Raw genomic sequence first — 50,797 nt, 5'->3', positions numbered from 1 at the left:
ACCTTCAAAGGTTTCCAACAGTTTGATGGATTCTCCCTGACGCTGCCACAGTTGAATCGTGTTGTCTTCACTGCTCGATGCCAAAAACTGACCGTCGGGACTAAAACGAACGCTGTGAATCTGGTCTTTGTGGGCGCGAATGGTTTGGATTAGCCTTCCGTTGAGCTTCCAGAATTTTAAGGTGGCGTCCCCAGCACTGACGACAAATTGACCTTGGGGATCGAAGGTAACAGCATTCACGTCTTGGGTATGTCCTTTGAGGGTCGCCACTAAGGTGCCATCGAGCCGCCACAGTTTCACGGTATCGTCGCTACTCGAAGAGGCCACCAGTTGACCGTCGGGGCTAAAACTGACATCGAGTACCAGACCGTGATGACTCGATCGCGAATCGCACTTTTTCCCCTTCGCCAGATCGGGCGTGGTTTCGGTATCGACAAAGGTGCGAATCAGTTTTCCCTCTCGACTCCAAAGCTTCACCGTACAATCTTCACTACCCGAGACGAGGTATTGACCATCGGGACTGAAATTGAGTGCGTAGACTTTATTGCGATGACCTTTGAGGGTGGTGACTTGAGTTCCGTCGAGTTGCCACAACTTGACGGTTGAATCCCAACTCGCAGAGGCTAGAAGTTCGCCATCGGAACTGAATCGGACTTTGGTGACCGGTTCCTCATGATTGAGCTGGCGCATGAAAGCACCGTCAGCTTCCCAAAGTTTGACTGTGCGATCGGTACTGGCACTGGCGATGGTTTGACCGTCGGGACTGAAGCTCACATCCCAGACGCTATCCCGATGCCCTTCGAGACGATTGCGCTCTTTGACGTGGTAAAGAGATTGTAATAAAGCCGTCGCTAATCGTAACTCATATATAGAATCAGTTTTCTTCAAGTTCTTCCAATGTTGCCAAGCCCTCAGACTTTCGAAAACAGCATAAAATTTTTGCTCATTCAATGATAATAAATCGATACTTAGGGTTTTCTCAATAAGTTCTAAACGGTGTTTTTCCTTTGCAAGATACTGTCGTTTAACTTCAACTCTTCTCCAAGATATACTCGTTATAATCGAAACTAAAATCAGCCAAATAATTCCTAACAAAAGGAGTCTGAGTTTATTTCCTTGCTGCAAAACTAACATTTGGCTTTGTTTGCGATCTGCCTCAGCTTTAGCCAGCTTTTCAATTAAATTGACCTCATTGTGCTTGCGAATCGATGAGGCAATGTAGTCGTGTACCAGTTGGTAGCGTAGTTCGCCCTTGCCGGAAACTTCCTGTACCAATCCCGAACCGGTGCAGACGGTGAGTACCCAATTGAGGGGGGAGATGGGGGCAGGGGAAAAAGATGACACGGGGACGCGGGGACGCGGGGAGGCGGAGAGAAGAGAGACGGAAGAGGCAAGGGTGGAGAATTGTTCTTCTTTGATGCCGAGTTTCTTGAGGTCTGCGGCTAATTCCGATCGCGTTTTTGCCGGTCGAAACTTCTTCTCATCCGTGAGTAAAAACAGCACCAACTCGGCCACCGACCGATATTCCCGACCGCAATCGTCTACCACCCGAGCCAAATAGCGCCGCACCAGGGCTTTTTTAGGCCCGCGCTGCCGATATTCCGCCAGGGTGGTAATATTTTCTTCCTGTAACTGCGCCCCCACCACTTGCAGTTCGATGGGGCGAACTTTGCCGTACCCGGCATCTAAATCCGCTACCAGCGCATCGATTAAATCCGGTTGGATGGGGAAATTTGCCCGTTCCGTCTGTTGTGCGATTATGACTTTCGCCTCATCGGAACTAAAATTACCGATTTTGTAGAGGACGTGACGGCTGAGGATGTCGTTGTCGATACGATCGAATCCCGGTCGGTTCAGCAGGTGGTGCAGGTAGTCCCGGCGCAGGGAAAACATGAGTTTGAGTGATAGCACTTCCATCGCTTTTCCCAAAAACTCAAATAGGGGATTGCGCAGGTTTCGCCGGGAATACTGGAAAAAGAACTCCTCGAACTGGTCGAAAATCAGCACCGTCAGCAGGTTTCGTTCCTCGTTTTCCCGCAACTGCGCCAAGATTGCCGCCTCTGACTCCAGGGGCACTTCCGGGGAAATACCCCGTTCCGCCAGCGCCTCCCCCAGCAACCGTCCCAACTCCCCCAGCCAGTCTCGATACGATCGCACCACCACTGGGAGGGCATCCCGATAGCCGATGGGTTTGCGTTTCAGTGCCGGAACCAATCCCCCCGTTACCAGAGAACTCTTCCCCACACCGGAGTAGCCGTAGAGAACCGTCACCTTGCTGTGGTTGTCCCCGACTCGCTTCACCAGTTCGTCTACATCCGGCTGCCGTCCCGAAGCGATGATTTCCGGGGCGATGGTTTTCGGGTAAGAACGATTCGAGGCTTCCCCCAACTGGGCCTCGCGCCGCGCCTGGAGTCGTCCCGCCCCCAGAAATGCCCGCAAGCCGAACTGCTGCTCGATGGAACGCCGTTGTTGCTTGTACTCGAAGGCTGTCGGGTAGTTCCCCACCTCATAGTATCCCGATCGCAATGCTTCCAAAATCTGGACGTACAGTTCCGGTTCAGACTCCGGCTGCATCTGGGTGAGGGCTTCCTCTAGGTTCGCCAAACTCTGTTGACGTTCCCCCAACTGCTGCCGCGCCGTTGCCAGGAGAAACAAATATTCGCTGCGATGGTAGGACGGGGTTGAGGATGAGGATGCTCCCGATGCCAGTGCTGACAGTGCTTCCCGAGCGAACTGCCGCGCCTCTTGCCACTTCTGGTTCTCGATCGCCACCCGCGCCAGAAACCCGAGCGATCGCGCCCGTCGGAAGGGGTTATCGTAGGTTTGGTGGAGTGCTAACGCCCGCCTTCCCAGGGTTTCCAGATCATCCGGGCGTTCCAGCCGTTGCAGCACGTCCCCCACGGCATTGATAAACTTCGCCACCAAATCCGATCGCCCAGCCGCCTCAAATCCCGCCACGCATCCCTCGAAGTACTGCCGCGCCCGATCGCATCCCGTCTCGAACTCCCGGCGATCGCGCACTGCCCGATTTCGCCACCAGACTCCCAAACAGTAGCGCAAACAGGCTTCCCGTTCCCAATTCCCCAGTTCTCGCCACAGCGTCAAACTTCGATCGAAATGCTGCCGCGCCTCCTGGGCTAAGGGGTCTGCTGCCCGACCCAATAGAAATTCTAAATCTGCCTCCAGAGTTGCGTCCAGTTCGAGATCGCGATCCCCATTTCTTGCCTGGGTTAAATCCCGCTGGGCGAAGGTAAATTCCGCCCCCGAAAGCATCTGTGTCGCCCTATTTTCTCCCGCATCATCGATAAATCGTTCTGCTCCCATCTCCAGCATTCGATCGAATTGGAAATCGGCTGTTTGTCGCACCCATGCGATTAATTCATCCGGTGCAATTTTAAATCGCTTGGTCGTACCGAAACTCTCGAAATTCGGCGCATTCTGCATTAAGCTTTCGAGAGTGCGATCGTCGAGCCAAATCAGAATTGTAAACCGGCAGCGCTGGCGAATTTCCTCCCGACTTCGATCGGTCACCCCCCAGAAGCGATCGAGTTCCTCGACTTTCTCCAAACCCAGTACAACTAAAATCTTTGGGACATCCTCGCCCAATGCTTCCTCGATTTCCCGTAATAAACTCTGGCTGCGTTCTCCTAATTCAATCTTCCGAATTTCTCCCTCGTAAATGTCGTGCAATCGCGTCATTAATTGATGGCGAAATTTGATATAATCACAATGAGATAATATCAGCTTAAACTGACCTTCAGACATTTCTATCGCCCAACTCAGTTGTTGCAGCGATCGTTCGTTATCCGCCGTCAAATTAATTTGAGAATCCAAGTTCGTATTCTCAGGAAAATCCGAAATACTCATAGAATTTCGAGGAGGCGAACGGCTTCCAGTTGCTAGCACACCTCGATATTGTAGCAAACCTAATAGATTGTAGAAACGTAGGATGTATTAGAAGGCGATCTATTTTGCGATCGACCAAAACTTAAAATCCGTATTCATGCATCAAAAATAAATTCGACTATAGAGGATTCTGGGATTCAAGCCAAACCCTCAAAAATTCAGTACACTAGATTGTGAAAGTTTCTATTATCGAGAATCGGCGATAAATAGCTATGTCTTTCGACACTTATAACAATATTGCTCAAGTTCTCCAAGAATATCAGATAACTTTATCAAAGGCTGGGGACAATGTTTAGACGAACTGGTTGCCATACCAAAAATAAATGATTTTGGAGACCGACAAACTCTTCATAAAATCGTCACTAACGTACAAGTTTTGCAATTTAGGAAACTCAAATTGAACACCTTTACCAAAGAAATTAAACTCTACACAATATACGATACAGAGCGCTTATTATCTGCCGTAAATTATGTTTTTAATTGCTGTGAATAAGACCTTGTAAAACTTGAAAAATGGAAAATAAAAATAATTCTTAACTGATAGCAAACCCATCATACTGCCGGAGAAAAGGCGAGTGATAGGCGAGTACGATATCTTGTTTCGGTACCCCCAAATCGACTAATTCCAGCGCAACCCCAACTTCCGTTCCGTCATATTGAATCCAAAATTTTTCCCCAATAATATCAATATGCACGATCGCCCCAAAAATGCGCTGATTTCCATCCCATCCCGCATGAAATATTTGGTAGCGATCTCCTTCAGAATCGAAGCACTGACAAACTTCAATTTCACCCGGAAAAGGTTTGATGTGAGTGTAGGGTTCGAGTACCTGTCGAACGAGTTTGCGATAGCGAACTAACTTGTCTGTAGCGATTAATTTATCCATTCTACGATTGCCTCCGTTTCTGGCTCGAATACAATCAGTTTGATTTGATAGGTTTGAAGACTGAGTTGGGGTAAATCTCGTCGAAAAAAAGTTCGATATATCTCTTCGGTAATAGCTAAATATAACGTTCTATCGGGCTGTTTAACCTGTAAAACAGCTCGATAGTTTAAAAACTGCCCCAACGCTGTATGAAACTCCGATATTGCAGAAGGGCGGAGAAAACTCTTCACCTCTACGGCAATTTTCTCGCGATCGCGTTCGGCAGTAATCAAGCGTTCTGCGGCTAAATCGATTCGCAGTTGGTCATCTCCAAGCCGCAAATACAGCGGGTCGTCAGTTATGCTCCAATTCTCCTTTTGTAATGCCGATTTTACCGTTTCGTGGAATATATCTTTTGCCGACATATCAATATTTTATCGAGATTCTTAGAATCGAGGATTTAATAGACTTCTGCGATTGCATGAGGTCTGCTGATTCCCCGAGGGCATCGTATAGACGACGTGGCAGTGCAACTTCGTCAGCCACTCTCCGCGATCGATAAATAAGTATTCCTGCTGGGGTCGTCCGAAGGGTTTCGGCAGGTTATCCACTCGATCGAGATTATCCACGATCGCTACCAATCCACGCTTTCCCTGCTTCTGCAACGCCGCGATCGCCGGTTCGAGCAATTCCCGATTAATCGCTTCGAGTAACTTCGAGGTTTGCGGCCCCAAATACTGATTCAGCTTCTCTCGCAACCCAGCATCGCTTTTTGCCTGGGCGGTGAGTTCCCCAATCCCAAAAGAGAGCGAAAACTTATCGTCTTTGCTGGTAAACCCCACATCTCCCACGCCGGGAATCTTACCCTTGAGGCCCAAGATCTCTGCGTTTAACACCCGCGTCGCCCCCTCTAGCAACGCTTTGAAACCACTGGGTTCTTCCAGGTTGAGGGCTTCGAGTTCTTGAGCGATTCGACGGGCGATCGCCAAAAATACATCGGCAATGTCCACATCCGTGATCTCCAAGTCCTTATCTGACTCGAAATAGATGACTAAAAATCCATCCCGTTCCAACTCCGTTTTCAGCTTCAGCAACTCTGTCGATTTCCCGCAGCCGATATGCCCGGTAAACAGGGTACAGGTGGGTTCGTCCGGTGAAAAAAAGGTGATGCGCTGCTTAATTTTATCGACGATCGCCCCCCCGCGCACCGAGGAAAAATCAATATAATACTGCCGATCTTCGGACTTCTCTACATTCAAAGTGCGACTGGGATCGGTGGCTTTAAAAAATTTCCGTAAATCCAATGTCATAAACGATTTGGCTTAGCGATCGATTCTTAGAGTCAGTGTATCCAACGCTTCGGGGTTTGTCTGTTTCGGGATCTCAATTCGATCGAACTTCCCGTGCGGCGAGCTTTATCTAGGGACGCGGTAGCGCTAGACTCAGTAGAGTTCGATCGCATGAAAACGACATGGCAATATTACACGGTAGCTGGCTGAGTGCACCTCGAGGCCGTCGTTTCTTCATTTGGGGGGAAACTTGGCGGCGACTCGAACAGCTCGATTCTCCCATTCCCGATGCCATGTCCTCCCATCCTTTCGGGATGAATGCCGGAGAACTTCAAGAATTCCTGACAACATTACGGGTCGATCGTCGCCTCAGTTATTCAGTACTCGCCGATGCCATCGACCCCCCGAAAAAAGGCAAACGCCGCAGCTCAAGCCATCCGAATCGCTGGCAATCGATCGCCATCGCCCTCCCCACCCAAATTCTCGATACCGGAGAACGCATTCCCCAACACTCTGCGGCCGAACCGGTCTCGGAACTCACCCCCGTTCCCTGGCAAGTGGAAGGATTGTGCCTGAGTCCAAAAGAGGCGATCGACGTTTTGCAAACCTTACCCTTAGGGGGCATTGCCGACACCGAAACCTTTATGGGAGCAGATCTGCGCTTCTGGTCTCACGTTGCCCGGTGGACGCTGGATTTGCTCTCGCGGCGAAAATTCCTCCCTGGTATTGCCCGTACCGCCGATGGGGATGCGATCGCCTGCTGGCAACCCTTACTCGATAGCGGTATCGATCGCGATCGCCTGGGACGCTTCGCCAAACAGATGCCCCCCACCTGTTTGAGCTATTTCGACCCAGCAACCCTCGACCCAGAGTCGATCGCCACTTTCGCCGCCAATTTTACCCCCGGCAACGCCCAACTCAACATCCCCCTACCCCAAGACGTACTGCGGGACTTTCTCCAGGGAAGCATCGACGCGCAAGTGCGGACTCTCTCCGACGACACCGAACCCACCGTCAGTGGCGATGTCGGAATTTGGCTGAAAGCCCTCACCACCCCAAAGACCAGCCCCACCCTCAAACCCAAAACTGTCGAAGCCCTAGAAACGGTAATCTCCACCTGGATCGCCCCCGTCGCCCCCTACCTCGCCGGACAAAACCAGTTTCGCACTTGTTTTATCTTGCAACCGAGTCACAAACGGGATTGGACTTTGGAATACGTCCTCCAAGCCGCCGACGAACCGGATTTCCTCATCGGCGCGAAAGTTGTGTGGAGTCACGCTGTCGAACAATTTAACTATCTCGGACGCACCATCGAACGTCCCCAAGAAACCCTCCTGAGTGGTTTGGGTCTCGCCTCGCGTATGTATCCTCCCCTTGAGGAAAGCCTGCAAACCCAGCGTCCGACTTCATGTCGTCTCACACCCATCCAAGCCTACGAATTTCTCAAAAGTATGGTGTGGCGGTTCCAGGACAGCGGTTTGGGGGTGATTCTGCCCCCCGGTCTCGATCCCGAAAATACCACCGGTCGGCTGGGGTTGAGCATTCGCGCTGAGTCTCCGGGCAAACGCCGCCAAGGGATGGGTTTGCAAAGCTTGCTCGATTTTAAGTGGGAACTGACCCTCGCCGGACGGCGCATTTCAGCGGCCCAGTTCGAGGAACTGATTACCCAAGGCAGTCCGATCGTCGAAATCGATGGAGAATGGGTGGAGTTGCGACCGGGGGACGTGCGGGCGGCCCAGGCGTTTTTGCGCGAACGTCAAGACAAAATGTCCCTATCCCTCGAAGATGCCCTGCGCATGAGTTCTGGGGATACCCAGGTGGTGGAAAAGCTGCCGGTGGTCAGTTTTGAAGCCAGCGGTCCCCTGGAGGAGTTGATGTCGGTGCTGATGGGGAATACCACCCTCGAACCCGTGGATGCACCGGAGGCATTTCGCGGGGAGTTGCGACCCTACCAGGCACGGGGGGTGGGCTGGCTGGCTTTTCTGGAACGCTGGGGATTGGGGGCCTGTTTGGCCGACGATATGGGTTTGGGGAAAACCATCCAGACGATCGCCTTTTTGCAATACCTCCAGGAAAAAGGAACCCTCGACGCGCCGGTTTTGTTGGTGTGTCCGACTTCGGTGTTGGGCAACTGGGAACGGGAGGTGAAGAAGTTCGGTCCCTCTCTCAAAACCCTCGTCCATCATGGGGATAAGCGTTTGAAGGGGAAAACCTTTGCCAGTACGGTGGCGAAGAAAAACTTGGTAATTACCAGTTTTTCTTTGGTATACCGGGATTTGAAAGATTTGCAGAAGGTGGACTGGCAGATAACGATTCTCGATGAGGCCCAGAATATTAAAAATGCCTCGGCGAAGCAATCTCAAGCAGTGCGGGAGTTGGAATCGACTTTCCGCATTGCCCTGACGGGAACGCCGGTGGAGAACCGCCTCACGGAATTGTGGTCGATTTTGGATTTTCTCAATCCCGGTTATTTGGGGGGACAAAACTTTTTCAAGCGTCGGTTTGCCATTCCCATTGAAAAGTATGGGGATACCGCTTCTTTGGAAACGTTGCGATCGCTGGTACAACCGTTTATTTTACGTCGCCTGAAAACGGATAAAACCATCATTCAAGATTTACCGGAAAAACAGGAAAGTGCGGTATTTTGTCCGCTATCAGCCGAGCAAGGACGGTTATATCAAAAAGTGGTGGATGAGTCTTTGGGAGAGATCGAATCGGCTGAGGGAATTCAGCGCCGGGGTATGGTTCTCTCGCTACTGGTGAGGCTTAAACAAGTGTGCGATCATCCCCAACTTTTAGAACTTTCGGCAAAGGGGTCAAAATCGAAGGCAAAACCGTCAATCGCCGATTTTGAGTCGTTTGCGAAATCCTCTGGGAAATTGCAGCGTTTGGAGGAAATGCTCGAAGAGTTATTATTAGAGGGCGATCGGGCGTTGATTTTTACTCAGTTCGCTCAATGGGGTAAGCTTCTGCAACCCTATCTCGAACGGAAATTCGGGCGGAAAATTCTGTTTTTATACGGTTCGACGCGCAAAAACAAGCGAGAAGAAATGGTCGATCGATTCCAACACGATCCTCAAGGACCGCCGATTATGATACTGTCGATTAAAGCGGGGGGAACGGGGTTAAATTTGACCCGCGCCAACCACGTGTTTCACTACGATCGCTGGTGGAACCCGGCGGTGGAAAATCAGGCAACCGATCGAGTGTTTCGCATCGGACAAACCCGCAACGTACAAGTTCATAAATTTGTCTGTACGGGAACTTTAGAAGAGAAAATTCACGATTTAATTGAAAGTAAGAAAGCCCTTGCCGAACAAGTAGTGGGGTCTGGAGAAGATTGGTTGACTGAACTCGATACCAATGGATTGCGGAATCTGCTATTACTCGATCGGAATGCGGCGATCGAAGAAGAAGAGTAGAGGGGTGTAGGGTGGGTAATGGCGGCGATAGTATATTTCTTTCGATCGCGCTTCGTCATCAGTTTATTGACACGATTGAAACAATAGGTTGTTTCTATTCCTCATTCCCGATTCTCTATTCCCCTTTTCTTAGAAATTTATAATCATCTATAACCGTTTGAAATAAAGAGAATTTATTCATGCAAAGCCAGGGAACGAATTACGAGATCGATTCAGATCGAGAATGGTGGGTGCAGCAATGGCTGGCCCTTCTCGATAAATATCGGTTTAAAAAGCGCTTGGAACGAGGTCGAAATTACGCCAGACAGGGAAACGTCCTCAATATTGACTTTGAAGGGGATAAAATCGTATCTCGCGTTCGAGGTAGCGAACCGGAACCTTACGAACAATCTTTATGGGTGGAGACGTTTACCGATGAAGATTGGGATTGTATCGTCCAGACGATGTCGGAACAGGCAATTTTCTCGGCAAAGTTAATGGCTGGGGAAATGCCGCAAAATATCGAGGATGTATTTGCCGCCAACGGATTGAGGCTGTTTCCCTTTAAGCTTTCGGAAATTCGCTCTCGGTGTAGCTGTCCCGACAAAGCAAACCCCTGCAAGCACATCATTGCCGTGTACCATTTGCTCGGCGATCGATTTGCTGACGATCCGTTTGTATTATTTCAACTGCGCGGATGCAGCGGCGAACGAATTATTGCGGCGTTGCGACGCATTCGTGGTGAAGAGGCAACAGATGTAGAAGCGGGGGAATCTGGCTCAACGGCGAAGGTTGAAACTCCCATCGATCTCGAGCGGTTTTGGCACTACGATTCCCAACTCGAATCTTCTTTAGTCGTTATCGCCCCCCCAGCAGAAAGTAGTACGATTTTAGATGTTTTGGGAACAGCAGCCCTGGCTAAAGGCGCGAAAACGAATGGAAGATCGTCCGCTGCTGCGGCGGAGGCGGTCAAAAACGATCTCGATCGCATTTACCAAACTGTCAGCCAAGGAGCGATGGGAAGGGCGATGGAAATTAAATCGTAATAGATATGGGGACCCAAAAGGGTTACAGGGGAAGGGTTAAAGGCCAAAGGGGGAGATAAATTAATGAATAGATTTGAGAAAAGTTGATTTTTTTCTCTATGGTTTAAAGGTTATAAATCGTTTTAACGAAGAAGTTAGTTTCGATAAAATTCAAATTAGAAATGTCTGAATCACAAGGGTGAGATCCAGACATTTAAGAGTTATAATACCTATGAGGAAGTGTGGACAATTGACCCTGAATATTAGCGTCCGCTACCTCGATAAGGGACAAGTTCCGACACATTTTGTGCTTCAAGACTTATAGTTTGGTAGATGGAATCGTTAGACTGGATACTGGCAGAAGTGGCACTCGCCATTTGAGCGTTTGCAGCTAAACCAGTGAAGAAAAGACCAGAGATGAAAAGGGTTCCATAGATGCGCATAATTAACGTTCCATGTGTGAGCTTCTATTTCTGGTTACGTTGCTATGGCTATACAATCCGGAGCAAAGTTTGGAAGAATTTAAAATTCAGTATTACTACGTATGATTCTTTAAAGCGATCGGTCATAAATACAGAGAAATACCGTCTGCTTGTGTAAAGGGTGCGATCGCCTCGCCTTTCCATCTCGATTTTGAAGCTCGAAAACCCAAAAAAAAGCCTGCCGTGGCGGCAGACTTCTTCGGTGTACCCAAAATTTAACCGATTCTCGAGCTGTGGCTTAAACCGAGCCTCCCGCAGCCAACACGCGAGCGCGAGAGCGTTTGAGATTCTTTTTGGCTTGCAATTGCTCTTGCTTGGTTCCCGTCTCAGAGCGGTTGAATTGAGCTTGAGCGTCCTCGTACTCTTGCTGAGCGGCTTTGAGATCGATATCTTCGCCCGGTTCGGCTCCATTGACCAAAATCGTGACGCAATCTTCTTCAACTTCAGCAAAGCCTCCCATTAACGCGATCGGCACCCATTCTTTATCGGGGCGCACGCGCATCACGCCAATATCAAGAGCCGTGAGTAAGGGAGCGTGACCGGAGAGAATACCCAGTTGTCCGGTGGTGCTCGGTAAAATGATTTCTTGAGCTGTATCGTCCCACACCGTGCGGTCTGGAGCAATCACGCGAATATTTAAGGTCATAGGTCGATGATATGGATGTGACGATCGAAAGCGATGTATTGAAGCGAGGTGGAGTTGCGAATCGAAAGTAATTCGAGAACGAACCCTTTGCGATTCGCAATTTTGATCGGGTTATCGAGGGGAGTATCGATAACTTATGACTTCATTTTCTCGGCTTTGGCGATCGCCTCGTTGATATCGCCCACCAGGTAGAAGGCTTGCTCGGGCAGGTCGTCGAGTTCGCCCGAGAGAATCATGTTGAATCCCTTGATGGTGTCTTCGAGTTTGACGTACTTACCCGGAGAACCGGTGAAGATTTCTGCCACGAAGAAGGGTTGAGACAAGAAACGTTCGATCTTCCGAGCGCGAGCCACGATGAGGCGATCGTCTTCAGAGAGTTCGTCTAAGCCCAAAATGGCGATGATGTCTTGCAGTTCCTTGTAGCGCTGAAGGGTTTCTTGCACCGCGCGGGCCGTGTTGTAGTGCTCTTCACCCACGATATCCGGCTGCAACATGGTCGAGGAGGAATCGAGGGGATCCACCGCCGGATAAATTCCTTTCGCTGCCAACGCCCGAGACAACACGGTGGTTGCGTCGAGGTGAGCGAAGGTGGTCGCCGGTGCGGGGTCGGTCAAGTCATCAGCAGGCACGTACACTGCTTGAATCGAGGTAATCGAACCTTCAGTGGTCGAAGCAATCCGCTCTTGCAGGTCGCCCATGTCCGTACCCAGAGTCGGCTGATATCCCACCGCAGAGGGCATCCGTCCGAGGAGTGCGGATACTTCAGAACCCGCTTGCACGAATCGGAAGATATTATCGACGAACAGCAGCACGTCTTGCTTGTTCACGTCGCGGAAGTATTCAGCCATGGTCAAAGCCGCCAAACCCACACGCATTCGGGCTCCGGGCGGTTCGTTCATCTGACCGTATACCAGGGCCACTTTCGAGTTGCTGCGCTCGTCTTTATCGATCACCCCGGATTCGATAAATTCGTTGTAAAGGTCGTTTCCTTCGCGGGTGCGCTCGCCCACGCCGCCAAACACGGACACACCACCGTGGGCTTTAGCGATGTTGTTGATCAGTTCTTGAATCAGCACGGTTTTGCCCACACCGGCACCACCGAACAGACCGACTTTACCACCCCGACGGTAGGGAGCGAGCAGATCGACCACCTTAATCCCCGTCTCTTGGATCGAAGGTGTGGTTTCCAAATCCGTCAGTGCGGGAGCCGAACGGTGAATGGGGAAGCTTTCCTCAGCATTCACATCGCCGAGTTGGTCTACGGGTTCGCCTAATACGTTAAAGATGCGACCCAAAGTCGGCGTACCCACGGGGACGTTAATCGCCGTACCGGTATCGACCACTTCCATACCTCGCACGAGACCATCGGTGGAACTCATGGCAACAGCCCGCACCTGGTTATCGCCGAGGAGCTGCTGCACTTCACCGGTCACGGATACATCTTGTCCGGCCGCATTTTTTCCTTCGATTTTTAAAGCGTTGTAGATTTGCGGCATCTTGCCGGCGGGGAACTTCACGTCTACAACGGGCCCGATTATCTGGGTGATATAGCCGGTACTTGTCTTCTGGGCGGTGGTGACCATGCTTGAGATTTTCTGTAAATAATCTAAAGTTTTCGTCGGTAGCGGAAACTACCGTTAAAATATGCCAATTCTAAGAGTACCACTGAATTGACCGGGATAAATGAGCGATCGGTTCTCGGAGCGATCGGTGTGGGGAAGATCGGAGAGTATCGAAGTCGAAATGCAAAATTCGGAATGATGTCTGATGTGAATTCGCTTCCCAAAATAACGCGAATCCGCTCAAGTTTATGACTTATGGGATTGGGAGAGCACCTGAGATTTCGATCGAGTCCGGGTCAAATTGAATTCAGATCGTGCATGAATTGGAAAAATCTCTCAGCCACGATCTCGACCATTACTTGTCCCGTTTAGCTACAACTACAGTTGATATCAAGATTCGAGCAATCGAGGTTTTCAAAACCTCTAACTCGATGCGCTCGTATAAAAACGCAGGGCAAAATTCCAAAACATTCGCGAGGCTTGCAACAGGGCGATCGCTAAAATTACTGCCCCCACAACCCAGGAAATTTCCCCGCGTCCGAGCAACACTTCCGAGGGAACAGTAGTGAGGAATGCCACGGGAACGATAAAGGTAAAGAAAAATCGATAGGCTGCCGGGTACGCCACCATAGGGTATCGCCCCGCATCGAGGAGTCCCCGCAGCACTTCGGTGACGTTATAGATTTTCACGAACCACACGCTGGTGGCACTTAAAATAAACCACAGGGCGTAGAGACTGACCGTGCCAAACAATAAAGGCGCGATCGCCAAAACGTAGCGATCGAAGCCCAACCCCAACTTTCCCCCGGCATAACCGATGAGAATGCCGCCAAAGATAAAATCCGGCAAACCCCAGGGGGAAATCGTGCGCGTAGACAGCCAAAATTGGGAACTGATGGGTTTGAGGAGGATAAAATCCAAGGTTCCCTCCTGGATGTGGGTGACGATGCGATTGAGGTTGGGAATCAGACAGGTTTGGGAAAAGCCTTGCAGGAGGGTAAACACCCCCAAAACAACCGTCGCTTCTTCCCAACTCCAGCCCTCAAAGGTATAGCCGGTCCGGTAGAACAAAAATAAACCGAACAAGCTACCGACGAGATTGCCCAAGCTACTCAGACTGGCCAGGAGGAAGTTGGCGCGGTACTCCAATTGGGCGGAAATCGATGCCCCCCAGAACAGTTTTAAAATTTGCCAGTATCGTTTCATACCGCCTCCTCCCATTCCGAATTCCGACTGTTGACTGCCGACTTCCGCACGTCCCCGATTAATGTCCGCGATGCACGGTTTTCACCCACTTCAAACGTTTGGGACGCACCGAAACCCGCGCGGTGGTGGCTGCCATCACGGCAAACCAGTGCAGCATGTACAACGTCCCTCGAAGCGTTTGCCAGAGAGCTTGCCATAAGTGCAGGGGTTGGTTCTGAACCCGGCGAACCTGCCGCAAACCCAGCCACATCCCAGCCACGGAAACGCATACCGTCAAACTGGTAATGGGGGCGAGCATCGGCATCTGACGGCGCAAGATCGCCATGAATAAGTCAGGAATGGCAGCGGTGGGGAGGAGATACATGGTGATGAAAAACACCCCCGTATCGATGGTTTTGCCCCATCCCATGCGATTGCGGGAAATCAAGCGCCAGTAGTCTAAATAGCGCTGGTAGCCACCTTCTGCCCAACGGGAACGCTGGTGCCACAGGGCAACCGCATCGGTGACTCCTTCTTCGCCGACGGTGGGGAAAAAGGTACAGTCGATATCCCACCCATCCAGGTGCAAGCGCAGGGTTAAATCCAGATCGTCAGTAATCGTTTCTTCGTTAAAATAGCCACAACTGGCTAGGGCTTTTCGCCGTACGAACTGACCGTTTCCTCGCAATTCTCCGATGCCGCCCGCTGCGTGACGTTGCTGTTGCAAGAAGGCATCGAAAATCATTTCTGTCGCTTGACCCTGCGTCCAGAAATTTTTGCTGGCATTGGAGATGGCTTTGCGCAATTGTATCGCACCCACTCGGGGTCGATCGAATTGGGGAACCACTCGCCGCAGCAAATCCGGACTCACTCGCGCGTCGGCATCGAAAACCGCCAGAATCTCCCCCTTAGCCAGTTGCAGGGCCTGGTTTAAAGCGCCGGATTTACCACCACTGGCTTCGGCGGTTCGATGGAGAACGTTGAGGCGATCGTATTTGCCGACGAGTTCTTTCAAGACTGCTGTGGTGCCATCGCTGCTATTATCGTCGATTATCCAAACTTCGTAGCGATCGCTCGGATAATCGAGATGGCAGAGTCGTTCGACGAGGGAAGCGATTACCGCTTCTTCATTTTTGGCGGCGACGAGGACCGAAACGGACGGCCACTCGGTTCGTTCTCCTTCTGGTAAGGCAGCCACGGCGGCTTTGGGGGTTGCTAGAAAAAAGCGCAACGTATGAACGGTCAGCAAACTTGCCAACCCCAGAACCAGAGCCGACCCCCAGGGCAGAAAATATAGTAAGATCGTCCCCAGCCAGATCGCCATCAAAACCGTTGCGGCTTTGCGGCGTCGTCCGGCATACCCTCGATAAGAGCCGGCCGGCACGCTTAATTCATCCATCGATTCTTCCGCCTGCTGGGTATTGCCAAAAAGAATCGATGCTAGTGGCTCGAAATTCCGATCGGAATCGTCTTCGGACCAAGAATTTGCCCTCATCGGCTGCCACCCCCCCAAACCCGGCTTGTGGATGAGATGGAGTCAACCGTTAACTGCTGCCAGAACCCAGTCTGGGCCCGATCGGATATCTGCTTCATAGTCTCATTTAATCGGTGAGAATCTCAAAATTTCCAGTTGTAAACTGAAGGTTTATAACTGTTAATCCATGTTGCGTTTTGTATCCCTATTGTATCGAAAAGGGGGATCCCCCCTGGAAAATCCGCAAATTTTCCCCATTGAAGCCCGATCTTAAACTTTTGCCAGACGGTCGGGCGATCGTGGGTAAAATGTAGGAGCCTAATTACGCGATCGGCACTTGCTCGTCGCCCGTCGCCCGATCTCCACGGGCCGATCGCATCTAAAGCGGTGAAACCATACCGTCACGTACTATCCGAGCCAAGTTGTAAAGGGACGCTTTCTTACAATGTCTACCTCTTTAGAGCAACTGAAACCCGCTCCCACTGCCAAAGTCGGGATTTACTTGCCCTACTACAAAAGTAACAATCAGCGCACCGCTCTCCCTTTGGTCATTAGTCTCTACGATCGAGGTTCCCTCGAAGGGGAGCGAAAAATTGAAGGTGGAAAGAATATTCCCTTCGTCGCCACCTGGAGTGTTTCTACGTTGCCCGCAGATATGACGCGGTGTCGCCTCCAGTTCGATGGCAATGCCGATCTGAGCTATGAAATCACCATGGCGAACTTCGAGTTTATCAACTACTTAATTGAGTTGCTCATTATCTTCAAACGATCGCGGGTGGTTGATTTTTCTCGACGTTTCTACACTAAGCTACTACGGTATGATGACTAGCATCAGTCAGCCAGATTGCCAAAACGATCCACTCGGGAGGAGACGAATGTGCCACAATCCACAAAATATTTACTAGTTGGCTCGAGCGAAGCCTATAGCGGGAAGTCAGCGACGATTTTGGGTATCGCCCACCAACTCAAAGCGCGGGGCATCGATTTTGCCTACGGTAAGCCTTTGGGAACTTGTCTGAGTGAGTCTCCTGACGATGAGATGGATGAAGATGTCCGGTTTCTGACGAGTCTCCTCAAGCTGCCCCCGAATCGGGTGAAACCGACGCTGCTCTCCCTCAATGCCGAGACCATCGAAAAACGCCTGCTCCAGCAAGATACGACGGATTACCAAAATGCCCTAGTGGAGTCTTACCTCGAAGGGGACTCGGAACTCGTACTGCTTGAAGGACCGGGAAATTTAGAAGAAGGGGGTCTATTTAACCTCTCCCTCACCCAACTGGCAGGGGCGATCGATGCGCGAGTTATCCTGGTGGCTCGCTTCCACTCGGTTTTGTTGGTCGATTCCCTGCTCGCGGCAAAACGGCGTCTGGGCGATCGCCTCGTCGGTGTTGTGATTAACGACGTGCCGAGAACGGAATTTGAAACGGCGCGGACGCAACTCCAGTCATTTCTCGAAGCTGGGGGGATTCCGGTGTTGGGTTTGCTCCCCAGTAGCGAGTTGCTGCGCAGCGTTAGCGTCGGGGAAATCGCCCACCACCTCAATGCAGACGTTCTGTGCTGTGCCGATCGCCTGGATTTGATGCTTGAAGGCATTCAAATTGGGGCGATGGGTGTCAATTCTGCGGTGCAATATTTCGCCCAAGCTCGCAATATGGCAATCGTTACCGGAGGAGACCGAGCGGATATTCAACTTGCGGCCTTGGAAACCCCCGCTCACTGCCTGATTTTGACCGGACATATTACGCCTCCGCCTCTGGTGCTCAGTCGCGCGGAAGAGGTAGAAATTCCAGTGCTCTCGGTAGAGCTAGATACCCTGCAAACCGTGGAGCAGATCGATCGGACTTTTGGGAAAGTGCGCTTGCATGACTCGATTAAAGTCGAATACGTGCGGCAAATGATGGCGGAACATTTCGATCTCGATCGGCTTTTAGAGTCTTTGGGTCTGCAATCGGCGATCGCATCTTCTTAAATTGGGTTCGGTCTGGCATTAGTTTTTAGGATTCCCGAGTGGAATGCTCCGTCCATGTCTCAGAAAAACGAAACGGCAACCCTGGCAATCGCCTTGTTGGTCACCCTCGGATTACTCTGTGGCGGTGTCTGGCTGTTTAGAGGGCAACTGGGTCAACTGTTTTCTCAATCCTCTGACTCTTCAGTTCGAGATGCGACCGAGAGTCCGAAAACCGGTTCCGCTGCTGGTCTCGATGCGATCGACTTATCGGATTTCGCTCAAGTTTCAGGTGTGCCGACAGGGGTGTTTAACTACGGGGGAAGTTCCACCTGGGTTCCCCTACGCCAAACCGTTGACACTGTCATTCGCGGGGAGCGCTCGGATTTTGAATTGCGCTATGTCAATCCTTTAGATGGGATTCCCAGTTCTGGAAGCGGGATTCGGATGCTGCTCGATGACCAACTGGCATTTTCCCAATCGTCGCGACCTCTTAAAGATGAAGAATACGATCGCGCTAAGCAACGAGGCAGAACCCTAAAACAAGTTCCCGTAGCCATCGACGGGATCGCAGTGGCCGTTAATCCCGAATTAGATGTGGCAGGTTTGACGATCGCTCAACTCAAACAAATCTACACGGGAAACGTTACCAATTGGAATCAAGTGGGCGGCCCAAACCGACCCGTCGTTCCAGTGTCTCGCTCTCCCGAGAGTGGGGGAACGGTGGAGTTTTTTATCGAAAACGTCCTGGGTGGTGAAGATCTCGCCCCCGATGTCAAACTCGTCCCCACCACCACTCAGGCATTACGCGAAGTGGGAAACAACCCCGGCAGCATCTATTACGCTTCAGCTCCGGAAGTAGTGCCTCAATGTACCATTAAACCCTTGCCCGTCGGTCGTTCTGCCAATAACCTGGTTCCGCCCTACCAAGAACCTTTAGTCCCATCTCGAGCCTGTCCCGATGTTCGCAACCAGCTCAACGCGGCAGCATTTCAAAGTGGCGACTATCCCATTACCCGCCGATTGTTCGTGATTATCAAGCAAAACGGTCAAATTGACGAACGGGCGGGAATTGCCTACGCCCAACTCCTACTCACGGCTCCAGGTCAAGAACTGATACGCCAAGCGGGATTTGTCAGTATTCGCTAGAGGGAGATCTAGACCCTCTAGCGAATTGCCTACGCGCAACGCTTACTCTCCAAGCAAGGTCAGCAACTGATTGCCGAAGCGGGATTTGTGAGTATTCGCTAAGGACCGAAGCTGGGGAGAAATTACCCCGGCGGCTGAGATTTCCCGGGTTCAATTGTCAGCAATCGCAGCGGCCAAACCGCACCCGGTGCTTTACCCTGAAAAGATTGCTCGGCTTCGATGGTGAAATTGTTGCCAATAACTGTTTGGGCGATCGAGTCGATCCCTTCTTTATCCCGGCAAGAAATGTAGCACGCGAGATACAGTTTGCTGCCATCGGTGGGCAAACCTTCCGTAAAGTTTGGATATGACGTTTCGTCAGATTTCTCGTCCTCATCATCGGAAAACTCATCAAATACGTTGCTGACTTCGTATAGCGATGGTGAAGCATCGTAGTAGCGGGGTAAAGAATACTCAACGTATTTTTCCGGGGCAAAATAGACCACCGTATCGCTGGGTGTAACATTCTCTTCCAGGACGCGAGCGAGACCTTGCCAGTCATCGCGATACAGTGTGCTGTAGTAGTAGGTTAATCCACCACCGACGGCCAAACTATACAGCAAGACGAGTGCCACGGTGAATTGCGGCTGCCAACGCCAAAGCTGGCTGAACCCGACGGCGATCGCCATTAAAAAATAGGGAACAATAAACAGCAAGTATCGAGATATCCAGATTTCTCCACCGAGAAAAAGAGTTGAGCCTAAAAATAACGCGACGGAGGGGAGAAAAGTCCAAATTAAAATTAAGTTCGTGCGCCCGATCGCATTTCCCTTGAAAATGGCAAAAACGAGCAGTAAAAAAATAACTAACGTAAAAGCTTTGTAGAATAAACTCAAGGCAGAATTACCCAGAACTAAATTCAACGGCCAAAATACCGTCAAAGATACAAGTTTGCTCACAACAGAGGTAACACTATCTGCGATCGTCGAGATGAAGCTAACACTCGCACTCGCACTCGCTTCGCCTCCTCCATTGGTCCGCGGTTCTAGATAGCCTTGAATTGACGGTAAGTAACTGATGGTAACCGTCGGCAGTAATCCCAAAACGAGTAAACCGAGAGCCGAGATAAAAGCCCGCAGCCACTTGCGCCATGGTTGGAAAAAAAACAGAAAAATGACGATATCGGGTAACAGCAGCAGAATGGTGAGTTGGAAGGTTAAAACATTCAAGAGTCGGCTGACAGACCACAGGACCAGCCATTTTCGGCTCGGCCGATCGAAAAACTCAACTAAGGCAATGGTTCCCAATAAAGATAAAAAAATCACAAGAGAGTACATTCTGACCTCTTGTGAATGATTGATAGCGATGGGAGAAACAGCGAGTAATAGGGTAGAAACGAGGGCAATATTTCGATCGGTCAGTTGCCTTGCAAGGTGATAAGTGAGAACTAGACTACCGATACCAAAAATAAGAGAGATACTTCTGAGCCAACTATCGCTTTCACCAATAATCGTCCAGAGCTGTAGGAGTAGAAAATAAATGGGGCGCGGATTCTCAATCCCTAAGTTATCCGCACGATAAAGACTATTCATTTCGTCAATCCACAGACTTTCTGTATTGAGCTGATAGAGCCTGAGGAACGATCCAATAAATAATATCAAAGATAATATTTCGACGTGTTTCGATCTCAAAAATTTCATGGACGACTACCAAGTATAGCTCGTAGGGGAAGTAGTTGCACCCGCTCTCATCGAGATTATGCAGATTCATCTTAGTCTATTGGAGAGTGCTTACTCCAGCAATAGACTGATGAAATACATATTCTAGAGATTGGTTGGGGTTACAGAAAAAACCTACTCATTATACTCAAGGGTACAGCACGCAATTGAATATTAAATGGGGTTCCGTTTTTTCACCCCATAGATGAAATCTCAACTTTACTGAGACTTCAACTAGTTTAACTGAAGATTTGACATAATTTTCTCTTGCCCAAAAAAATCAGCGCTTTTCTATTTCGAGAAAAGCTGTCTTCAAGCATTAAGTGTCTTGAGCCTCTTGTCATTATCGGCATGAGAGAGTGAAGCAATTGATTGATTTGATGTAGGGAAAGCTACGTTATCGTAGATTTCCAACATCTTGTCGATTTTGACATTCCAATCAAAGTGCTCGATCGCGCGCTGATATCCAGCCTCACCCATTCTTTTACGTTTATTGGGATTTTGAGCTAAGTCTAACATCGCATCGGCGAAACCCCGAACAAATTCTTCTCGAGAAGACGGCTCTACTAAAATGCCACATTCTTCATTGATATAGTCGACCGGTCCTCCCCACTTCGTTGCGATGGTTGGCAGTCCCATCGCCATCGCTTCAAGAACAACCGCCCCCCCACATTCATAGAGACTCGAAAGCACGAAGACATCAGAATCACTCAAATGATGGGCGCAGTCTTTTTGAGAGAGCCAACCAGAAAATTTAACCTTGGATGGTGTGGATGGGTTGTCGCTCGTCAGACCTAATTCTTTTGCTTGTTGTTCGAGCTGCTCTCGTTGTAAACCCTCTCCAATAATCTCTAATTCTGCGGACACCGAGCCGATAATTTTGGCAAAACCCTCGAGCAAGAGATCGACTCCTTTCCAGTCAACTAAGCGACCTACATAAATAAACTTAACAGGTTCGTTTTCTCGGCTTCGAGAACGTTCGCGATTCGAAATTGATTCTCGATCCCACACGGAAAAGTCAATCCCATTTTCCACTAGTTCGAATAGCTGACCGGTAACGTTTTGAGGTAACGCCATTTTCGTTCGAGAGTTAGCATAAACTAAGGCTTCAGCTTCGAGCTTTCCCGGAAAAACCTTATTGGCTAAATCGGATAAAAACTGATTGATTGGAATTAACCAAGTAAATAAATTACTCCACTTGTGTCGAAATGCGGGTGGATACTGCATTCCGCCATTCATCGGTCCGATAATGACTGGAACTCCCATCTCAAAAAGAATAGAGGGTTCTTTGGGAGAAACGGGAAAGGGTTGATGAATCAGATCGATTTTTTCAGTTTTGATAATCTCTTTCGCGATTTTCTTTTGGACAATTTGAGTAAAAAGGCGAATGATGTAACCTAAGGTAAAATGTGCCAGTCTTTTGGGGAGGTATTTTGAAAGCTTATTGCATTGGCGCATTAAAAAAGTATCTTCAACGAAATAAATTCTCTCAAAATCACAATCTTCAAACTTTTCCCTCAGCTCGCTTCGAGTGCGCTCGTGAACGCACAACCAAGCGTCAATTTTTCGCTGCCTTAACAGTCGAAAAAACATAAAAGGTAAAGCGGCTTCTCCTCCAAATTTTAAAGAAGCATGACTGGCCATGATTAAGACCCGAATTCCGTTACGATATTTGTCGGATGTCATCATATTTTTTATGACAAGAGTTCTCGATACTGCTACTGTCCGGACTCAAATGTCGCGGATCTTTCTTTCTTAAAGTATACTCACCCATAGAGACCTTAAGGCGTTTCGATTAAATTAAGGTAACTCTTTGAAGATATTAGCATCAGGAGTCATTCGATCGTATTGCTAGACCGAGTGAGTAAAATTACCTTGATGGATGCAAATCTAACATTAGAAAAAGGGATCGGTTCGCCGATTTTAAACCCAGTGTTACTACAGAGGAATATCCTTATAGTTTGGCGAATCAATTTTCTCACCCATCCGAACAAGATCTCGATTTCTGAAGATTTAAGGATGGGGATAATGTGCACTGTAAGAGAGTGACCAGAAAACTTGAGTAAATTCACTGTCAGTATAGTTATAACAAATATCAAGCTGTGAGAGGGGGCACTCAGGTGTCACTATTGTAAAGATTCAGATTGGATTTTAAATATCGATCGAAATGCAGCTAACTGATAAAACTTGCACAATCCCGATCTGATGAGGGGTTAAGGGGGCAATATTTGAGCTGTTGCTGATACTTCTGGACCACTCAAACACGCTGCGATGGGGAGGAGGCTCAGCTTACAGTAATAGGGGCAGACGATCGATTGTCCACCCCTATTGGGTATCCGTAGTCAATCCGATCTATAACAAATGCTCGAATCGGTCAGATCGACGGGTCAGAATTGGAAAAGAATCCAATGGGATTACAGGATGAAGGCGATGTCCGCTTCGCTAATCAGGGATGCATTTACACCTTGTAGGGTGATGGACGCACCGCCTGCTTGGATTTGAGTATCGGCATCGATTTGAGTAATCGTCAAATCGCTGAAGGTGAAGCCCGCTTCTAAGCCGAGGATATCTACACCATCCTCGAAGTCGGTGATGATGTCGCTGCCATCGTTGAAGTTAAAGTCGAAGCGATCGCCGCCCAAACCACCAGTGAGCACGTCATCGGCCAGATTACCCGCTAAGACATCGTTACCCGATCCGCCAATTAGCGTGTCGTTTCCTTTGCCACCATAGAGCATATCGTCATTTGCTCCACCATCGAGGACGTCCCGGCCGATATTACCAAAGATAACGTCGTTTCCAGCGCCACCGGTAATACTGTCATCACCGAGGTTACCGACCAGAGCGTCGTTACCGTCGCCACCATCTATGACGTCGCTACCTTGACCGCCAAAGGCAATGTCAGCACCATCACCGCCTGTCATAAAGTCAGTTCCGGCATTTCCAAACATTACATCGTTGCCGTTACCACCGTTGACAATATCATTTCCAGGACCCGCAGCGATGACATCATTACCTTCATCACCATCGATCGCGTCGTCGCCTTCACCAGCAAATACGCTATCGCCGCCAGTACCACCACCAATAAAGTCGTTACCAGTGCTACCGTTAATAAAATCATCACCGACACCACCGGCAAGGTTGTCGTCGCCGCCACCTCCGTCAATGGCATCGTTTCCAGCGCCACCATCAATTAAATCGCCAGTTTCGCCGCCAGAGAGGACATTATCAGCATCATCACCGGGGACGGTATTGTCTGTGGTGGGTGGTTCGGGCAATTCGGGGAAGTTGAGTTCGAGGGAGGTTTCGGTGGTATCAGTGCTACCGCCACCAGTGCTACCAGCATCGGTATCGGTTCCACTACCAGTGCTACCGCCACCAGTGCTACCGCCATCGGTATCGGTGCCACCACCAGTGCTACCACCATCGGTGCTACCGCCATCGGTGCTACCGCCATCGGTGCTACCGCCATCGGTGCTACCGCCATCGGTGCTACCGCCATCGGTACCGCCATCACCGCCATCACCGCCATCGGTGCCGCCATCGGTGCCGCCATCAGTGCCGCCATCAGTGCCGCCATCAGTGCCGCCATCAGTGCCGCCATCAGTGCCGCCATCAGTGCCGCCATCACCGCCATCGGTACCGCCATCACCGCCATCAGTGCCGCCATCACCGCCATCGGTACCGCCATCACCGCCATCCGCAGCGGTAGTAAAGTTCCAAGTGGTGGCATCGGCAATTCCTGCGAAGTCATTACCCGCAAGGTCTGTCACAGCACCATCTGCGATTTCGACATAGTAGGCAGTCCCGGCAGTCAGGTCTGCGGCGGGGTTAATGGTGAGGGTTGTTCCATCGATGGTGGCATCACCAACGGGAATGGTTTCCACTACCGAGTCATCCGCAGCATTTTTGATGGTGATATTTCCGGTACCGGCTTGGATAGCTTCACTGAAGGTGACGACCAAGTTAGCACCGACAGCTACATCTGCACCATCATCGGCTGGGGTGAAAGTGGCTACTGTGGGGGCTTCAGTATCGGGGGCAGCAGCAGTGGTGAAGTTCCAAGTGATGGCATCGGCAATTCCTGCGAAGTCATTACCCGCAAGGTCTGTCACGGCACCCGCTGCGATTTCGACATAGTAGGCAGTGCCGGCAGCCAGGTCTGCTGTGGGGTCGATTGTGAGGGTCGTTCCAGCAATCGTGGCATTGGCAACGTCAATGGTGTCCACCACCGAGTCATCCGCAGCATTTTTGATGGTGATATTTCCGGTACCGGCTTGGATGGTTTCGTTGAAGGTGACGGTCAGGTTGGCACCAACGGCGACATCCGTAGCATCATCGGCTGGGGCGAAAGTATCTGCTGTGGGGGGTTCGGCATCGGCATCTGGGAGCAATTCAAACCGAATAAAGTCTACCCGCGCGCCATCTCCTGCATCTCGAGTCCCGTTAATTGCAATTACATCACCATCTGCAATAGTAACGTTCTCAAAAACTTCCGTGCCTTGCTGATCGTTGTCATCGTTAAGGTTGATGGTTCCAATCGCAGTTCCACCAATCTCAAGGTCGATGATTCCGTTGCCTGCATTGTCATAGTAGCCAACCGTCACTTTATACTGACCGTCGGGACCAATCTCGTCATTAGTAAAGGTCTTCGTTGCCGTCGCTGTATTCTGACCATCGTTATTTCTTCCGTCAGCGTCAAAGACACGAATGAAAGTCTCTCCATTGACATTACCTGCCTGATAAACGTTGTCACCTTGACCAATGTCATCAAAGTTACCAACAACACCATCAATTTCAAAGACATCACCGGGATTAACAATAGGGTCCATTTTAGAAATCTCCTTCTTTTGATTAGATTGGGCTAGAAAAATGAGTGGGGGAGTTAGACTAACAGCAAAATTGCAGCGAGTCCTTTGAGTGAATGAATTTCGATCGCTTTCAATCCAACACTCAGTGATGTTCGTTCGGTGTTAGATATCAGCTCGATGTCTTTCCTTTTGTTCGGATCGTTTCGGTCGGATTCAGGAAGTTTTCTGCAATTCTCGATCGCATCTTTCGATTTAGATATATCTGAAATACCTCTCAAACTTGCACGCTCGATTTTCATGCTTGTCGCAACCCCTCAGTTGCACTCTGCACGATCGAATCGCAAGAATTATCTCGATCTCGAAATAAGTTGCAGGGTAAATAAAAGACTGGGGAGGAAAACGCAATTCACCTAAAAAAGGTAACATTTTTAACTGAAAACACAGTGATTTTTTGCATCAACCTCACTCCAGTCAGCTTCCAACACGTTGTCGGCATGGAGGAATTCGAGAAATAGATTCGAGATGCCATCGCATCTGCGAGTGTTTTGTGTTTTGATTTGACTGCAATCCATTCGGAGGGCGATCGTCTTTCGCTAATTCGTCCGAAAACACGATCGAGATGCACTAAAAACTGAAATTCTGAGTGTGAATCCTTGTTCGGGGTGGACGATCGGTCGCGATCGATACCACAATAGAGTTAGGAGCGAAGTAGATAACGGTATGCATTTTGTGGAGTCCGGTAGAAGTTCAGACTGATGCACCACAATTCCCATCTCAACCAAACTCTAATCCTAAGTTTCAATCTGAAAACTTGCTTTTGATTGAGGTTGGCTGCTTTGTATTCTATTACAACTTATTCTAGATGAAATGATATCCGCCAAATGGCGTATTTACACATAAAGATTAAACGAAGTATCATCTATCATGTTTAACTTTGAGTAAAGAACACAAACCGTATTTTTACGGTTAAACTTAAAAAGTTTACGAATTTGTACGCAAATTTTATTCAAATTAATTCAATCTCTACGTATAAATATTGAAATTGTGTCAGCGAAAAAGGAATAAGTACTGAATGAGATCGGCGATCGAGCTGATTTTTTGAAAGATTGGGAACTTCTACACCTCTGGTTCGTCTGCACGCAGTCTGTCGATCGCCACCACGTCAGAATTCAACACAATACCTGTATGTAAAATACCTGCTATACATCCTGCTATACATCGTTTTCACGAGTTGAGATCTATGTTGTTATTTCTGCGATTCTGTACGGACAAAGAAACAGCGATCGCTGCTACACCGACCAACACCCAGACGAACCAATTTCCCCAGTGCGTATAGGGGGTTTGGGTGGTACGTCGGTAGATGGTATCGATCCGGACTTCATAGGTATTAATCCCCGATTGCCACCGGGTGCGTCCGTGGGGATCGACAATGGCCGAATATCCGGTATTCGTCGCACGGACTGCCCAGCGATCTGTTTCGATCGCCCGCATCACGTCCTGGGCGTGGTGTTGGGCGGGCATAGATTCGGCGTAGTGGGCGTTATTGGCAGCACTGAGAATAAACTCGCCCCCCGCAGCGGCTTGTTTGCGGAAGTGTTCGGGAAATGCCGACTCGTAGCAAATCCCGACGATCGCTTTTCCGAAGGGGGTCTCGAAAATTTGCCCCGGTTTGCCAGCAACTAAATGAGCGTCGAGGGGAGAAAGGCGATCGATAATTTTGCCTAACAACTCCTCAAACGGGATATATTCTCCCAGGGGGACGAGTTGAATTTTGTCGTAGCGACTGAGGGTTTGACCGTCACCATTTACGGAAAACAAACTATTGGTAAAATTATTGCCACCCTGACCCTCTTCTAATCCAAATCCCCCAATCCAAATGGGAACGCCTCGTTCCAAAATCGATCGATACAAATGTCCGACGGGAGTATTTCGACTCAGCCGATTGGCTTGCGTCCAGAGGACGGGGAGGGCAGTTTCCGGGGTGAGGATAGCATCTACCCCTTCATCGGCGAGGGTTTCGTAACCGCTGACGTAACCTTCTAAGGCCCGACGAATGCCCCCCGGATACAGTTTGATGTCGTTGGGAATATTGCCTTGAATGATGCCGACTTTGAGAGCGGTGGTTGGAGATGTGTTTAAAGGGCGATCGAACAGCCAAAATCCCAGGGCGTGGGAACCGAGCAGTACCATTGCCGCCACGAGCGCATATCCGCGAGCGATCGCTTTTTCCGGTGAAGATGAAAACCGGGTACTCCAAGCTTGGGCGAGAAACCCATTCACCGCAACGATCGCCGCTGCCACGGTTGTCGGACCTGAGAGTTTACCCAGATGTAAGATGGCTAAATTGTGGGGACTTTGAGTTATAGCTAGCCAGGGCCACCATAGAGGTGTGGCACTCCACAAAGTTTCGAGAACGCACCACAAAGCCGTTCCCACCAAAATCCGAACAACTGGTGCGATTCGATCGTGGTCGATTTGCTTGTTCTGGGGTAGAAGTTTAGAGCTGTTGGCAAGACGATCGATTTGCGCGACTGTTTCTTGAGACGGTTGCCAACCGAGTTGGAATTGCGACGGTTGAATTTGAAGTTGAAGCTTAAACAGAACCACACCCCAAAGGGTCACTAACGCTGCCCCCCAAAGAGTAATAAACACCCAACAAAATAGGGCGATCGCCACACTCGCTAGCCAGGGGACTCCCATCCAGGTCATCGGATGCAGTCCGGTAATCCAAAACAGAGCCAGGGAATGGTAGCCGATCCCCCATGCCAGGGAATGGGAAAACGCCGATTTGAGAGTTTGCGATCGCTCCAGTAGCACCCACAGGGGAACCAGAGCAATCCAAGCTAAACCCCACAGTTCAAACGGCGCAACCGTCAAACCCATCAGTGCGCCGCCGAGAAATGCGATGGCGATGGGGAGATAGGGGCGGTAGGGGCAAAGCATTTGAGCGATAAATTATGGGTGAAACAAAACCTGACATATCCAAATGCTATAGCCCTCACGCATGGCTTCGCTAACGCCCTCCGGAGCATCGGGGACACGGAAGGCTTTGAAGGCTTTGGGGGCAGGGGAGGCAGGGAAGGCAGGGGAGGCTTTGGGAGAAGTCTTCTGGTGACGCTCAGACTGTCCTAATCTCAACGAACATAGCGATAGCTTCCTCGTTTCCCCCGTTTCCTCCTCCCCACATCTCCTTTTTGTTCTGCATTCCGCACTTCCAACATTCAAAGGGGTTCCGATCTCCACCAACGATCGCCCCGAACGAGGGTATGCACTTGCCAGTCCGGATCGGTGTCGGGAAAGTCGCTGCGGTAGTGACCTCCCCGACTTTCGGTCCGAAATACGGCACTTTTGAGAATTAAGTGGGCGATATCGAGCAAATTGCGGGTTTGGGCCCAGGTTTGTACGAGGGCGCGATCTTCATCTGTGGTTAGGTTGGCGGGTCGATCGGACTTGAGGTCGAGAATCTGCTGGCTCAGGGGCAACCGCTCGAATCGATCGCGCCACGCCTCGACTTGGGCGATCCCCTCCTCCAGGCTACCGGCTTCCCGACAAATCCCGGCACTTTGCCACACCCAACGCGGTAACTCGTGCCGTATCTTCTCAATTTGGGATTGTTGCATGGCGAGCTCGCCAATGTCTAGGATTTGGGGTGATGGGGGTTCGGCTTCTCGAGGGACGTCTTCTTCGAGTTCTTGTGCAACGCTGGGGAGTTGCAGTTCTCCTAACTTGGCCCCAAAGACCAAACATTCAAGGAGAGAGTTACTCGCGAGGCGATTGGCACCGTGGACGCCGGTACTGGTGGTTTCCCCCACCGCATACAATCGGGCGATCGAAGTTTGACCGGTCAAATCCGTGGCGATTCCCCCCATCCAGTAGTGAGCGGCCGGGGAGACGGGGACGGGTTCGCGAAACACATCGATACCCCACTGACGGCAAACCTGGATGATATTGGGAAATCGCTGTTGGATGCGATCGGGTTCGATAGGACGAAAATCGAGCCAAACACAGGCATCGGGTTCGTTGTTTCCCGTACTTTGCAGGTAACGAAAAATCGCCCGACTGACTACATCTCTGGGGGCGAGTTCCCCGGCCGGATGGTAGTCGAAGGCAAAGCGACGTCCGTTTGCATCCACCAGATACGCCCCCTCTCCCCGCACGGCTTCGCTAATCAAAAATCGCGGTGCGCCGGGTTGGGTTAAAGCAGTGGGATGAAATTGAAAAAACTCCAAATCGCGCAGCATCGCCCCCGCCCGCCAGGCAATCGCCACCCCATCACCGGTACTCACGGCGGGATTGGTGGTTTTGGCAAACACTTGACCGCCTCCCCCAGTCGCCAACACTACTGCTTTTGCTTTCACCCAGCAAACCTGAGAGCGGTAGAGCAAACTCGCCCCCTGACAGCGTTTAGCGTGGGAATCGAGCCACAAATCCAGCACCAAGGCTCGCGAGAGTACTTGAATATTGGGGCGCTGGCATACTTGTTGACTGAGGATGCTAACGATTGCCCGTCCCGTGGTGTCAGCAGCGTGGAGAACTCGCCGTCGGGAGTGAGCGGCTTCTAAAGTGAGGGCAAGGGTGTTTCCGTGGCGATCGAATGCGACTCCCAAATCGATGAGCGATCGAATGCAGTCTGGGGCTTCTCGGGCTAAAAACTCGACCGCTTCTCGATCGCAAAGTCCCGCACCCGCTTTGAGCGTATCCTCGATGTGGAGTTGGGGGGAGTCGTCAGGATCGATGGCTGCGGCAATGCCCCCCTGAGCCCAATCGCTGGCAGAGAGCGGCAACTCATCTTTAGTAACTAGGGCAATCTTAAGAGATTGAGGCAAACGAAGGGCAGCATACAAACCTGCCGCACCGGCACCCACCACCAACACGTCAAACCGATCGCGCAGTTGTGTTGCGGGGTGCGGTTTGGAGTCCCAATCCAACGCTGATGAATTTACCACTGGCGAAATTGCCCCTCTAATAGCCCCTCTATGGGTGAGATCTTAATCTTGGCTTTACATTTAACCATAGTTTACCGGGGAAGGGAGCGCGGCACTTACGATCCACAGAGCCATGTTTAAACAGATGCCAGTTTGAGAACTGGGTTTTTGGGTGTAGGGTTTCCGTGGAGGTATATCGCTGAGTGCCCATAAGGATTTAAGGCACAAACTACACCAATTTTGGTCAAAGTCCCACGAACCACCAGGTGCGACTGCTATAGCAGTCGCCATTCGAGTTAAGACAACACCAGCCAATTGTGTAATCTGCCGGAAGTCTTCCCCCGGTCGCCCCGGTCGCCTCCAAAGCCCCCTTCTGCCCACCTTCACATGGTGATGGCTATATCAAAACGCCCATCTCACAAATATAAAAATGCCCATCTCACAAAACGCAAGATGAGCGAATTCGTAGAAATCTTCAGGCGGGGCAACCTAGTAAATTCCGTTATTGAGGCGATCTCCACCACTGGTGAACACATTCGCGACGGGAGTCACGGCAAAGTTCTCGAGATTCGCTTTCAGGATTTCTTTTTGCCGATTGCTCAATCCAGGAATATTCAGTACATCCTCCACCTTTTCAAAGGGAGCATTCGCCACGATTTTCCCAGCGAGAGTGGGGAACATGCCGCGATACTTCCGGAAGGCGCGGACGTTGGTATTGTTGAGATCGATTTTCTGACCAAATTCCGTTCCTAACTTCTTGTCAGCGGCATTTTGGGCAGCGAATTGCGCTAAAACGGGCATGGGACGAACGCTAAGATCTGCAGCGAGCGCTCTTTGCGGTAGCGCTAGCATTCCCACGCAGCTTAGTAAAACGCAAACAGCCGTCAACAGCCGAACTAGTCGTTTCATCTTGTGGATTCCTCTTCATACAGAAAGATTTAATATACAAAATATTATCATTCTTAATGAGAACTCAGAATTACAATTGATGAGGAACCCGCAGAGCGATAGTAGAAATCCAGCTGCCAATCTCTTCAAGGCTCCCGTGGTAAGAACGCCTCAATATCGGCGAAGTTTCCGGCGTAGGTTGGCATGGGGCGATCGTAGCCTTTGAGGTGTACCTCGTGGGCTTCGAGGGTACTCAAATCGAGCTTGGCGGCTTCGAGGTATTCGTAAGTCGTTTGACCCAGGGCAACCTCTTTACCCAATTGCTTGGTGCAAGACTCCAGGCGAAATGCAGCATTTACGGTATCGCCCAATGCAGTATAGTCCGGGCGATCGCCGCTACCGGTGTTGCCCACCATGGCATATCCCGTATTCACCCCGGCCCCAATGCGCAAGGAAAAGGGTAGGGGGTAGCGATCGCTTAATTTCTGGGTCATCTTCTGCAAGTCGGTCAGGGCTTTACAGATTTGCAGACCTTCTTTTGAGGTGACCCGATCTTGGGGGTGAAACCAGACGGCCATAATCGCATCGCCGATGTACTTATCAACCCAACTGCCAGCGACTCGGATAATCTCTCCCGACTGGCGGAACCAAGTGCCGATGAGTTCTGAGAGAATAGCTTCGTCGAGTTGCCGGGTGAGGACGGTAAAATCGCGAATATCGATGACCATCACGGAAATCAAGCGGCGAACGGATAAAAGAGCCGTTGCGGTGGCCGAGTCGTCGCCATCGAATTCTTCAGAGTCTTCTTGTACGGAGCGTACCGGACAGTAAAAATCGAGTTGGGTTTGACCGAGGGTGAGGCGATCGCCATTTTTGAGGGTGACGGGAATACTCACGCGCCGTCCGTTGACAAAGGTTCCATTACGACTGCCCAAATCGATCAGGTAAAAATCGCCACCATCAGTGCATTGAAGCATCGAATGATTGCGAGAAATCCACCGATCTCGGACGACAAAGTTGTTATCGTCATTACGACCGATCGTCCAGCATTTATAGCCTTCTAAGGACAGATAGCGGTCGCCCGAGTCCGTGCGCAGTACCAGGTGGGGAGAAGATTCGATCGTTATCACAGGCTCTTCGTCGATTCAGACCAACATATATTGTCGAGTTGCACCCTTTTCAATTTTGCCTTCTGTTGACCGGGACTGCCAACTCGAAGCCGTCAGTTTTATCGGTGTCATAGCGACACTCGAGGGATGGCGATCGTGCGGATACAATTTTCCGCGTTTGCAACCCACCGATTCGATCTTGACAGATTCGATGGGGAGATTCGGCGTGAATTGACCTCCCGTTAGACCGAATGCGAAACTGACCGAGTGAAACTCGCGAACTCAGTGGTTTTACGGACCCATATCGATCGACCTCGGTTGTCGGTCGATACTAGAAGTTGACGATTGAGTTAGGGGACTTGCCAAAAAATAAGATACCAGCTTGCCAACGACTTGCTGTAGGGGTTAACGGCCGCATTCCCCCTACGATTGGTATATTATTTTCCCGCAGATCCCTAAGGTTAAAAACTCTTTTTTTAAACCCTTGTATGAGAGTTATTTTTTCGGACAAATACCAACACCGTTATCTCTAGATTTAACCTCCTCATCTAAGACGAAAGCTTACCATCGATTGACAAACACCAGTGGACAATTTACCTGACAGCTGAGAGCGCGGCTAACCAAAAGAGTGCATCCACCAAAATTGTACTCAAGACCGCCCCAGAAAATGCCCAATAATGTAGGGGAGGGTTAGAGCCGCGTAAGGGCAGTAAACCCCCAAGCAGTAATACGAGTGCGAAAACTGCCGCCCACAAGGCACCCCACGGTGTATGAACTTGCGCGATCGCGCGCTGAAAAATCGGCACCACGAGTTCGGGTTCGACCTGCATCAATTCTCGCCACCGAGGCATCAAATCGACAAGGTAGAAATAGAAGTCCGTGACGGCCGTACCGAAGAAAGAGCCGATGGCAAACCAGCTGCCGATGGTCAATTGACGGCGATAGAGGCACCACAGGGAAAAAGGAAGGACGATGGCTTCCACCGGCAAATGCCATAACGGTTCCCATCGCAACCATCCCCAGTACAGGGAACCGGCTAACCAACTGCCGGTAAAGCCGAGTAATAGGTCCCCCCACAACTGGGTGCCCGGACGCGACAGCAACACCCGACTCAAACCCACCCAACCCAAGGTCAGTACTAAACTCACCCCCGGCAGGTTACGTACCAAAGGTGCTTCAATAAAGACGGGGACGGCCACCAAAAATACGGCAGCCGCAAAAATCAGTCCGGATTTCTTGAGCTCGATTCCCCGCCAGGAGAAGACTGAGGAATCTGGAGCGATCTCAACGGAGTAAGACGTAGAGTTTGTAAAAGGAAAGTAAAACAACGGATTGTTAATATTTGCAAATTATCTTCATAAAGATTATCACATCTACCCTAGAGGCGATCGACCCCCCTCAGCCTCAGCTGGCAGGGAGTCAACAGCGATCGAGATCGTGTCTGTGGAATTTCTTTCCCATCTCCCTCAGGCTTTTTACAGTCCGAGATGTCTAATTGTAACGTTTTCTATACTTTATGAGGATTTAAGGTGCATTCTAGATGCTCGAGCGCACCCAAAGATCGAGCGGTCGAACTCGTCAACGTTTTGAAATATCTCGATCTTGTGGTGAATTTCCTGTCAGTTTTCCGGAGATTCAAAGGCTAAAAATGAAGGTCGACCTTGTACGTGAAGCCAAATTGAATTTCAAATCGAATTCTCGAAAAGACCAAACATCCAACATCAGAACTCGACATGACTTTATCGTTGCGCAAGCTCTTACCTTTTTGCGTCCTGGGTGGTGCCAGTGCGGCCTTGACCGTCACTTTGGATACAGCGATCGCTCAGACCTCTACGACGGCAGTAACAGCAGATGCGACCCGCGATGCGATCGCCTGGACGCCTAACGTGTTTCAAGCCATTATTTTGGGCATGGTACAGGGGTTAACTGAATTCTTACCCATCAGTAGTACGGCCCATTTAAAAGTTGTGCCCGAAGTGTTGCAGTGGGGCGATCCGGGGGTGGCATTTACCGCCGTCATCCAACTTGGAAGTATTGCTGCCGTATTGTGGTACTTTTGGGACGATTTAGTCCAAGTCACCACCGGGGCCGTACGGGCGATCTCGACATCCGACTATCAATCGCAAGATTTCCGAATTGCTTTGGGCATCGGACTCGGAACGATCCCGATCGTCTTTTTTGGGTTGTTAATTAAATTAGTTTTCGCTGAATTTTACGAAACTCAAGTCCGCACGCTTTTCGTTATTGCCATCGTTTCGATCGTGATGGGAATTTTGCTCGGTGTCGCCGAAAAAATGTGTTTGCACAAGCGGGACTTCTCAAGCCTGAGAATGTCCGATGGTATTTTAATGGGTTGTGCCCAAGCCCTGGCCCTGATTCCGGGAGTTTCTCGTTCCGGTTCGACGATTACAGCCGGATTATTTATGGGTTTGGAACGGGCAACTGCCGCTCGATTTTCGTTTTTGCTCGGTATTCCCGCAATTACCCTAGCGGGGTTGGTGGAATTAAAAGGTGCGTTGGGCGAAGGGGGCGATGTGGCTTGGTTGCCGTTGTTCGCCGGACTCATTTCGGCAGCCGTATTTTCCTATGTGGCGATCTCCTGGTTGATTAAGTTTTTGCAAACGCAAAGTACTTGGATTTTTGTCTGGTATCGAGTTGTCTTTGGAGTGGTGATTTTAGGGACGATCGCATCGGGCGTTTTGCAAAATAGCTAAGTTACGATCGCAGGATATATTGCAGATACCAAGACTGTGAGGATCGTCCGATCTTCGACACGCGGGTTCCTCCAGTTCACCTCCACTTTGGTCTCCATCCCTCGCTTTGGGAGTCTCCCAAAGTCTCACCACTCTGGAGTCGCCATACCGAAGGCTATCGGCGGGGAATTATCTGTCAACACGATCGATTGCGATGGACAACTTGCTTGGAATTTGGGAGACGTCTGAGTCTCCCAATGCGAGTCAATCGGTCGTGCCGCGAGGCATACATTTTTACCGAGTAAAGTCACAAACACAGTCTGACGTTTCAGAGCTTTTAGCAAGCCGAGTCAGCTAGTGCCGCGACGGGTCATTAAAAATGCGTCTTGAAAAGTTGAACGGGACTCAAACCGATATGGCTCGCGATGCACGAAAAATTAAAAATTAAATATGCTTACGGTCTACAGCGTTCACCCGTTGAGAACTCAGTCGTTATTTCTGCCGTGTTGCATGAAGTACTGATGGATTCCGTACAGGACTAGAGTTTCAATCACACTTCGAGTTCGAAGGCTAAAACCCTGATGAGATAAGCGTTTCGGTTTTTTCATTCCCAAGTCCTTCTGGAAAATCTAGAATCTAGTCAAGATAAGAATTTGACGGCTCTATCTCTTCACTTTGTCTAAACTTCAATCCATAAAACGAGGATAAACAATCGTAGATCGATCGCTCTCTATTGGAACGATCGTTTATCCATACTATTATGAAAAATATGACAGATTCACAAAGGCTTGGGACTTTGAAAAAAATCTAGTTTTTCCGATAAATAAATGCGGTAATCTTTGGGTTAAGCCAGAAGAGCTAATCGTCTAGGAAAAGTCATATCGACAAGGTAGCTCACTTTGACTGAACGTGAATGAGTTCATCTACGATTACCGATATTATTTTGACCGACTTCCTAAGTCTTCAATAAAATTTATCTGTGAAGACTCTGTGGATTTATTGACGGTAGAGATACTTACCTTCGCAAGTTGGCGATCGAGGGGTGACATCGAATTTTCGCCATTATAAATCAGAAAACCAAGTTCCTGATATGATATAAGCTCGAGAGGTCATCTTTGTGTTTTGTTTGTATCCGAACTCTGTATAAATTGTAACTCTGTATAAGTTGTCACTTTGTGGGAAATCGCTCTATAGTATCGCTTTGGCCTTACATCAGGATAAAGCACTTGATTTTGCCGCCCCATTGACTAGAACGTCCAACATTTGAGCACTTGATGGCCGTAAAATCAAGACTTCGGAAACAGTAGCAAGAGATGTGTGTCGTTAATTGGTATCGTTCTCAGTCGTCGAGGTTCTCCCGATGGCGACATTGGGCTCATCGGTCGGGCGAGAATCATGCCAGCTGAGTTGGGAATAGGGTCAAGATCGGCAAGAAACTAAATTCCTCACGATTACTTATCGTTAATTGTTAAATCATCAGAAGCAGGCTACCCATGCATTTTTTTATCAAACCCCTCAAATTGGGTTCGAGCCTCCTCCCCTTGGCTGGGTTAGTTACCCTCTCACCCGCTCAAGGACAACCGATCGTACCCAATACAGATGGAACCGGGACGATGGTGGTTCCCACCGGAGATCGCTTCGATATTGATGGAGGGCAGCTTTCTGACGATGGTGCGAATTTATTTCATAGCTTCGATCGCTTCGGACTCGATTCTGGACAAAGTGCCAACTTTTTATCAACTCCAGACATTCAGAATATTTTAGGTCGCATTACCGGAGGCGACCCATCCACAATTGATGGTTTAATTCAAGTCAGCGGCAGCGATGCCAATCTATTTTTAATCAACCCAGCGGGATTGGTTTTCGGACCCAACGCGACCCTCAACGTCTCGGGGGACTTTACCGCAACCACTGCAACGGGAATCGAATTCGAGAACGGTGGCTGGTTCGATGCCATCGGTGCCAACGATTGGGGAAGTTTGGTGGGTGCTCCGAGTGGGTTTGCCTTTGCTGCCACGATCTCCAACGGTTCGCCCTTCGCTCCGGGAGCGATCGTCAACGAAGGAAATCTAGAAGTGGCGACCGGTCGCCACTTGAGATTGCTCGGGGGTACAGTTGTCAATACGGGAACCTTGCAAGCGACGGGGGGAACCATCAGCGTGGCAGCGATTCCCAGGAACAATTTAGTTCGCCTCAGTGCCGAAGGAAGCCTGTTGAGTTTGGAGGTGCCTTCAGCTTCTCAATCCACGGTTTTATCATTTAACCCCTTACAATTGCCCGAACTCCTCACAGGAGGCGTATATGAGTCTAACGCGAGCCAAATTGAAATCGCTGCTGACGGAACGATTCGTTTGAACGGTTCGGGAATTCCCATCGATCCTCAGACCGGGGATGCGATCGTCTCGGGAACCCTGGATGTTTCCATCGACGCTCCCACCGTTGAGACCTCATTGTCTCCCTCAGTGCAACTCTTCGGCGATCGCATCGGGGTCTTGGGGGCGACCCTAGATGCTTCCGCCGTCGGCGGTGGCGGTCGAATCGCCATTGGAGGGGATTTCTACGGTCGCGGCAGTCTTCCTAGGGCCTCGCGCACCCTCGTCGATACCTACTCCATTTTGCTGGCCGATGCTATCGACTTTGGAGATGGGGGGCAAATTAATCTCTGGGCTGATGAAGTGACGGGATTTTACGGCGAGATTAGCGCTCGAGGGGGAGCCAATGGCGGCGACGGTGGTTTTGTAGAAGTCTCAGGTCGACAAACGCTATTTTTTGAGGGAACGGTGGATGTGGGGGCCAATTTGGGAGACTCGGGAACTCTCCTGCTCGATCCGACGAATATCACCATTGTCGATGAGATTCCCAATGCCGAGGAACCCGGAGACTCAACAACTCCCGACGATTCCGAAGACCCGACAACTCCCGAGGAACCCGAAGACCCAACAACTCCCGAGGAACCCGAAGACCCAACAACTCCCGAAGATTCCGAAGACCCAACAACTCCCGAGGAACCCGAGGATTCGGAAATGTCTGACGAGACCGTACCCGATATCCTCGAAGATGACTTTTCCGATGAGGAAATTACCCTTGACGCTCAAACACTCGAAGAGCAAGAAGGTAATGTCGTTCTAGAAGCCACCAATGATATCACTATCGCTCCGGGGGTTTCCTTAGAGTTTGCGCCTAAAGGGGGTGACATTTCCTTTGTCGCCGATTCCGATCGCGATGGCATGGGCGATTTCTCGATGGATGAAACCCTTTCGATTACTGCCCGAGGACGTAATTTCTCGATTTCGGGAGCCAACATCATCGCTGGGAGTATCAATACCTCTGGCATCGATTCGAGTCCTGGAGGCGATATCATCCTGAGTGCGACGAACGGACGAATCGAAATCGGACCGTCTGACACTCGCGGCTTCCTCGATAGTAGCGTTCGAGGGCGATCGTTCAATAGCTCGATCTTAAGTGATGGCGGGGAAATTCACCTGAGTGCCACCGATGGTATCGAGGTGGGAATCCTCAGCAGCTATTCTCATCAAGAAGGAAGCGATCGTGCCGGGAATGGTGGTTCGATCGACCTTTCAACTCTCGAAGGCAATATTTTGACCGGAGCCATCCAAGCCTATTCTTTAAGCGAGAACGGACAAGGCAGCGATGGGGGAAGTGTCTCAGTCAGTGCGCCTCAAGGAGCGATCTCGATCTTGGGCGGTATTTTAGAGAGCATCGATAGCCGCTCTGAGGGAGGATTCAATTCTGATGGAGATGGCGGTGCGATCGATCTCAATTCCGGTAGCCATTTGACCCTCGTGGGCGATCTCGACTCCAGCGCCAGTGCAACTGCCGGTGAATCGGGCAATGGAGGCAATACGCGCTTGAGAGCGGGAGGTAACATCCTCGGCATCGGCATTGATACCTCCAGCAGTACCCGAACCGGTGGAGAGATTACCATCGACGCAACCGGAAATATCTTGCTGAGCACCCTCCGCAGCGAAGGTGGTACTCAGGGGGGAGCGATCGATATCCTCACCCGAGGCTCTTTTGAGACAACCAGTACGTTTCGGGCGATGAATGGAGAGTACGTCAGTATCTCTTCTGCAGGGGAAAGTCCTGGGGAGATCGATATTGAGGTTGAGGAAGACCTAGAGATCGCGGGTGCCATTACAGATGGCACCAATACGATCGCGGAGGTCACCACATCGATCGGCGAAGGTGGAATTACTGTGATTGTGGGGGGCGAACCCATTCCCGCACCGGAACCGGAACCGGAACCGGAGCCCGAACCGGAACCGGAGCCCGAGCCCGATCCGGAACCGGAGCCCGAGCCCGAACCGGAACCGGAGCCCGAGCCCGAACCGGAGCCCGAGCCCGAACCGGAGCCGAAACCGGAGCCGAAATCCGATCCAGAGACCGATCCAGAGACCGAGCCCGATCCGACTCGCGGTGTAGAGGAACCCGAACCGGAACCGACCCCAGAACCGGAGCCGACCCCAGAACCGGAGCCCGAACCCGATCCAGAGACCGAGCCCGATCCGACTCCTAGTCTGGAGGAACCCGAACCAGAGCCCGAGCCCGAACCGGAACCGGAGCCGATCCCAGAACCGGAGCCGACCCCAGAACCGGAGCCGACCCCAGAACCCGAACCTAGTCCCCAAGAGAACGAACTCGAAGACGATCGAACCGAATCTTCGCTCTCCACCGATCTCAAAGCGGGTAGCGATACCACTGCCTCCAATATAGAAACAGATACCTCTGTAACGGATGCCTCCCTGACCCAGACCCAATCGGGTGTCGAGATTAGAACTTCCCAGAGCGACCTCTCTGCCTCGGAAACCGATTCTCCAACTTCAGGGGAGAATACGGGGAGTTCGGACACATCCACAACCGCAGAAAACGGTATCAATACAGCGCCAACAGAACCAGAAACGATCGAGGAGACCCCAACCGTCGAAGCCGAGCTAGAAGATTCGGGGAATTCTAGCTCCGATTCCGTTGTGGCAACGACAGAAGTAGAAACAGAGGAAACAGAGGTGGAAGATTCGGGGAATGCTAGCTCCGATTCCGTTGCCGCAGCTCCGGAAACAGAGATAGAAAATTCGGGGACTTCCACCCCAACTGACCTTGTGGCCGCAGCACCTTCAGGGGAAGCAGAGGACACCTCAGAAACTCACAAAGAACCGATTTCAGATGTCGCGATCGCCCAGACTCCTGAATTAGCAGTACCGACCATCCCCACGAATCGAGTTCAAGTCGAAAATCAACTCGACGCTGGCAATTTAAGTGGGGCGATCGGAGGAATCGAAGGAATGTACGCTTACCGCTGGGGCGATCGGACCGGACGGGAGATGCCGAACACATTTGATTCGATATTTCAGCTGCAAGATCGCCTGCGAGAAATCGAAGCCAAAACGGGACAGACTTCCGTCCTCGTCTACGTCCTCTCCCGCCCCGAGCAGCTCGATCTCATTGCCGTCACGGCATCTGGAAAGCCAATTTACCGCAGCGTTCCCCAAGCCGCCCGCGAAAATCTCATTCCCGTGGTGCGAGACTTCCGCATTAGTCTGACCAATCCCCGCCAGCGCGATTCCCAGGAGTACCTGGCTGCTGCCCAGAAGCTCTATGAGTGGATCGTTGCCCCTTTAGAAGACGATTTAGAAAAACTTGGAGCCGATACCCTGGTGTTATCGATGGATGCTGGCTTGCGCTCGATGCCCATCGCCGCGTTGCACGATGGAGAACAGTTTCTGATTGAGAAATACAGCATTGGCTTGATTCCGAGCATCAACCTGACAGATACGAGCTATCAGCCCCTCAGGGATGCAGACGTGTTGGCGATGGGAGCCAGTGAATTCGATAACGGCAAACCCCTACCGGCCGTTCCCGTCGAGCTATCGGCGATCGTCCGCAATTCAACGCTGGTTCCCGGACAATCCATCAACGGACTGTGGGAGGGTAAATCGTTCCTCAACGAAGCCTTCACCTTCGATAACCTCAAAGCTCAACGGGATGCCCATCCCTTTGGCATCGTTCACCTGGCAACCCACGCCAAGTTCCAAAGCGGAACCCCCCAAGATTCTTACATTCAACTTTGGGACGGTCCGTTGCAACTCAATCAATTGCGCCATCTCGGTTGGAACGAGCCACCGGTGGAACTGTTGGTACTCAGTGCCTGTCAAACCGCTGTCGGCGATCCCGATACGGAACTCGGTTTTGCCGGTCTGGCCGTTCAAGCGGGGGTCAAATCCGTTCTCGCGAGTTTGTGGTACGTCAGCGATGAAGGAACTTTAGGGTTGATGAGCGAATTTTACCGGCAGCTTCAGCAAGACGAAGTCACTATCAAATCTGAGGCTTTGCGACAAGCACAAATTGCGATGCTCAGAGGTGAGATTCACTTAAAGAACGGTCAACTCATCTGGGCCGAAGGCAGCTTGCCCTTACCATCCGAGTTAGCCCAAATGGATTTGGAAACTCACGATTTATCGCACCCCTACTATTGGTCGGGATTTACAATGGTGGGCAGTCCTTGGTAAGGATCTGGGGGTTTTGGGTGTGGAGTTGACAGCTCATGACGATCGATTTTCCCCAGTTTTCGACCTCGTTCGAGATAAGTCACGTCTGTTCGGGATTGTTGTATCCGGTTAAGGTGGGGAAAGGGGTCGGGGGGAATGGGAAATGAGTGCCCCACTCACCCGAAGAGGATATTCACTACCTGTGGTGAACTCAGTTGTGACATGTTCGCCGAGTTCGTCTCGAGTGATTCTCAAATCTCACCCAGAGTGGGCATTACCGCCTGTGGCTTAACCCGCGCCTCACGTTAAGTACTCCACCATACTGAAATCTTCTGAACCAGAAGATTTGACCCGCAGTCATTGGGGATGTGCGGGTTTAGCGTGTAACCCCCGTAGGGGTCAACGGCCGCATTCCCCCTACCGGTGTATCTTTGATGACGCGGGTACTTTATTTCTTTGCAAGTCCCTTGGCGATCGTTGGCGACTATCGCTTCTTGCGCCGATTTTTTTTGACCTTCAGTTTTCCGAAACCTGAAGGAGTATTTGAAGCGTCATCGGGTAGTTGGGATGCTTCCGTTGATTCTTCTGGGGTGGATGGGGGAATGTCGGGTTCGATCGATTCTTCAGGATTGGCCGCGGTTTCTTCAACAACGGCTTCGACGATCTCCGCTTCGGGAGGGTCGGTTTCTAAAACCTCTACCTCTTCAACTATCTCCGCCGTCGGTGTCTCCAGAACAGCTTTAACTTCAGCGACTGCTGGCAGTTCTGGCGTTGTTTCGTCCTCCTCGGGTACTACCGTGACGGCTTCAGCTTCCATTTCCTCTGTTGCTGGTGTTGGAGAAGGAGGAGTTTCTAGCACTATTTCCGGTGTTGGCACGCTCGTTTCCGTTTCGGCTTCCTGAGTCGGTGTGGATGAGGGGTCTTCTGCTTCCAGGGTTTCCGTGGCGACTTCGGCTTCGGCTTCCTGAGTCGGTGTGGATGAGGGGTCTTCTACTTCCAGGGTTTCCGTAGCGGCTTCGGCTTCGGCTTCCTGAGTCGGTGTGGATGAGGGGTCTTCTACTTCCAGGGTTTCCGTAGCGGCTTCGGCTTCCTCGACAATCGGCATTGGGGGAAATGGGGTTTCTTCCACCTCTTCGGGTGTTTCCGAAACGACTTCGGCTTCCTGAGTAGATTCGGAGGCAAATTCTTCTACTTCTGGCGTTTCCGTTACAGGAGAGTCGGTAACGTCCGGTGCTGTTTCAACTTCCGTTGGTGTTGCTGCAACCGCCTCCGGTGCTGGCGATGAAACCACTTCATCCCGATCCCAATCCTCAAAATCATCATTCTTTGCCGAACTGGTAAAATCCGATGTTGGCATTGGCTGGGGCGTTTTTTCCCGACCGAGCAATCCTTTTACCCGATCGATTGCTGATGCGAGGAAGCCAAAGGTACGACTTTTGAGGGAGATTGGTTGGGTTGGCTGCGATCGCGGCGTGGGGGAAACAGTCGGTGGTGGCGGTGCGGACATCGATTCAGCTTCAGCACTCGCCTCGGATTCAGGAGTTTCGATCGCGGCTTCTTCTGTCGAGGTCTCCTCTGGGGTCTCTTCTTCGATCGCGACGGTATCTGCTCGAACCTCAGTTTCGGTTTTTTCTGCCACCGGTTCTAAAGGTTCTTCTTGTACCTGTTCTAAGGGTTCTTCTCCAGTTTCCGATTCGGTGGGAGGTTCGATCGCTTCTAATTCAGGTTCGATGAGAGTTTCGCTCTCCCGTGCATCGGCTTCAGTGGCGGGTGAGACCGTCGATACTTCCTCAACAACCGGAGTTTCCTCAACCGGAGTCTGCGCAGTTTCTTCCACCAGAGTTTCTTCCACCAGAGTTTCCTCAACCAGAGTTTCCTCAACCGGAGTTTCCTCAACCGGTTCGGTTATCTCTTCAGTCGATAAATCCCTTGCCTCGGTGTCTGAAACGATCGTCTCCGAAACCAGACCCGACCCATCCGTTTCGGGAGGCGAAGAAACCGATGTTCCCGTTGCCGCTGGCTTCTGACCGAGATTCAAAAAACTAACGGCTTTCCCAACTTTCGTCTCTCGATCGAGAAGAGAATCGGGAATGGGAGTTTGAGCGTCGAGGGGGGTGGTTTCCCGGCGCAACCGCAGGGTTTGCCATCCCAACCAGCCAATGAGTGCCACGCTGGCTGTCTGTCCCAATAATATTGCTCCCGTAAACCGTCCGGCACAGAACCACAAGATCAGTGCGTAGAAAAACCCCACACCACTCCAGACAAAATCACCTTTCCGATAGACCTCGGGAAAGAAAAATGCAGCCATGTAAAAAGCAATACTGCCCAGTCCGATGATGAGTGCCAGAATGTATGAAAGCATACTGCCCAAACCCCAATTAGGAGAACACGGACGACCGCGCGCGTCGCCCTTAAAGGCTCATTGTAACTCCATATCGGGATGGCTCGATCTCGCAGTCATGGTGAGGATCGTTGCGATCTCGTTCGGTGAGTGGAAAACCCTGCAGAGCAAGGAATCGATCCGAACTCGGTGCGTCATGGCGATGGTTTAAATCTCTGTTACAAAGTTGATGGCGAAGGGTCCATTGCCAGTCTCGCTTTCCCTGATTGCTGAAGACTGAAGACGCCACGATCGCTCGCCACTACTGTGCTGCCTTGTAGAGAGTTTTGGCTAAGCGAATTAATTGCTTCTTATTAAACTGGGCGATTAACGTTTGAGCCGCCGCTTTCGGTTCCGCACTGACAATAATATGTTTCGACCACGCCCCGTCTTCAATTTCCGTCAGTTTCGTTAAGCTGTAACTCGGCTTAATCTCCGCATTCGGATCGGCAGTGAGGCGATCGCTCGATTGCTTAATTTCTCTAATGATAAATGGAGCTAAAATCTTGAATGAGTTTGCCGAATTTGCAATCGCTTTATCCGCCATATCTAACATGATTTTCCAGCCCGATGAATCTCCACCAATTTCACTCAAATGCTGGCAAAAAGTACCCAGCTTCTGACGATTTTGAGAGGATTCTTTTTGCTTGAAAACCTGCAACATTTGTTTGAGGATTTCGATTGTCTGAGTCGAGAAATCTGAGGGTAACCCTTCAGGTTTAGAAACGGCCGGCGCGCCACTCGCTAAAGCCTCTAGGTGAGACTTTAACTCTTCAAAAACCGGATCGGAATCAGATACTATTTGGTCGGCTTCTTCTTCTTGGAGTCCAAAAGGACCCTGCAAAAGTTCTAACAAATCCCGAAGGGTATCTAATCCCTTTAAAAACAAACTTTCGAGTTTTTGGTCGACGGGAATCGGTTGTTCTTTGAGAATTTTGAAATAGTCTTCTAGGCGATGAGCGGTTTTCTGAATGCTACTAAACCCCAGCATTGCCGCTCCCCCTTTCACCGAGTGCGCGGCGCGAAACATTTCGTTGACCATTTCTGAGTCTTTGACAGCTGCTTTGAGGTCTAAAAGTCCCCGTTCTAACGTATCGAGATGTTCCTTTCCTTCTTCAATAAAAAAACGGACGATTTCCTCAGATGCCACGATCGCGCTCCTTGCAGTTGATATCGGTTAATGGGGGTTGATGTTGGGGAATTTAGAAGACATCTCTCTTATAGCAAACTTCTCGCCAATGGCGTTAGGCGCACTTTGAAATCAATTCCCCACACATTCGCCGGTACGATTATTCCACAGCAGCGTCGTCCACTTCAGGGGTATCGATCGCTTCCCCCTCTGCTGGAATCGCGGAATTCGGCAAATCCAGCTGCTCGATACGCGCCTGAATTGCATCTTTCGACTCCGCCGGTGCCAGAGAAAGGGCCTTTTCGAGTAGGGGTTTGGCTTCCTCTAGATTTCCTTGTTTCTGTAAAACGATCGCCTTGGCTAGTAACGGACGGAAATCCTTCTCGTCGTCATTAATCGTATTATCGTAAACCGTCATCGCCTCGCCGTAGCGATCCTCGCTGGCATACACCGATCCCAACAGCAACCGCACCGAAGTGACATCAATACTATTCGATTCCACCTGATTGGCTTGGGGAGCGCTTTTGAGGGTATCTTCGAGCAAGCCGATGGCCGCTTCGGGTCGTTCCTCATCCAGCAGCAAATCCACCAGACCTTGCAGGGCATCGATATTTCCCGGTTCCGCCGTCAAGAGGGTGCGATAAGTCTGTGCCGCGCCCTCATTATCTCCGGCTTGCCGCTTCACCTGAGCCAGCAGCACCGCGTAGCGAGACTCGTTGGGATGGAGTTCGGCGAGTTTTTCCAGGGGTTCGACGGTGCCGGGGATATCGTTGAGTTGCATTCGCACTTGCAACAACCCCAGCATCGCCGTCTCGTTTTCCGGTTCTCGCTGCAAGACCAACTCGTATCCCTTTTCTTGGGCTTTGAGATTTTCCAGATTCGCTTCGCTATTGGGTTGGGCAGCCACCGTCGCACCGGAATTACTCACTTGCGGCGTTTCGAGTACTCCGGTAATCACCGGAACCACTGCAAAGCTCAAAAATCCGATCGCCCCCACCAAGAGGAAGATGCGCGTGACCCAGCTTCCACGTTTTTTTAACACAGGCTTGCCTTAGAATTCAACTTTTATCGATCTTAGTCGTCCGATAAAATCTTAGAACACCCGAAGCCCATTTCGTGGAGTCAATCCCTCGAAGACACCCTAAAGATTCATGATTTTAGATAGGAGGAATTGCGGCTGGGAAGGCTTCGGGAGCGTTAGGAGCGTTGGGAACATTGGGAAGCCGTATCATATGTTTATTCCCCACAACCCACACCCCACACCCCATCTCCGAAAATGCACCTTCACCTCCAACGATTTGTCGTCCGCAAGCACGTCGCCCTCACCATCAGTCGCGGCACCACTGCCCAAACCACCAATCTCTGGGTGCGAGTGGAAGCCGATGGGATTGAAGGGTGGGGTGAAGCATCGCCCTTCTCCATTGGCACCAAAACCCAAACGACCGATGAGATTGCCACCGCCTTAGAACAAATTACCCCCAAACTCGAACCCCTGCATCCCCTCGAACGCACTGCCATCGAACGAGTATTAGCCCCTCTCCCCTCAGCGGCGCGGGCAGGAGTGGATATGGCCCTGTACGATTGGCTGGGGAAGCGGGTTAAACTGCCCCTGTGGCAAATCTGGGGACTCGATCGCGCTGATATTCCCCCCACCTCCGTCACCATCGGTATCAGTTCCCCGAAAGCCGCCCGAGAACGGGTGAAAAGCTGGTTCGAGCGTCCGGAAATTGAAGGATGCTTGCTAAAAGTGAAACTGGGGTCTCCTGCAGGAATTCAAGCCGATCGCGCCATGCTAAAAGCCGTTAAAGAGGTTGCCCCGGAAAATACCTCCATCGGCGTAGATGCCAATGGTGCCTGGGATTTAGAAGAGGCGATCGGAATGTGCGGTTGGCTGGCGGATTTGGGCGTTACTTCCATCGAACAACCCCTCGCCATCGAAAACGACTTTCTCCTTGCCGAACTCTGTTGCCAGTCCCCGGTACCGATTATTGCCGATGAAAGTTGCTTCGTCACCAGTGATATTTATGTCCTATTCGAATCTCTCGAATTCTGTAAGGGGGGCATCAATATCAAACTGATGAAATCCGGGGGGTTAACCGAAGCCATCCGGATGATACATATGGCCAAAGCCTGCGACTTACAGGTCATGCTAGGCTGTTACTCCAACAGCGCGATCGCTAACAGTGCTGCCGCCCAACTGTCTCCCCTGGCAGATTACGTGGATTTAGACTCTCACCTCAACCTTGCCAACGACCCCTTCATCGGGGCAACCCTAGAGAACGGGCGCTTGATGCCCGGTATGTTACCCGGACTGGGATTGCAGAATACGCCATGCTAAAACCCGAACATCGGATCGCCATTCTCCTCCACGGAGGCATTCTCGGTTGGGGCGGTAAAACCGGACTCGCCGTTCTCCGCTACCGAGAGTCGGAAATCGTCGCCGTCATCGATAACGAATCCGCCGGACGATCGCTGGTGGAGGTGACCGGAATCGATCGCGAGGTTCCCATCGTCGCTTCGGTAGAACAAGCCCTGGCCTATAAACCCGATGCCCTCCTCATTGGCATTGCCCCTTCGGGAGGGGGATTGCCCGAGGCTTGGACGATCGAAATCGAACAGGCGGTGGCGGCAGGGGTTTCGGTGGTCAACGGCTTGCACGGAAAACTGGCAACGAACCCGAAACTGCAAAGTTTACTCCAACCGGGTCAGTGGATTTGGGACGTGCGCCAAGAACCCCCCAACTTGCCGATTGCCAGTGCCAGGGCGCGATCGCTTTCCTGTTTGCGGGTACTGACGGTGGGAACGGATATGGCCGTGGGGAAGATGTCGGCCAGTTTAGAAATCGATCGGGCGGCGCGGCGACGGGGGTTGCGATCGCAGTTTTTGGCCACCGGACAAGCGGGATTGATGATTTCTGGGGAAGGAGTCACTCTCGATGCCGTGCGGGTGGACTTTGCCGCTGGGGCGGTGGAAGAATTGGTGATGAATGCCGGGGGCGATCGCGATTTGCTGGTGGTGGAAGGGCAGGGTTCCCTGGTACATGCCGGTTCCACGGCAACGCTACCCCTCATTCGCGGTACGCAACCGACTCATCTGGTACTGGTACATCGCGCCGGACAACATTCAATTTACCGCCAACCTCATATCGATATTCCACCGCTACGGTCGGTTATCCAACTCTACGAAACCGTGGCGCTAGCAGGAGGAATGCTGTATCCCTCGAAAGTCGCGGCGATCGCCCTCAATACCGCCCGCTACGACGAAGAACGCGCCCGAGATGCGATCGCGGCCGTGGAAGCGGAAACGGGGCTTCCCTGTACCGATGTCGTCCGCTTTGGGGCCGATCGAATTTTGGATGCGATCGTGGGTGATGCCAATTGACGATCGATGGGATATTTTCTTTGTAAAATCGGAGGAACGCGAGTCCCTTCAATATTGCTTATCTCGCGTGTTTGCCCCGTTAACTTCTCATCGAGAACTCTACAGTACATTGCAAATTTTGAAGCGTATCGGTCGGGATGCGACCTGAATTGAAACCGCCTCTTTACCTCTAAACATAAGTTCAAACTTAAATTTTTAGACCTCTGCGATCGGTACGCTATCCTACAAACAGAAGATGGTGGGCGCGTCTGCGATCGTATTTCTATCCCAGAAAATGCTCGGCGAGCGAGTTGCGATCGACAAAGCGTGAGAGTAATGTCATACCAATTCTATGTGAAGCAGCCTCAAAAAAATGCGCTCAAAAGCTTACTGGATAAGAAACGATTTAGCGCAGCTTCATGGAGAAACGGTATCAGTCGATGGAGTTCAGTGGACGCACCGATCGTGAAGCGATCTTCGATGGCAATCGCGGCGCGATCGCTTAATTTTGATACTTCTCATGACAAAGCACTCAAAGTAAGATGATTACTCTCAAAATTCAAATCTTAGAAAGTGTCGATCGAAAGTTTCACGTCACGGTGACTCAAAGCGGAGACAATGAAGATTCTTTAACCACATTTCTTCCAGAGATTCCACCGGAACTCGAATCGTCTTTAAAACAATGGAAGCTAGGCTACTACGACCTCAGAGGTGTTCGCGAAGTCTATTCTTCCCTCAATCGACTTGAGTTCGTGCCAACCATTACCGATTCAGAACTGTACGAATATCGCAAATCGACAAAATTCAATTTAAATCGATGGTTAGATACCAATAGCGAACTCAGAGAACATTTAATTCGGATTTCCGATCGCCTTCAACTCAAAAATCATAGTTTTCGGATTTTACTCAGCGTTCAAAATTCAAAACTTTACTACTTTCCTTGGCAAGAATGGAACTTATTTGAATCTTATTTTCCACAATCGGAAGTTTGTATTCGAGTCAAAGGAAAAGAAAATGAAAAAGTAATTCCCATATCGAAGTCTTGGAGAGTCAGAATTTTATTAGTTATTGGCAATAGCGATGGTATTCATGCCGAACAAGATTTAAAAATTGTCAAAGAGCTAGAAAAGAAAGGGGCGAAAGTCGATATTTTAGAAAATCCCAGCCGCGAACATCTCCGAGATGCCTTGAAAACCAAACCCGGGTATCACATTTTCGTATTTTCCGGACATAGTCGCAGCAATGAAGATGGGACGATCGGGTGGTTGGAATTAAACTCAAAAGATAGCTTGACGATCGAATCATTTAAAGATAACTTTAAACGAGCTATCGATCGCGGATTGCAGCTCGCCATTTTTAACTCGTGCGATGGTTTGGGACTTGCCAAACAGATTGCTAAGCTGAATCTTCCCCAATGCATCGTCATGCGAGAACCGGTCCCCGATCGGGTTGCTATTGAATTTTTAAAGCACTTTTTCGACCATTTTAGTCAAAATAAACCCTTAGTCACTGCCGTTCGAGAAACGCGAAAAGACTTAGAACCGTTTGACGGCGAAGGGGCAGTTCCCGGCGCTCAGTGGTTGCCCGCGATCTGTACCCGAGAATCCGCTAAACCCCTCAAATGGAATCAACTGCGTCGCAACCGGATCGCATATATTTTAACGGGTTTAGCGATTGTAAGTTCGACCGTCGGCGTGTTGGCAAAATGGCAACTTTCACACACTCAATTAGCGAATCAATCGAGTATTTGTCCCCAGAGTATTTCTTCGATTCGATCGCAAAATTCGAGCGAGCAAAATCTCGCACCCAAATGTTTGGTTGAAGTGACCGAGATCCCGAATGGAACTTGGTTGCACAGCGGCAGCACCACCTGGGCCCCGATTCGCGGGAGACTTCACCCCACTATCAAAACAATTTTTCCCGATTTTAACCTTCGCTATACCGCACATCCCGATAAACCACCGGGTTCGGGAACCGGGATTCAAATGTTATTAGACGGTCAAATTTCCTTTGCCGAATCCTCTCGACCTTTAAACGAAGAAGAATTGCGACAGGCTTCTATGCGCGGCCTTCAACTCAAACAAGATGCGATCGCCATCGATGCCATTGCTGTTGCCGTTCATCCCGAGTTACCCATCGACGATTTAACCCTGCAACAGCTCAAAAAAATTTATTCGGGGGCGATCGAAAATTGGCAACAAGTGGGGGGTCCCGATTTAGACATTCAACTCTACACCCGAGCGAAAGATAGTGGCACGATCGAATTTTTTCAATCCTATGTTTTAGGAAAAACTAAATTTAGCGATCGAACCATCGAAGTCGAAACCCCCACCCTCGCCATCCGCCAACTCAGCGAAAACAAAGGCGGAATT

30 protein-coding genes are annotated in these 50,797 nt (G+C 50.6%); 10 read left to right on the top strand and 20 right to left on the bottom strand.

Features of this window, described 5'->3' with window-relative positions; genetic code table 11:
• The 4 genes from AC2215_RS21805 to AC2215_RS21790 form a co-directional block, all read right to left on the bottom strand.
• Positions 1–3,867, bottom strand: a 3,867-nt coding sequence (locus AC2215_RS21805; RefSeq protein WP_486812121.1) for a WD40 repeat domain-containing protein, incomplete at its 3' end; no start/stop codon positions are given.
• A 572-nt stretch (positions 3,868–4,439) separates the two neighbouring features.
• On the bottom strand, positions 4,440–4,793 hold the full coding sequence (locus AC2215_RS21800) for an element excision factor XisI family protein (RefSeq protein ID WP_486812120.1): 354 nt from the start codon (positions 4,791–4,793) through the stop codon (positions 4,440–4,442).
• A complete protein-coding gene (locus AC2215_RS21795) occupies positions 4,781–5,197 on the bottom strand; it encodes a XisH family protein (RefSeq protein ID WP_486812119.1) in 417 nt (138 codons plus the stop codon). The genes AC2215_RS21800 and AC2215_RS21795 overlap by 13 nt, the downstream gene beginning before the upstream one ends.
• A 21-nt stretch (positions 5,198–5,218) precedes the next feature.
• Complete coding sequence (locus AC2215_RS21790; RefSeq protein ID WP_486812118.1) at positions 5,219–6,082, bottom strand: hypothetical protein; 864 nt, start codon at positions 6,080–6,082, stop codon at positions 5,219–5,221.
• Between the two features lie 161 nt (positions 6,083–6,243).
• Between AC2215_RS21790 and AC2215_RS21785 the strand changes: the two genes are divergently transcribed.
• Together AC2215_RS21785 and AC2215_RS21780 are read left to right on the top strand one after the other, a co-directional pair.
• Positions 6,244–9,483 carry a DEAD/DEAH box helicase gene (locus AC2215_RS21785; RefSeq protein WP_486812117.1) on the top strand — a complete coding sequence of 1,080 codons (3,240 nt, stop codon included), beginning with the start codon at positions 6,244–6,246 and terminating at the stop codon, positions 9,481–9,483.
• 179 nt (positions 9,484–9,662) lie between these two features.
• Entirely contained in the window at positions 9,663–10,508 is an 846-nt protein-coding gene (locus AC2215_RS21780; RefSeq protein WP_486812116.1) for an SWIM zinc finger family protein, read from the top strand.
• A gap of 242 nt (positions 10,509–10,750) precedes the next feature.
• Here the strand turns inward: AC2215_RS21780 and patX are convergent, their stop codons facing one another.
• From patX to AC2215_RS21755, 5 genes are all read right to left on the bottom strand, one after another.
• Positions 10,751–10,930 (bottom strand): heterocyst-inhibiting protein PatX, encoded by a 180-nt coding sequence (gene patX / locus AC2215_RS21775; protein WP_486812115.1) that lies wholly within the window; start codon positions 10,928–10,930, stop codon positions 10,751–10,753.
• Between the two features lie 277 nt (positions 10,931–11,207).
• Complete coding sequence (atpC, locus tag AC2215_RS21770) at positions 11,208–11,615, bottom strand: ATP synthase F1 subunit epsilon (RefSeq protein WP_486812114.1); 408 nt, start codon at positions 11,613–11,615, stop codon at positions 11,208–11,210.
• Positions 11,616–11,749: 134 nt separating this feature from the next.
• Positions 11,750–13,198, bottom strand: coding sequence for a F0F1 ATP synthase subunit beta (gene atpD / locus AC2215_RS21765; protein ID WP_486812113.1), 1,449 nt, complete (start codon positions 13,196–13,198; stop codon positions 11,750–11,752).
• A gap of 402 nt (positions 13,199–13,600) precedes the next feature.
• Complete coding sequence (locus tag AC2215_RS21760) at positions 13,601–14,383, bottom strand: ABC transporter permease (protein WP_486812112.1); 783 nt, start codon at positions 14,381–14,383, stop codon at positions 13,601–13,603.
• Between the two features lie 58 nt (positions 14,384–14,441).
• Positions 14,442–15,857 (bottom strand): glycosyltransferase family 2 protein, encoded by a 1,416-nt coding sequence (locus AC2215_RS21755; protein WP_486812111.1) that lies wholly within the window; start codon positions 15,855–15,857, stop codon positions 14,442–14,444.
• Positions 15,858–16,281: 424 nt separating this feature from the next.
• Here AC2215_RS21755 and ebsA point away from each other — a divergent pair, with 424 nt between their 5' ends.
• Genes ebsA through AC2215_RS21740 form a run of 3 tightly spaced genes read left to right on the top strand, consistent with a single transcriptional unit; the run spans position 16,282 to position 18,930 of the window.
• The gene (gene ebsA, locus AC2215_RS21750; RefSeq protein WP_486812110.1) at positions 16,282–16,665 is read left to right on the top strand and encodes a type IV pilus biogenesis protein EbsA; all 384 of its coding nucleotides are present in this window, start codon (positions 16,282–16,284) and stop codon (positions 16,663–16,665) included.
• 48 nt (positions 16,666–16,713) lie between these two features.
• Entirely contained in the window at positions 16,714–17,805 is a 1,092-nt protein-coding gene (locus AC2215_RS21745; protein ID WP_486812109.1) for a phosphotransacetylase family protein, read from the top strand.
• Between the two features lie 54 nt (positions 17,806–17,859).
• Positions 17,860–18,930 (top strand): PstS family phosphate ABC transporter substrate-binding protein, encoded by a 1,071-nt coding sequence (locus AC2215_RS21740; RefSeq protein WP_486812108.1) that lies wholly within the window; start codon positions 17,860–17,862, stop codon positions 18,928–18,930.
• 122 nt (positions 18,931–19,052) lie between these two features.
• On the opposite strand, the gene AC2215_RS21735 is transcribed toward AC2215_RS21740, so the two are convergent.
• The 8 genes from AC2215_RS21735 to AC2215_RS21700 form a co-directional block, all read right to left on the bottom strand.
• Positions 19,053–20,501: a glycosyltransferase family 39 protein gene (locus AC2215_RS21735; RefSeq protein WP_486812107.1), complete on the bottom strand. Its 1,449-nt coding sequence runs from the start codon at positions 20,499–20,501 to the stop codon at positions 19,053–19,055.
• 438 nt (positions 20,502–20,939) lie between these two features.
• Positions 20,940–22,316: a glycosyltransferase family 4 protein gene (locus AC2215_RS21730; RefSeq protein WP_486812106.1), complete on the bottom strand. Its 1,377-nt coding sequence runs from the start codon at positions 22,314–22,316 to the stop codon at positions 20,940–20,942.
• A gap of 725 nt (positions 22,317–23,041) precedes the next feature.
• On the bottom strand, positions 23,042–25,459 hold the full coding sequence (locus AC2215_RS21725) for an Ig-like domain-containing protein (protein ID WP_486812105.1): 2,418 nt from the start codon (positions 25,457–25,459) through the stop codon (positions 23,042–23,044).
• 1,203 nt (positions 25,460–26,662) lie between these two features.
• Positions 26,663–28,381 carry an apolipoprotein N-acyltransferase gene (lnt, locus tag AC2215_RS21720; RefSeq protein ID WP_486812104.1) on the bottom strand — a complete coding sequence of 573 codons (1,719 nt, stop codon included), beginning with the start codon at positions 28,379–28,381 and terminating at the stop codon, positions 26,663–26,665.
• Between the two features lie 278 nt (positions 28,382–28,659).
• Entirely contained in the window at positions 28,660–30,384 is a 1,725-nt protein-coding gene (gene nadB, locus AC2215_RS21715) for an L-aspartate oxidase (protein ID WP_486812103.1), read from the bottom strand.
• Positions 30,385–30,852: 468 nt separating this feature from the next.
• Positions 30,853–31,272 (bottom strand): photosystem II complex extrinsic protein PsbU, encoded by a 420-nt coding sequence (gene psbU / locus AC2215_RS21710; RefSeq protein WP_486812102.1) that lies wholly within the window; start codon positions 31,270–31,272, stop codon positions 30,853–30,855.
• A gap of 125 nt (positions 31,273–31,397) precedes the next feature.
• On the bottom strand, positions 31,398–32,381 hold the full coding sequence (locus AC2215_RS21705; protein WP_486812101.1) for an FHA domain-containing protein: 984 nt from the start codon (positions 32,379–32,381) through the stop codon (positions 31,398–31,400).
• Between the two features lie 572 nt (positions 32,382–32,953).
• A complete protein-coding gene (locus AC2215_RS21700) occupies positions 32,954–33,688 on the bottom strand; it encodes a DUF3120 domain-containing protein (RefSeq protein WP_486812100.1) in 735 nt (244 codons plus the stop codon).
• Positions 33,689–34,093: 405 nt separating this feature from the next.
• Between AC2215_RS21700 and AC2215_RS21695 the strand changes: the two genes are divergently transcribed.
• Positions 34,094–35,074: an undecaprenyl-diphosphate phosphatase gene (locus AC2215_RS21695; RefSeq protein WP_486812099.1), complete on the top strand. Its 981-nt coding sequence runs from the start codon at positions 34,094–34,096 to the stop codon at positions 35,072–35,074.
• Positions 35,075–36,546: 1,472 nt separating this feature from the next.
• On the top strand, positions 36,547–41,577 hold the full coding sequence (locus AC2215_RS21690) for a CHAT domain-containing protein (protein ID WP_486812098.1): 5,031 nt from the start codon (positions 36,547–36,549) through the stop codon (positions 41,575–41,577).
• A gap of 463 nt (positions 41,578–42,040) precedes the next feature.
• Here the strand turns inward: AC2215_RS21690 and AC2215_RS21685 are convergent, their stop codons facing one another.
• The 3 genes from AC2215_RS21685 to AC2215_RS21675 all read right to left on the bottom strand — a co-directional run bounded on the left by AC2215_RS21685 (position 42,041) and on the right by AC2215_RS21675 (position 46,107).
• Complete coding sequence (locus tag AC2215_RS21685; protein ID WP_486812097.1) at positions 42,041–43,918, bottom strand: Ycf66 family protein; 1,878 nt, start codon at positions 43,916–43,918, stop codon at positions 42,041–42,043.
• Between the two features lie 280 nt (positions 43,919–44,198).
• The gene (locus tag AC2215_RS21680; protein ID WP_486812096.1) at positions 44,199–45,086 is read right to left on the bottom strand and encodes an Hpt domain-containing protein; all 888 of its coding nucleotides are present in this window, start codon (positions 45,084–45,086) and stop codon (positions 44,199–44,201) included.
• A gap of 139 nt (positions 45,087–45,225) precedes the next feature.
• Positions 45,226–46,107 (bottom strand): tetratricopeptide repeat protein, encoded by an 882-nt coding sequence (locus tag AC2215_RS21675; protein ID WP_486812095.1) that lies wholly within the window; start codon positions 46,105–46,107, stop codon positions 45,226–45,228.
• A gap of 234 nt (positions 46,108–46,341) precedes the next feature.
• Here AC2215_RS21675 and AC2215_RS21670 point away from each other — a divergent pair, with 234 nt between their 5' ends.
• The 3 genes from AC2215_RS21670 to AC2215_RS21660 form a co-directional block, all read left to right on the top strand.
• Positions 46,342–47,403, top strand: coding sequence for a dipeptide epimerase (locus AC2215_RS21670; RefSeq protein ID WP_486812094.1), 1,062 nt, complete (start codon positions 46,342–46,344; stop codon positions 47,401–47,403).
• Positions 47,397–48,446, top strand: coding sequence for an N-acetyltransferase DgcN family protein (locus tag AC2215_RS21665; protein ID WP_486812093.1), 1,050 nt, complete (start codon positions 47,397–47,399; stop codon positions 48,444–48,446). Before AC2215_RS21670 ends, AC2215_RS21665 begins: the two co-directional genes overlap by 7 nt.
• Positions 48,447–48,967: 521 nt before the next feature.
• Positions 48,968–50,797, top strand: a 1,830-nt coding sequence (locus tag AC2215_RS21660; protein WP_486812092.1) for a substrate-binding domain-containing protein, incomplete at its 3' end; no start/stop codon positions are given.

The sequence above is a fragment of the Zarconia sp. genome (assembly GCF_057467645.1).
Note: the sequence above shows the minus strand (reverse complement) of the source record. Positions and strands in the feature narration are given on the sequence as shown.

Excerpts from the sequence above, each read along its gene's own strand:
- AC2215_RS21670 (WP_486812094.1), top strand. The coding sequence starts at position 46,342 with ATGCACCTTCACCTCCAACGATTTGTCGTCCGCAAGCACGTCGCCCTC.
- AC2215_RS21725 (WP_486812105.1), bottom strand. The coding sequence starts at position 25,459 with ATGGACCCTATTGTTAATCCCGGTGATGTCTTTGAAATTGATGGTGTT.
- AC2215_RS21685 (WP_486812097.1), bottom strand. The coding sequence starts at position 43,918 with ATGCTTTCATACATTCTGGCACTCATCATCGGACTGGGCAGTATTGCT.
- patX (WP_486812115.1), bottom strand. The coding sequence starts at position 10,930 with ATGCGCATCTATGGAACCCTTTTCATCTCTGGTCTTTTCTTCACTGGT.
- AC2215_RS21665 (WP_486812093.1), top strand. The coding sequence starts at position 47,397 with ATGCTAAAACCCGAACATCGGATCGCCATTCTCCTCCACGGAGGCATT.
- psbU (WP_486812102.1), bottom strand. The coding sequence starts at position 31,272 with ATGAAACGACTAGTTCGGCTGTTGACGGCTGTTTGCGTTTTACTAAGC.
- AC2215_RS21800 (WP_486812120.1), bottom strand. The coding sequence starts at position 4,793 with ATGGATAAATTAATCGCTACAGACAAGTTAGTTCGCTATCGCAAACTC.
- AC2215_RS21760 (WP_486812112.1), bottom strand. The coding sequence starts at position 14,383 with ATGAAACGATACTGGCAAATTTTAAAACTGTTCTGGGGGGCATCGATT.
- AC2215_RS21740 (WP_486812108.1), top strand. The coding sequence starts at position 17,860 with ATGTCTCAGAAAAACGAAACGGCAACCCTGGCAATCGCCTTGTTGGTC.
- AC2215_RS21785 (WP_486812117.1), top strand. The coding sequence starts at position 6,244 with ATGGCAATATTACACGGTAGCTGGCTGAGTGCACCTCGAGGCCGTCGT.
- atpD (WP_486812113.1), bottom strand. The coding sequence starts at position 13,198 with ATGGTCACCACCGCCCAGAAGACAAGTACCGGCTATATCACCCAGATA.
- AC2215_RS21695 (WP_486812099.1), top strand. The coding sequence starts at position 34,094 with ATGACTTTATCGTTGCGCAAGCTCTTACCTTTTTGCGTCCTGGGTGGT.
- AC2215_RS21795 (WP_486812119.1), bottom strand. The coding sequence starts at position 5,197 with ATGTCGGCAAAAGATATATTCCACGAAACGGTAAAATCGGCATTACAA.
- AC2215_RS21755 (WP_486812111.1), bottom strand. The coding sequence starts at position 15,857 with ATGAGGGCAAATTCTTGGTCCGAAGACGATTCCGATCGGAATTTCGAG.
- AC2215_RS21735 (WP_486812107.1), bottom strand. The coding sequence starts at position 20,501 with ATGAATAGTCTTTATCGTGCGGATAACTTAGGGATTGAGAATCCGCGC.
- ebsA (WP_486812110.1), top strand. The coding sequence starts at position 16,282 with ATGTCTACCTCTTTAGAGCAACTGAAACCCGCTCCCACTGCCAAAGTC.
- AC2215_RS21690 (WP_486812098.1), top strand. The coding sequence starts at position 36,547 with ATGCATTTTTTTATCAAACCCCTCAAATTGGGTTCGAGCCTCCTCCCC.
- AC2215_RS21790 (WP_486812118.1), bottom strand. The coding sequence starts at position 6,082 with ATGACATTGGATTTACGGAAATTTTTTAAAGCCACCGATCCCAGTCGC.
- lnt (WP_486812104.1), bottom strand. The coding sequence starts at position 28,381 with ATGCTTTGCCCCTACCGCCCCTATCTCCCCATCGCCATCGCATTTCTC.
- AC2215_RS21730 (WP_486812106.1), bottom strand. The coding sequence starts at position 22,316 with ATGATGACATCCGACAAATATCGTAACGGAATTCGGGTCTTAATCATG.
- atpC (WP_486812114.1), bottom strand. The coding sequence starts at position 11,615 with ATGACCTTAAATATTCGCGTGATTGCTCCAGACCGCACGGTGTGGGAC.
- AC2215_RS21780 (WP_486812116.1), top strand. The coding sequence starts at position 9,663 with ATGCAAAGCCAGGGAACGAATTACGAGATCGATTCAGATCGAGAATGG.